The organism is Exiguobacterium sp. FD-YE-25-4, assembly GCF_057004685.1.
In genome coordinates this window covers 372,501-430,171 of record NZ_CM168041.1, presented here as the reverse complement: position 1 = coordinate 430,171, position 57,671 = coordinate 372,501, and the positions used below count along the sequence as shown (strand labels likewise).

55 protein-coding genes, 2 tRNA genes, 3 rRNA genes and 1 pseudogene (1 of these 61 only partly in view) are annotated in these 57,671 nt (G+C 47.2%); 19 read left to right on the top strand and 42 right to left on the bottom strand.

Annotated features, from left to right (window positions below):
- Positions 1–74: 74 nt before the first annotated feature.
- The 3 genes from AC13H5_RS02245 to AC13H5_RS02235 all read left to right on the top strand — a co-directional run bounded on the left by AC13H5_RS02245 (position 75) and on the right by AC13H5_RS02235 (position 1,441).
- On the top strand, positions 75–377 hold the full coding sequence (locus tag AC13H5_RS02245; protein ID WP_483546222.1) for a hypothetical protein: 303 nt from the start codon (positions 75–77) through the stop codon (positions 375–377).
- A gap of 442 nt (positions 378–819) precedes the next feature.
- Positions 820–1,047, top strand: a complete 228-nt coding sequence (locus AC13H5_RS02240) for a hypothetical protein (RefSeq protein WP_214754632.1) — start codon at positions 820–822, stop codon at positions 1,045–1,047.
- 121 nt (positions 1,048–1,168) lie between these two features.
- On the top strand, positions 1,169–1,441 hold the full coding sequence (locus AC13H5_RS02235) for a hypothetical protein (protein ID WP_483546221.1): 273 nt from the start codon (positions 1,169–1,171) through the stop codon (positions 1,439–1,441).
- 26 nt (positions 1,442–1,467) lie between these two features.
- Here the strand turns inward: AC13H5_RS02235 and AC13H5_RS02230 are convergent, their stop codons facing one another.
- Entirely contained in the window at positions 1,468–1,938 is a 471-nt protein-coding gene (locus AC13H5_RS02230) for a hypothetical protein (protein ID WP_214824417.1), read from the bottom strand.
- Between the two features lie 72 nt (positions 1,939–2,010).
- Between AC13H5_RS02230 and AC13H5_RS02225 the strand changes: the two genes are divergently transcribed.
- Positions 2,011–2,439, top strand: coding sequence for a DUF4279 domain-containing protein (locus AC13H5_RS02225; RefSeq protein WP_214824414.1), 429 nt, complete (start codon positions 2,011–2,013; stop codon positions 2,437–2,439).
- Positions 2,440–2,727: 288 nt separating this feature from the next.
- Here the strand turns inward: AC13H5_RS02225 and AC13H5_RS02220 are convergent, their stop codons facing one another.
- From AC13H5_RS02220 to AC13H5_RS02205, 4 genes are all read right to left on the bottom strand, one after another.
- Positions 2,728–3,921 carry an MFS transporter gene (locus tag AC13H5_RS02220; protein ID WP_214824407.1) on the bottom strand — a complete coding sequence of 398 codons (1,194 nt, stop codon included), beginning with the start codon at positions 3,919–3,921 and terminating at the stop codon, positions 2,728–2,730.
- Positions 3,922–4,268: 347 nt separating this feature from the next.
- Positions 4,269–4,697: a hypothetical protein gene (locus AC13H5_RS02215; protein ID WP_214824404.1), complete on the bottom strand. Its 429-nt coding sequence runs from the start codon at positions 4,695–4,697 to the stop codon at positions 4,269–4,271.
- Positions 4,694–5,002 (bottom strand): nucleotide pyrophosphohydrolase, encoded by a 309-nt coding sequence (locus tag AC13H5_RS02210; protein ID WP_214754722.1) that lies wholly within the window; start codon positions 5,000–5,002, stop codon positions 4,694–4,696. The genes AC13H5_RS02215 and AC13H5_RS02210 overlap by 4 nt, the downstream gene beginning before the upstream one ends.
- A 13-nt stretch (positions 5,003–5,015) precedes the next feature.
- The gene (locus tag AC13H5_RS02205; protein ID WP_255177132.1) at positions 5,016–5,396 is read right to left on the bottom strand and encodes a hypothetical protein; all 381 of its coding nucleotides are present in this window, start codon (positions 5,394–5,396) and stop codon (positions 5,016–5,018) included.
- Between the two features lie 135 nt (positions 5,397–5,531).
- Here AC13H5_RS02205 and AC13H5_RS02200 point away from each other — a divergent pair, with 135 nt between their 5' ends.
- The 3 genes from AC13H5_RS02200 (at position 5,532) to AC13H5_RS02190 (ending at position 8,201) form a co-directional block, all read left to right on the top strand.
- Positions 5,532–6,518 (top strand): LytTR family transcriptional regulator DNA-binding domain-containing protein, encoded by a 987-nt coding sequence (locus tag AC13H5_RS02200; RefSeq protein ID WP_483546220.1) that lies wholly within the window; start codon positions 5,532–5,534, stop codon positions 6,516–6,518.
- A gap of 130 nt (positions 6,519–6,648) precedes the next feature.
- Positions 6,649–7,497 carry an ABC transporter ATP-binding protein gene (locus AC13H5_RS02195; protein ID WP_483546219.1) on the top strand — a complete coding sequence of 283 codons (849 nt, stop codon included), beginning with the start codon at positions 6,649–6,651 and terminating at the stop codon, positions 7,495–7,497.
- A complete protein-coding gene (locus AC13H5_RS02190) occupies positions 7,494–8,201 on the top strand; it encodes an ABC transporter permease (protein WP_483546218.1) in 708 nt (235 codons plus the stop codon). Before AC13H5_RS02195 ends, AC13H5_RS02190 begins: the two co-directional genes overlap by 4 nt.
- Before the next feature lie 197 nt (positions 8,202–8,398).
- Here AC13H5_RS02190 and AC13H5_RS02185 read toward each other — a convergent pair whose 3' ends face one another.
- The 3 genes from AC13H5_RS02185 to AC13H5_RS02175 form a co-directional block, all read right to left on the bottom strand.
- Positions 8,399–8,623: a TIGR04104 family putative zinc finger protein gene (locus AC13H5_RS02185; protein ID WP_233005383.1), complete on the bottom strand. Its 225-nt coding sequence runs from the start codon at positions 8,621–8,623 to the stop codon at positions 8,399–8,401.
- Positions 8,624–8,812: 189 nt separating this feature from the next.
- Positions 8,813–9,235, bottom strand: a complete 423-nt coding sequence (locus tag AC13H5_RS02180) for a hypothetical protein (protein WP_233005384.1) — start codon at positions 9,233–9,235, stop codon at positions 8,813–8,815.
- Positions 9,236–9,434: 199 nt separating this feature from the next.
- Positions 9,435–11,594, bottom strand: coding sequence for an ATP-binding domain-containing protein (locus tag AC13H5_RS02175; RefSeq protein ID WP_483546217.1), 2,160 nt, complete (start codon positions 11,592–11,594; stop codon positions 9,435–9,437).
- Positions 11,595–11,849: 255 nt separating this feature from the next.
- On the opposite strand from AC13H5_RS02175, the gene AC13H5_RS02170 reads away from it, so the two are divergent.
- A complete protein-coding gene (locus AC13H5_RS02170) occupies positions 11,850–16,022 on the top strand; it encodes an AAA domain-containing protein (protein WP_483546216.1) in 4,173 nt (1,390 codons plus the stop codon).
- A gap of 67 nt (positions 16,023–16,089) precedes the next feature.
- Here AC13H5_RS02170 and AC13H5_RS02165 read toward each other — a convergent pair whose 3' ends face one another.
- Positions 16,090–16,788, bottom strand: coding sequence for a CBS domain-containing protein (locus tag AC13H5_RS02165; protein ID WP_483546215.1), 699 nt, complete (start codon positions 16,786–16,788; stop codon positions 16,090–16,092).
- 29 nt (positions 16,789–16,817) lie between these two features.
- Positions 16,818–19,148, bottom strand: a complete 2,331-nt coding sequence (locus tag AC13H5_RS02160) for a hypothetical protein (protein ID WP_483546214.1) — start codon at positions 19,146–19,148, stop codon at positions 16,818–16,820.
- Between the two features lie 62 nt (positions 19,149–19,210).
- On the opposite strand from AC13H5_RS02160, the gene drmA reads away from it, so the two are divergent.
- Positions 19,211–22,621: a DISARM system helicase DrmA gene (gene drmA / locus AC13H5_RS02155; protein WP_483546213.1), complete on the top strand. Its 3,411-nt coding sequence runs from the start codon at positions 19,211–19,213 to the stop codon at positions 22,619–22,621.
- Positions 22,608–24,362, top strand: a complete 1,755-nt coding sequence (drmB, locus tag AC13H5_RS02150; protein ID WP_483546212.1) for a DrmB family protein — start codon at positions 22,608–22,610, stop codon at positions 24,360–24,362. The genes drmA and drmB overlap by 14 nt, the downstream gene beginning before the upstream one ends.
- A gap of 68 nt (positions 24,363–24,430) precedes the next feature.
- Here the strand turns inward: drmB and AC13H5_RS02145 are convergent, their stop codons facing one another.
- From AC13H5_RS02145 to groES, 5 genes are all read right to left on the bottom strand, one after another.
- A complete protein-coding gene (locus tag AC13H5_RS02145) occupies positions 24,431–27,421 on the bottom strand; it encodes a type I restriction endonuclease subunit R (protein ID WP_483546211.1) in 2,991 nt (996 codons plus the stop codon).
- A 15-nt stretch (positions 27,422–27,436) separates the two neighbouring features.
- On the bottom strand, positions 27,437–28,705 hold the full coding sequence (locus AC13H5_RS02140; protein ID WP_483546210.1) for a restriction endonuclease subunit S: 1,269 nt from the start codon (positions 28,703–28,705) through the stop codon (positions 27,437–27,439).
- Positions 28,698–30,713 carry a type I restriction-modification system subunit M gene (locus tag AC13H5_RS02135; protein ID WP_483546209.1) on the bottom strand — a complete coding sequence of 672 codons (2,016 nt, stop codon included), beginning with the start codon at positions 30,711–30,713 and terminating at the stop codon, positions 28,698–28,700. The genes AC13H5_RS02140 and AC13H5_RS02135 overlap by 8 nt, the downstream gene beginning before the upstream one ends.
- Before the next feature lie 196 nt (positions 30,714–30,909).
- Positions 30,910–32,550, bottom strand: a complete 1,641-nt coding sequence (groL, locus tag AC13H5_RS02130; protein WP_021065364.1) for a chaperonin GroEL — start codon at positions 32,548–32,550, stop codon at positions 30,910–30,912.
- Positions 32,551–32,592: 42 nt separating this feature from the next.
- A complete protein-coding gene (gene groES / locus AC13H5_RS02125) occupies positions 32,593–32,877 on the bottom strand; it encodes a co-chaperone GroES (protein WP_021065365.1) in 285 nt (94 codons plus the stop codon).
- A gap of 213 nt (positions 32,878–33,090) precedes the next feature.
- Here groES and AC13H5_RS02120 point away from each other — a divergent pair, with 213 nt between their 5' ends.
- Positions 33,091–33,786: a CPBP family intramembrane glutamic endopeptidase gene (locus AC13H5_RS02120; protein WP_251128373.1), complete on the top strand. Its 696-nt coding sequence runs from the start codon at positions 33,091–33,093 to the stop codon at positions 33,784–33,786.
- Between the two features lie 16 nt (positions 33,787–33,802).
- Positions 33,803–34,012, top strand: a complete 210-nt coding sequence (locus AC13H5_RS02115; RefSeq protein WP_131472784.1) for a YdiK family protein — start codon at positions 33,803–33,805, stop codon at positions 34,010–34,012.
- 13 nt (positions 34,013–34,025) lie between these two features.
- Here AC13H5_RS02115 and AC13H5_RS02110 read toward each other — a convergent pair whose 3' ends face one another.
- The gene (locus AC13H5_RS02110; RefSeq protein ID WP_483546208.1) at positions 34,026–34,427 is read right to left on the bottom strand and encodes a hypothetical protein; all 402 of its coding nucleotides are present in this window, start codon (positions 34,425–34,427) and stop codon (positions 34,026–34,028) included.
- Positions 34,428–34,560: 133 nt separating this feature from the next.
- Positions 34,561–34,932 carry a hypothetical protein gene (locus AC13H5_RS02105; RefSeq protein ID WP_483546207.1) on the bottom strand — a complete coding sequence of 124 codons (372 nt, stop codon included), beginning with the start codon at positions 34,930–34,932 and terminating at the stop codon, positions 34,561–34,563.
- Between the two features lie 120 nt (positions 34,933–35,052).
- On the opposite strand from AC13H5_RS02105, the gene AC13H5_RS02100 reads away from it, so the two are divergent.
- Positions 35,053–35,331, top strand: a complete 279-nt coding sequence (locus AC13H5_RS02100; RefSeq protein WP_470295352.1) for a hypothetical protein — start codon at positions 35,053–35,055, stop codon at positions 35,329–35,331.
- A gap of 33 nt (positions 35,332–35,364) precedes the next feature.
- On the opposite strand, the gene bsh is transcribed toward AC13H5_RS02100, so the two are convergent.
- From bsh to AC13H5_RS02085, 3 genes are all read right to left on the bottom strand, one after another.
- On the bottom strand, positions 35,365–36,339 hold the full coding sequence (gene bsh / locus AC13H5_RS02095; RefSeq protein WP_483546206.1) for a choloylglycine hydrolase: 975 nt from the start codon (positions 36,337–36,339) through the stop codon (positions 35,365–35,367).
- Positions 36,340–36,598: 259 nt separating this feature from the next.
- The gene (locus AC13H5_RS02090; RefSeq protein ID WP_029596200.1) at positions 36,599–37,012 is read right to left on the bottom strand and encodes a hypothetical protein; all 414 of its coding nucleotides are present in this window, start codon (positions 37,010–37,012) and stop codon (positions 36,599–36,601) included.
- The gene (locus AC13H5_RS02085; RefSeq protein WP_029596201.1) at positions 37,009–37,167 is read right to left on the bottom strand and encodes a hypothetical protein; all 159 of its coding nucleotides are present in this window, start codon (positions 37,165–37,167) and stop codon (positions 37,009–37,011) included. Before AC13H5_RS02085 ends, AC13H5_RS02090 begins: the two co-directional genes overlap by 4 nt.
- A 117-nt stretch (positions 37,168–37,284) precedes the next feature.
- Here AC13H5_RS02085 and AC13H5_RS02080 point away from each other — a divergent pair, with 117 nt between their 5' ends.
- Entirely contained in the window at positions 37,285–37,644 is a 360-nt protein-coding gene (locus AC13H5_RS02080) for a TM2 domain-containing protein (RefSeq protein ID WP_483546205.1), read from the top strand.
- A 39-nt stretch (positions 37,645–37,683) separates the two neighbouring features.
- Here AC13H5_RS02080 and AC13H5_RS02075 read toward each other — a convergent pair whose 3' ends face one another.
- Complete coding sequence (locus tag AC13H5_RS02075; RefSeq protein ID WP_276689976.1) at positions 37,684–38,268, bottom strand: NADPH-dependent F420 reductase; 585 nt, start codon at positions 38,266–38,268, stop codon at positions 37,684–37,686.
- A 16-nt stretch (positions 38,269–38,284) separates the two neighbouring features.
- Complete coding sequence (locus AC13H5_RS02070; RefSeq protein ID WP_034781420.1) at positions 38,285–38,758, bottom strand: hypothetical protein; 474 nt, start codon at positions 38,756–38,758, stop codon at positions 38,285–38,287.
- 153 nt (positions 38,759–38,911) lie between these two features.
- Here AC13H5_RS02070 and AC13H5_RS02065 point away from each other — a divergent pair, with 153 nt between their 5' ends.
- Positions 38,912–39,094 carry a PspC domain-containing protein gene (locus AC13H5_RS02065; RefSeq protein ID WP_214824369.1) on the top strand — a complete coding sequence of 61 codons (183 nt, stop codon included), beginning with the start codon at positions 38,912–38,914 and terminating at the stop codon, positions 39,092–39,094.
- A gap of 31 nt (positions 39,095–39,125) precedes the next feature.
- On the opposite strand, the gene AC13H5_RS02060 is transcribed toward AC13H5_RS02065, so the two are convergent.
- The 6 genes from AC13H5_RS02060 to AC13H5_RS02035 all read right to left on the bottom strand — a co-directional run bounded on the left by AC13H5_RS02060 (position 39,126) and on the right by AC13H5_RS02035 (position 45,511).
- The gene (locus tag AC13H5_RS02060) at positions 39,126–40,472 is read right to left on the bottom strand and encodes an FAD-dependent oxidoreductase (RefSeq protein ID WP_215192897.1); all 1,347 of its coding nucleotides are present in this window, start codon (positions 40,470–40,472) and stop codon (positions 39,126–39,128) included.
- Positions 40,473–40,664: 192 nt separating this feature from the next.
- Complete coding sequence (locus tag AC13H5_RS02055) at positions 40,665–40,958, bottom strand: YesK family protein (protein WP_214824363.1); 294 nt, start codon at positions 40,956–40,958, stop codon at positions 40,665–40,667.
- A 106-nt stretch (positions 40,959–41,064) separates the two neighbouring features.
- Complete coding sequence (locus AC13H5_RS02050) at positions 41,065–43,704, bottom strand: hypothetical protein (RefSeq protein WP_483546204.1); 2,640 nt, start codon at positions 43,702–43,704, stop codon at positions 41,065–41,067.
- A 140-nt stretch (positions 43,705–43,844) separates the two neighbouring features.
- The gene (gene tatC / locus AC13H5_RS02045) at positions 43,845–44,633 is read right to left on the bottom strand and encodes a twin-arginine translocase subunit TatC (RefSeq protein WP_215192894.1); all 789 of its coding nucleotides are present in this window, start codon (positions 44,631–44,633) and stop codon (positions 43,845–43,847) included.
- Positions 44,634–44,636: 3 nt separating this feature from the next.
- On the bottom strand, positions 44,637–44,855 hold the full coding sequence (locus AC13H5_RS02040) for a twin-arginine translocase TatA/TatE family subunit (RefSeq protein WP_034781411.1): 219 nt from the start codon (positions 44,853–44,855) through the stop codon (positions 44,637–44,639).
- Positions 44,855–45,511, bottom strand: coding sequence for a redox-sensing transcriptional repressor Rex (locus tag AC13H5_RS02035; RefSeq protein WP_029596207.1), 657 nt, complete (start codon positions 45,509–45,511; stop codon positions 44,855–44,857). The genes AC13H5_RS02040 and AC13H5_RS02035 overlap by 1 nt, the downstream gene beginning before the upstream one ends.
- A 149-nt stretch (positions 45,512–45,660) precedes the next feature.
- On the opposite strand from AC13H5_RS02035, the gene AC13H5_RS02030 reads away from it, so the two are divergent.
- Positions 45,661–47,562: an ABC-F family ATP-binding cassette domain-containing protein gene (locus tag AC13H5_RS02030; protein WP_483546203.1), complete on the top strand. Its 1,902-nt coding sequence runs from the start codon at positions 45,661–45,663 to the stop codon at positions 47,560–47,562.
- Positions 47,559–47,966: a hypothetical protein gene (locus tag AC13H5_RS02025; RefSeq protein ID WP_034781408.1), complete on the top strand. Its 408-nt coding sequence runs from the start codon at positions 47,559–47,561 to the stop codon at positions 47,964–47,966. Before AC13H5_RS02030 ends, AC13H5_RS02025 begins: the two co-directional genes overlap by 4 nt.
- Before the next feature lie 50 nt (positions 47,967–48,016).
- On the opposite strand, the gene AC13H5_RS02020 is transcribed toward AC13H5_RS02025, so the two are convergent.
- From AC13H5_RS02020 to AC13H5_RS01990, 7 genes are all read right to left on the bottom strand, one after another.
- A complete protein-coding gene (locus AC13H5_RS02020) occupies positions 48,017–48,583 on the bottom strand; it encodes a hypothetical protein (RefSeq protein ID WP_214754676.1) in 567 nt (188 codons plus the stop codon).
- A 14-nt stretch (positions 48,584–48,597) separates the two neighbouring features.
- On the bottom strand, positions 48,598–49,620 hold the full coding sequence (tsaD, locus tag AC13H5_RS02015; RefSeq protein ID WP_034781406.1) for a tRNA (adenosine(37)-N6)-threonylcarbamoyltransferase complex transferase subunit TsaD: 1,023 nt from the start codon (positions 49,618–49,620) through the stop codon (positions 48,598–48,600).
- Positions 49,592–50,077, bottom strand: coding sequence for a ribosomal protein S18-alanine N-acetyltransferase (gene rimI / locus AC13H5_RS02010; protein ID WP_483546202.1), 486 nt, complete (start codon positions 50,075–50,077; stop codon positions 49,592–49,594). The genes tsaD and rimI overlap by 29 nt, the downstream gene beginning before the upstream one ends.
- Positions 50,070–50,726, bottom strand: coding sequence for a tRNA (adenosine(37)-N6)-threonylcarbamoyltransferase complex dimerization subunit type 1 TsaB (gene tsaB, locus AC13H5_RS02005; RefSeq protein WP_214754678.1), 657 nt, complete (start codon positions 50,724–50,726; stop codon positions 50,070–50,072). Before tsaB ends, rimI begins: the two co-directional genes overlap by 8 nt.
- A complete protein-coding gene (gene tsaE, locus AC13H5_RS02000; protein WP_034781401.1) occupies positions 50,723–51,172 on the bottom strand; it encodes a tRNA (adenosine(37)-N6)-threonylcarbamoyltransferase complex ATPase subunit type 1 TsaE in 450 nt (149 codons plus the stop codon). Before tsaE ends, tsaB begins: the two co-directional genes overlap by 4 nt.
- A 105-nt stretch (positions 51,173–51,277) precedes the next feature.
- A tRNA-Met gene (locus AC13H5_RS01995) sits at positions 51,278–51,354 on the bottom strand.
- A gap of 25 nt (positions 51,355–51,379) precedes the next feature.
- Positions 51,380–51,456 (bottom strand) — tRNA-Met (locus AC13H5_RS01990).
- Positions 51,457–51,595: 139 nt separating this feature from the next.
- On the opposite strand from AC13H5_RS01990, the gene AC13H5_RS01985 reads away from it, so the two are divergent.
- Positions 51,596–52,375 (top strand): sporulation protein, encoded by a 780-nt coding sequence (locus AC13H5_RS01985; RefSeq protein WP_214754682.1) that lies wholly within the window; start codon positions 51,596–51,598, stop codon positions 52,373–52,375.
- Here AC13H5_RS01985 and AC13H5_RS01980 read toward each other — a convergent pair.
- The gene (locus AC13H5_RS01980; protein ID WP_214754684.1) at positions 52,370–53,017 is read right to left on the bottom strand and encodes a uridine kinase family protein; all 648 of its coding nucleotides are present in this window, start codon (positions 53,015–53,017) and stop codon (positions 52,370–52,372) included. The genes AC13H5_RS01985 and AC13H5_RS01980 overlap by 6 nt on opposite strands.
- A 52-nt stretch (positions 53,018–53,069) precedes the next feature.
- On the opposite strand from AC13H5_RS01980, the pseudogene AC13H5_RS01975 reads away from it, so the two are divergent.
- Positions 53,070–53,446: pseudogene (locus AC13H5_RS01975) on the top strand (HIT family protein).
- A 9-nt stretch (positions 53,447–53,455) separates the two neighbouring features.
- On the opposite strand, the gene AC13H5_RS01970 reads toward AC13H5_RS01975, so the two are convergent.
- From AC13H5_RS01970 to AC13H5_RS01945, 6 genes are all read right to left on the bottom strand, one after another.
- Entirely contained in the window at positions 53,456–54,394 is a 939-nt protein-coding gene (locus AC13H5_RS01970) for a coiled-coil domain-containing protein (RefSeq protein WP_034781392.1), read from the bottom strand.
- Positions 54,387–54,713 (bottom strand): pentapeptide repeat-containing protein, encoded by a 327-nt coding sequence (locus AC13H5_RS01965; RefSeq protein WP_353048655.1) that lies wholly within the window; start codon positions 54,711–54,713, stop codon positions 54,387–54,389. Before AC13H5_RS01965 ends, AC13H5_RS01970 begins: the two co-directional genes overlap by 8 nt.
- A 17-nt stretch (positions 54,714–54,730) precedes the next feature.
- Entirely contained in the window at positions 54,731–55,258 is a 528-nt protein-coding gene (locus tag AC13H5_RS01960; protein ID WP_214797760.1) for a GNAT family N-acetyltransferase, read from the bottom strand.
- A 109-nt stretch (positions 55,259–55,367) separates the two neighbouring features.
- Positions 55,368–55,483 (bottom strand): 5S ribosomal RNA (rrf, locus tag AC13H5_RS01955).
- A gap of 91 nt (positions 55,484–55,574) precedes the next feature.
- Positions 55,575–55,690 (bottom strand): 5S ribosomal RNA (rrf, locus tag AC13H5_RS01950).
- A 56-nt stretch (positions 55,691–55,746) separates the two neighbouring features.
- Positions 55,747–57,671 (bottom strand): 23S ribosomal RNA (locus AC13H5_RS01945); it runs 989 nt beyond the window's last position.

Sequence of the window (57,671 nt, the reverse complement as noted above, 5' to 3'; positions counted from 1 at the left end):
ATCCTATTAGAACCCTCTAGAAAACGAGCTGAATCTAGATTACATACAAATGGGAGCTCAGAAAGGAACTGTTAATGAAAATCATTAAAACATTTAGTTTTTGGTTTGTCCTTCTCTCTCTATTTGTCTCCTACCTAAACTTTACTAATCAAGATGATAAAGGCCTCTTGTTCTTTTTTTTCGGATTAGATCCAATTCTATATCATATGGCTTACAGTGAAACATTTCGGAGTTTTATAATTGATGAATCGACTCTTGAAATTTTGTGGGGGGGATATATCATCCGGATTGCAGTCGGATTATTATATGGTCTGACTCTAGATTTTTTAGTGAATCAAGTAAAAAATAAGCTGAAAAAAAATAAAACAGCAAATTAAATTAAAGAATTTTTACCTTGTAATAAAAAAGATGCTCCGTCACCAACACCACTATATTATGTGTGGCGTACAATGATAACGCGCACAGTGTAAAATAGGAGTGGTACTTACGCAATGTTGGTGAACGACGATGAGCGACCGTCTGAAGATGGTCGCTCGTTTTCTTACAATATCAATGAGTGGATCTTGTATTGGAATTACGATATAGGAACCGAAGCCTAATCAAATCAAAATTAACCCTTCCGTACATGAGCCATTTCAACATCTTCAGGAGATTAACGTTCCCTACACATAGCCGTTGTTTTCTTCGAACCGGCAAGCAGCTATGATCGTCTCGATATTTAGTTTGAGGCGCGCTAAAAAATATGTCATCCCATTGTGTGTTTAAATATTCGCGATGAAATATATTGGTTTAAGATTACCAATGCAAGGAGGAAAAAGCATGAATGTTTTAATGACGTTACTATTTAGTTTATTGGCAATACTTGTCCCACTCGCGTTACTCATCGCGGTCATCGTGATGATTGTTCGATTTATCGGTCGCTACGAGAAGCGGGCGGACGCGCGACTCGAGTTGGATCGTCAAACCGCGGCTCATCAGCAGCAACAGTTTGACGTCTTAGTGGAGCGCCTCGAGCGAATCGAAGAAAAAATAGAGACACGCCCTTAATGTCGACATCACTCACGATGTGGACGAACAACAGCTCAGTTATGAGTTGATCATCCATAACCCGCTCACCAATGCTTACAGTTTCGATATCATTGATGATTAAGTCGAAAGGAGTGGTTGAATGGATTGGAACACGATCATGTTGACTGCCTCATTGATTTTGAACGCCTTCTTGATCAATATCATTGCGCAACAAGCAAAGGGTATGAGTGCATTGAAACGAAAACAACTCCATACCGAACCAATCGTGCAAGATGCTGAATTCCATGCGTCGATTAAAGAAAAAATCGATACGATTGGCGTGATTCCGACCGTTAAATTCTTGCGTGAGAAATATGACCTGTCGCTGCTTGAAGCGAAACAATTGGTCGATCGGGTAAACGAAAAGGAGTAGCGCGCGCTACTCCTTTTTGACTGCCTTTATTTTAAAAAGAAACCGACTTTACCGCGTTCATAGGCTTTATGCGTCACGTGTTCCGGGTCGATGGTGGCAAGCTTTTGATCAATCTTAGAAGAGGCAATCCACGCAAATAGATTGAACGCCACAACGAGAATCAAAATATTCGCTTGTTCCGGACGTAACAGCAACGTCACAATCAATATACAAAAGATCGCAATCACGGCCATCCCACTCCAATATTCATACCAGACGAGACGCCGATAGTCGGGAGCCTCGTTGAACGTGAGCAGCGTTTTCGTCCGCGCCCACACTTTGACGAACGAGACGACCGGAATGAACAAGACGAACCATACCAGTTCAGCGAGTCGACGCTCGCCTGTGAACCAAAAAATAGCGCCGAGTAAGATGATGAACACTCCAAGAAGAAGTGCTTGCCGGGTGGAACGTTTCCCTGCCTCATATAAATGATCAAACCGTTCGCGTTGGGTCATATTCATATTCCTTTCTTACGATTGCATCGTTTATATTCAAGTAGACTGTCATACAAAGAAAAGAGGGTGTTCATGAATTCTACACAAACCGAAGTCCTGGTCTATTTCCAACTGCTTGCCGATGATTTCTCAATCGAAGATGTGACGCGTCGGCTAGGAATCATTCCTACAGAAACCTTCAAACGAGGTGAAAAAGGCTATTCTTCCCATCCTCGCGAACATACATCGTGGTCACTCGGTACGGGCTATCAGCCTTCATTTGATGTGAACGATCAGCTGCAACATATCATTGCTCAACTTCGTGGAAAAGAACCAATTTTAGATGACATTTACAGTGCGTATGACGACATCAAAGCGCGATTCATCATCGTAATCGTAATGGAAGGCGGTCAAACACCGTCGCTTGTGTTTGATTTGGAGACGATTCAATTCGCCCATCGGATCTGTGCCGAGTTTGACATCGATTTATATGCGAACCCATATCAGGATGAGGGTTATTAGACTTCACCGGACTAACATTCATTCGTCTAAGGACACTTCCTGTTCTTGTCTCGCTAACAGAATCTGAAACCCGCACAGCAACAGCGGGAAAATCATACGGAAATCCCGTGAAGGATGGCGAGCCCCTACCACATTTTGGTTCGTGCATTCACTCTCTTGATCTCCTTTTGATATGGATTATTTATGATGCTCCACAATTTTTCGCATGTTTTTCGCCTTCACTGTTCGACATGTTGATTTAACAAAGCACCGTACAGTCTTTTTCGGAAAGGCTGTACGGCGTCTGCGTCACACAGCTTGATCGTGCATCGCAATAGAAGATTTCAAAAAAGAATTTCTCAAAAAATAGCGGCTCATACCTAATAAGGTAACTGCCCCGACGAGATACAGTAATCCGTGTCCAACCCAGTCCGCGAGCGCTCCACCGAGTAAATAACCGAACGGAGCCAATATTCCTTGAAGGGCATAGACAACGGTCAATACGCGTCCTAAATAATCAGGTTCGATTTGACGCTGAAGAAGCGTTTGAAATTGAATCCCCATCATCCCAATCGCCACCCAAGCCATACTAAAACAAATCAACGTCACGCCAAAATTACGATTCAACCAAAATGCCGAGATGCACCAAGCGACTCCACCGAATCCGGTTGCCAAGACGAATGTCCATCGTAACGAACGAACGCCAAATCGAATCGATAAGCCGCTTCCCAATAACGTACCAATCGAAATGGCTGCAAGCCATAAGCCGTATTCCTGTTCCGTCTTCGCCAAAATCGGGAGGACGCCAAGTGAGATCGAAATCATGAAGTTAAGGCACGTGAAGACAAGAATCAACGTGCGAAACGAACCGAGTTTCCATACGTAACGAAACCCAAATTGTAAATCAGCAAAATACATAAAATCGCTTGGTGTATGGGCCTTCGTTTCGTTTATTCGTAACAAAAAGCCAATCGCCCCAAATAAAAACAGATAGAGAATGGCGTTACTCGTATAGACGAGACCGACACCAATAAGCGCAAGCAAAATCCCGGCAATCGCATTGCACAAGATATCGAGACTATGATAGGTGAACGTGAAGAGTGCGTTGACTTTTTGCAGGTCCGCCTCCCGAACGAGAGTCGGAACGAGTGCATACTCCGTTGGATAACTCAATTCGCTCGCCAACGTCGCGACGAACAAGCCGACAATGACGACCCCTACCGACAGTTCATCTATTACATATAAACCCGCGAGGATTGTGAAGACAATCGCCTGCACCGCCATTGCCAAAAGCAATAATTTCTTTTTGGCGTAACGATCGATCAACGGTCCATACAGCACTTGAAACGCAACCGGCACCATTGCTACAAACGTCGTGACGCCAATCCAAAAAGACGAGTCCGTCATGTCTTTGACGTACCACACCGATGCTAAAAAATAAAAACTATCCGCGAAATTCGCAATCACACGTACAGCTAACAAAACTACTATATTCCGATTCATATCATCCGCTCCTCATATGATTTGTCTAGTAAGTTCGAGACAAATCATAAGGCGGTCCGCGAATATAAGGTTATATGTCGTTCAGATAATGATACATGACGAGCTCCTTTCGAATTTATTTTATCTAGATGCTAGGCTTCAGCCGTTTTTTTATTGAATCGTCTCTTGTTTCATATGTCTCCAATGAACGAAAGCATTCGCAAACCAAATAATCGTCAATAACGGAAACATGACGAGCATCCATGTTGAACTCTCGATTTGAAAAAGCGGCATCATAAGCAAAAGGACGATATTCAATAGACCTACACTGAGATACATGAGAAAAAGGCGTCGATGTTTCGCTCTCATTATGAGTTCTCTCCCTTCTCTTCATAACCACTAATCCAAAACTCAATCTTCAAGTTTGCAAGTTTCATCAAGAAGTCTGGGTCAAACCCCAACTTTAAATCACCATAATAAATGACACCTAAGTCGATATAAATATGGTCGGCTCCACAAGAACGAAGGGTATCGATATGTTTTGTAAGGGTGTCCACCATCCAAAAGAGTCCGATATACGGATTTTCCATTTGTTGAAATTCAAGTGGTGGTTCAAATGACGCATGACCGTGCGTAGCAATCAGCTTTCCTATGCGCTCCATCTCCCCGACTTCGGTCTGGGTATAAAACCGAATACCTGTTTTCTCCGATGCGACGCGAGGTGAGAAATTCTTTCCGATTAAATGGCAAGGAATCATAAATTGATCTGGAGGATACCTTTCGAGCGTTTCACTCATGATTGTGGACTCGGATACTTCACCGCATTTTTCTCGAGCTTCTCTTCAATCGCCTGCGACACATCAATCCCTGCCGCATGAGCAAACGTCAGCGCGTAGATGAGGACATCCGCGAGCTCTTCTTTCATCTCGACGTGTTTCGTCTCGAGCGCTTCTTCGCTCGACACCCATTGGAACAACTCCAACAGTTCGCTCGCCTCGAGCGATAACGATAACGCTAAGTCTTTCGGGTTATGGTGGAACGCCCAATCGCGCTCGTCACGGAATTCAATCACTTTGTCCATCAGTCGTTGTACTTCGTTCATGTTTGATACAGCCTCATTTCATCGTTGTTAAAATTTCTTTCCCCACTGAAAAAATACCTCGATCGATATGTTCTTGAATCAATCGCTTTGACACCCTCATCGACAATTCGTCTACTCCTAATCTTTCCTTTAGTCCTTCGTGGAAAGACATAAAATCGGGAATCGTTTTTTCGAATTGATATTCTTTTTGCAGTCGCGTCAAATAAAAAGAAACGTCGAAACGTTTTTCGACTGGTAACTCTTGTGTGAGAAAGATGTATTCCAATTCGCTTTCGATGTTATGATGTAACGCCTCATCCTGATTAATCATTTTACGTAACAACGTTTGGAGCATCTCTACTTCTACTTGAAGCTCAAACACTTGTGTTTGGAGTCGCTCGTATTCTTCGACCATATGATTGATTCACCACCTTATCATAAAACTGCACCCTTCAATTTTACCAAAAGATGTAACTTACATGAGTAATAATTTCCCTCTTAAGACCTTCTTTGTAAAATGTTATACTCCAACTAAAAAGGGAGGGATTCGGTGCTTACGTTCGACAACGTCTCTGTTCGCCAACAAGACACGCTCATCCTTGAAAATATCTCCTTCACCATCAATGCAGGTGAAATCGCGGCCATCCACTGCGGCGTCACTTCCCGGGAAATATTGTTCGCGCTATTGACCGACAAGCATGCGACCTACTCCGGGACCATCGATACAGCGAATCGTACGCTCACGGTATTCTCCATCCGTGATGGGTTATATGACCGGTTGACGGTTGAGGAATATTTGCGTTTCACGCACACGCTCTACGAATCGACGGAATCGCTGGATGCCATCTTGCAAACCGTTCAACTCACCCCATATCGGAACAAACGATTAAACCGGCTCAGCTTGTCTCTCGTTCGGCGCGTCCAATACGCGGCCCTGCTCTTACATAACCGGGATATCTATGTGCTTGAAGAACCGGATCAAAACGTCGACCAAGAGACGCGGCACTTGTTCGCGACCGTCTTAATGCAACTGAAACAGCAACAAAAAGCCATCCTGCTTCTGACGAGCAACATGGAGAGCGCCCTGTTCGTCACGTCGACCGTCTATCGGATTGACCACCGACACTTGCGCCTGCTCGACGTGGAACCGGATGAACCGGATGCGAACGAAGATATCACGCCTGACGTCATGCACGTCCGCTTCGAGAAAATTCCGACGAAAGTGAACGAGAAAATCGTCTTGCTTGACCCGCCGGAAATCGACTACATCGAAAGTCAGGACGGACAATCCGTATTGCACAGTCAGTCCGAACAGTTCCCGAGCGTCTTCACGATGAACGAACTCGAGACACGTTTGACACCGTACGGGTTCTTCCGCTGTCACCGGTCATATATCGTCAACCTTCAACGAGTGCGGGAAGTCATCACCTATACGAAGAACAGTTTCAGCCTCGTACTCGATGATTCGGCGAAGACGACCATCCCGCTCTCGAAGACGAAAATGGCTGAATTGAAGACGATGATCGGGCTGAAATAGGATCCATTCACCGTTATATTTGCTCCACTCGCTCCTCGAAAAGCGCCATTTGTCGCCATTCTAATGCGCCCATCGCTTCCCCTCGATATGATGTAAGCAAGCAAGACGACATCGACGAGGAGGAACGAGAATGGACTCAATCATTCAAGTGCACGGATTAAAAAAGCTATTCGGCAATGAAGAGGCGTTACGCGACGTGACGTTTTCTGTCGGCAAGGGAGAAGTGTTCGGCTTTCTTGGACCGAGTGGATCTGGGAAGACGACGACCATCAAAATCTTAACTTCCCAACTCGCTCAAACATCAGGTGACGCAACCGTGTTCGGCGTGCCGGTCTCGGAGTTGAAACAAGAACAGTATCGGAAGCGGATTGGCGTGTTGACCGATAACAGCGGACTGTACACGCGTCTCTCGATTGAAGAGAACTTGCAGCTCTATTGCGACCTGTACGACGAGCCACGCACACGTATCGATGACGTGCTCCAGATGGTGAACTTGGCCGGGGAACGCAAAAAACGCATCTCCGCTTTATCGCGCGGGATGCTGCAACGGGTGACACTGGCCCGAGCATTGTTACATGAACCGGAACTGTTATTTTTAGATGAGCCGACGTCCGCACTCGACCCGGTCAACTCACGCCACATCTATAAAGGCATCGAACGCTTGAAGGCAAAAGGGACGACCATCTTCTTGACGACGCACGATATGAACGAGGCCGAGGAACTGTGCGACCGCGTCGCTTTCTTACATCAAGGGGAAATTCAACTCCTCGACGCCCCGAAACGATTACGCCGGAAATATGCGAATGGCTCCATGCGCGTCGAACTGCATGACGGGGAGATGGTTGAATTGAATCAAGGAAAAGACGGGGCCGACTGGCTACACGAACACATGCGCGACCAAAACATCGCGGCCATCCATTCGAATGAGCCGACGCTCGGAGATATCTTTATCGAAGTGACGGGGAGGAAATTATCATGACATTTTCAATAAAACGGGCACTCGCCATTTTTCAGAAAGACTACAAAGACTTGTCGCGGAACTTATTCGTCTCCTCGACGTTAATCATGCCGTTGTTCTTCGCCGTCTTCTATTCACAGCTCGGCGGAGGAGGCATCGACGTGACGTACTTCGTCATCAATATCACGTTCAGCCTCGTCGCGACGTTCGTCCAGTGCGCCTTGATTGCCGAAGAGAAAGAAAAGAACACGCTCCGTGGGTTGATGCTGTCGCCGGCGAGCACGCTCGACATCCTGCTCGGAAAGAGTGCGCTCACCTTCGTGACGACGCTCATCCTCATCGCGGCGTGTGCCTTTATCATGGGATACAGCCCTGCGAACCTGCTCGTCATCTCACTCGCATTGATTGTCTCGACGTTCTTTTACATCGGGATTGGGACGATTCTCGGATTGATGACGAAGACGGTCATGGAAGCCTCGCTCATCGTCATGCCGGCGTTTTTCTTCTTCTCGTTCTCACCGATGTTGTTGGTGTACGAGGACCGTTTCTCTATCATCGGTTTACTCGAATATTTGCCGAACATCGTCTTGATCGACCTCGCGCATCAAATCGAGGCGGGTGCTGGACTCGGCTCTACATGGGTGGAGCTTGCGATTCTGTCTGCCTGGGCGCTCATTGTGTTCGTTGGAAGTATTGTGATGTATAACCGGAAACAGACAGACTAAAAAGCGACGATGTTACTCGTCGCTTTTTTTGAAACGTTCTTTTAAATCCATTCCATAAAGAATTACGTATAAAATACACGACGGCAGCACAGTAAACAATGGCACCTTTCTATGAAACCCTAACCCTTCATCGTGAATGCTATAATCGAGGGCCCAATACGCTAAACTGATGGATAAGCATAGTCCTAGGAATTTCATCATCTGCTTGTATTCTCATCGTGATCACTTAATTTAATCCAAAGTAGGATAAACGGAACGAATACGAGGCTTAAGTATCCCAAGGTCAATAAACTTTGAGTTTCAACAGAAATGTATTGTTTTTGACCACAGTTCGGACAGTCTTTTCCGTCCGGAGAAAAACCGAGTGCCAAAACTTCTTTGATTCTCCACTTATAGTGACAATTCGTGCAACGTGGCGCCATTATCCCCCTCCCCTTTCCCACTTTCTTTTACGTATCAATACTACTTAAGTTTCGTTTTAACAAACGAACAGTTTGAACGCTAGTGTATCGGTAATGGAGAACAGATCAGATGAACTAGAAAGGAGCGACGAATTGAATCGTCGCTCCTGCTATTTTAAAAACTTCGTACAACTATCCTATTTGCTACATTCAGCCCTTCTTCGTCAGCAAATTAATCAGCGTTTTTCTCGCTTCTGGATTTTTTGCTAATGCCAATGCGGCACCACTGACTCCGGCCACAATCGATGCACCCATCCATCTCTTGAACTCCGAATCTTTTTGAAATGACTTATCCACCATTCGCTCAATCCGATCATTGAGTTTGTCTCTAGTTTCATCCGTTAGGTTGTCGTCTTTGAGTTGTTCGGAAAAGACATCAATCGCTTTATCGATTGTACTGTACACTTTGTCTTGCGATTTCGAGCCGACTCCTCCCATATTGCTAACCGCATTTATGATGTCTGGAGTATGCTTTAAAAGTGTTTCATATTGTTTAAAAGGGATGTCATTTAACGCATGTTCATTTTCCATAAGCTGTTTTGCGGATTGACTGATTTCTCCTTTTTCACTCATCACTCTACCTCCTAGTATTGTATTAACCTAATTATATGATACGCATCGGTGCCAAACTGTATTTTATATTCTATTAAGGACAATCTTGCAAAAATATAATGACCGGTAATCTATTCTCATCTAACCTGAACTCACCAATGCGATTACCATGCGTACGACCAGTGTTTTACTAAGAAAGAGCAACAAGCTTCGATATAACTTACACTTCCAACAGCTGATCAGCTAATAAAAGTGAGTATTCATTTGTAGTATGGAGAACAACTTCATGCAACGCTCGCGTTAAAGAAACATACAACCGTCGGGCTTCCTGAGGCGTATCAAAATAGTTCATTTCATCCACGTCCATCATCAATACTGCATCAAATTCCATTCCACGCAAGTAATCGATTGTCGAGATGATAATCTCGTCACTCACTTTTGTAGTTTCCGATTGAATGAGTTGCGTCGGCAACTGTAATTTTGAATGTAAGAAAGACGCGCGCTCCATCGTTGGTGTGATGATACAAATCGAATATTCTTCTTTTCTCCATCGAGATAGTAACTCTTTTAATTCACGACTCTTTTTCGATCTTAGCAGTTCAACCGGTTTCCCGTTCCTTTCAAATGGATCAATCCAACTCGTGTCATGACCCGCATCAGCTAATAAAGCTTTAGCTAAATCAACAATCGGTTTCGCGGTACGGAACGTTTTCGTTAAGTACTCGATCGTCCAATTCGATTGTCCGTGCATTTTAATAGGTTTCCAAGAGGTCATTTCGAGCGAACGATAGCTTTGAAGCGTATCACCAAATACCGTCATCCCGTGACATAACTTCTCGAGTACGAAAATGTCGAGTGGTCGAAGCGTCTGTCCCTCATCGACAAAAAGATGACTCCATTTGTCGGGATATCCAGTTGTTTCATAGTGCAGATACGTCAAAAAGAAACGATCAAGTTGTGTTGGTCGCTTTAATTTATGCCACATCTCAAGTAAATCATTTGAATATACATTCTTTAGGTACATCAATCTCTCAGGATTTTTTAAGATTGTCCAAATGGATGCTACCTCTAATTTCGTTGTTCTCTTCCAAAAGTTAAGAAATAGTTTTCGTTCACGCTTTTCACGTTCAAAACGCTTCTCCATACTTTCACGTAATAAATCATTTAACGCTTTTTCCTTATCAGAATGTAAATCAGCAGACCAAAATGACATACTCTTCATAAACTCTTTTTTATATCTTTCTTTATCAATTATTGAGAGACGCTCTGACTCACTCCTAATTATCTGTATGATTTGTTCTGATTGATAAGGTCCTGGTTTCTCATGTCCAAACCATATACCCAACACTCTTTGGTGCAGTGATTCTAAAGAAGGTATGGGTTCATAACGTTTAAGTAGAACCGCCACATCCTCATACCACTCTTCCAACGCGGCTTCCGCCCATGAGAATAATACATCCGATTCGTATAAAGGTAATAGTTCAGGAACACTAAGTGATGAGAATCCCATTTTACTACTTGATTTTGTCCAATGATCGAATGTCATTGTGGAAATCGATTTCAATTGTAGATGATCTGCATCCTTTAATAGTTGATAAATAGTCGCTTCGTTCGGAGCTAAATAAAGCATCTTCCGACGTTCGTCTTGATACTGCAAATAAGACATACGATGCAGCGCCGTCAACGACTTCCCGGTCCCGGCCGCCCCTTGGACAATCATGTATGTATTCACGGGTGCCTGGATGATGTGGTTCTGTTCGGCTTGCCGCGTCGCGATGAATCCGTCAATGGAACGGTCTTTTTGTTTCTTCGTCAACTCTTGCTTCATAAAACTCTCTTGAGGGACGTCAGGCACCGTCGACGGCTTTTTGAATGTCGATTTGATTTGTTCGGTAAACCGTTTCGTCAATGAGCTCGGTTGTCGTTTTGGTGCACGACGATGGTTTGCCTGAACGACACGTCGTAGTCTTCGATCAAGCTCGAGCTGTGTCATCCCGACGATATCACCACCTGGCGTCTCAATCGTTTCCCCGTTAAACATGGACGCACGCATCGCCATCTCACTTCGCCAGTCTAGGACGAGCGGAATCTCAGGTGAACGAGGGTGTGCCACTCCGAACTTTCCGACCGGATAAATCTCTTCTTCACCTTCTTCCTCAATCACGAATGTGAATGAATACAACTCTTTCAGCGCGTCTTTGTACCGTTGTCGTTCCTGTGCACTTTCTGATTGACGTGAATGCCCCCGCATGTCAATCATTTCATAGTCGCTTGACTCAAGACCCGGTTTGTCTCCTGCTGTCTTCCCATTTAGATGAGACTCGATTACCATACAAAAGGTATCAAGTCGATGCTGTTCACTTTCTAAAACCGCCTTCATGCCTTACACCCCTACATCATTTGATATCCTCATTTTACCAAATCGTATAGTCTGTAGATTGCGCCATTTTAACGAACGAGGTAAATTCTTGAATCAAAATTAGAAACAACTACCACCTAGTATAATTTTTATCTCCCTTTCTTTTGAAACGGGCGTTATAATGTTAGTTGATTCCTAAATAGGCGGGAAACATTCCCTATGTTTGGAATGAGACGACTGTCACATCATCGTTTTTGAAGAAAGAAGGATTTAACCATGAACGCAACAACCCAACAAAAAACAGCTGATTTATTTAAGTTTTTAGCGGCTGTCAAACGGATGGATATTCGTACTGAAACCAATACAAAAAGCTATGAACTCCTTTTATCTCCCGAGGCGTCAACGTATCCGAACGTTCGCGTCACTCAAGAAGAGGAGCTCTCCATCGAAGTTCATTTTCTCGCACCATTCGCAGAGAAGCGACCGAGTCTACCGCGAGAGTTGTACGCCTACGTTCTCCAAGAAGGCGAAACGTATAAACGGACAGAATTGTTTCCTGAAAAACTCGACTCGACGTTCAATGACTTTTTAACTTCGATTGAAACGTGGGAACAAGAGAAAAAAGCGCATGAAACTGCTCGCAAATTATACGACACGATGTATCGGACGATGCAACTTCTCTCGACCGAGAGCGATACATATGAACTTGTCTATTCATTCGGGATGTTGCACTGGCCGAATGACAAAGTTGAACGGCCGTTGTTCACACGAGCGGCCGTACTTGAGTTCGATCAAGAGAAGAGTCTGTTCCGCATTGAAGCGTCAGCCATACCGACGAAGCTCGAACTTGATATGCTCGACCGTGACCATGTTTGGATGTCATCTGAACTATCCCGATACGAAGTCGATTTTAAAGAAGAGCTCACCTTCGACTTCAAACCATGGGTCGAGACAGAATTAAAAGAGCAGTCCGAGCGTGTATTGAAGCTGTTGAATGACGACCACGCCTATGGCGAAATCGCAACCGTCTATGCAATGCCCGGCATGCGCTTATACGTTCGCAAGAAGTCTGCCCATGCGTGGGTCGAAGAACATGAGAACTTGGCCACGTTGATCGAAAACGGTCTATCACCTTCACCTGCCTTGCAACAGTTTTTGACGTCGAACGACGAAGAAATCCACGCGCTTGACGCGCTCGATCGTGACACGTGGAAGCCGGTCGGTGAAGAGATTCTTTTCCCGCTTCCGTATAATGAAGAACAAAAACGCATTTTAAGTCAATTGAGTAACCATGCCGGTGTCGTCGTACAAGGACCCCCTGGCACCGGGAAGAGTCACACGATTTCGAACTTGATTTCGCACTTGCTTGCACACGGAAAGCGCGTCCTCGTCACCAGTGAAAAGGAACATGCGTTGAACGTCTTGCGTGATAAACTTCCGGCCCAAATTCGCCAGCTCGCGGTATCCGTCCTTGGATCAGATTCAAAGACGACAAAGCAGACGGAAAGTTCACTCCAAGAGATTGCCTCGTACTTGAATCGCACGACCGCTTCGGAATTAGAGAAGACAGGAACACAAAAGCAACAAAAGTTGTATGAGACACGTGAAGAGATTGCCCGTCTGCGTCGGAAAATGATTGAGCAAGCCGCTAGCGAGCATACAGTGATTCCATATCTCGATGAGACGCGTTCACCGACCGATTGGGCGAAATGGACGAGCGAACAAAAAGTCACGATGCAGCTTCCGCTCCCCATATTGACAGACACTTGTCCGCTGACGGCTGATGAATTGGCGGACTTCTATCAACTCATGGCAGAACGGGAAATGCTCAACCAAGGACCGAATGTGACGACCTATCCAGCGACGACAACGCTTCCGTCCCTTGAAACGTTCTTAGCCGAAAGCGGTCGTTACGAACAACTCGCCGCTCTCGAACAGACGCAGGCCGCTGCGTCATGGTTACAGGAAAAATCGACGTCACTTCGTCAACAGACACGAGACCATATTCAGACGTTGCTCGAGTCATTTGATCGTCAACCCGAGTGGCTACGTGAACGGTACAGCTACTGGGCCACCCATCGAAGCGATGAAGTGCAATGTGAAGAAGACTGTCAGACGTTTGAACGCGACGTCAAAGCACTCGAGTCGTTGGAGCGTAAACTCGCCGTCCACGACATCGAATTGCCATCTACTTTACCGAATGATGTATGGACGCTCGCTGACGAACTCGGTCCGGTTTTAGACGAAGGAAAGACCGACGGCTTTTTCTTCAAACTGACGAAACGTAAAAAATATGCCGTCTTACTCGATGAAACCAAAATTGACGGGAAGGCTCCGCAATCGAGTGCCGACCTTCAACTGTTGAAACAATTTAATGAATTGAAGTCATCGTTGACGACATTATCACGTCGTTTCAAATATGCGTGTGAGCACTTTGAACTCGAGCTGGAGACACCTGAATTTTCGTCTTATCGGACGGCGCTTCATGCGCTCCGTGAATGGAAAGCTGTCTTTGTGACGTACAACGAGTCATTGGCTCCGGCTTTCCGTCTGTACGATGAACGGTTCCGCTATGAGAAAGCTTGGTTGACGCAAGCGAAACAAGAGCTAGATGCCTCGCTGGCGCTCGATGAGATGAAGGGGCTACAGACAATCCAGACGTCTTATCTATCACTCATCCATGACACGCACATCCATCCAGCGGCGTTACGTCTCAAACAAGCGATGCAAACTTGGGATGCCGCACGTTACACGCAGTCCATTGAAGAGTTGGCATTACTTGAGCAACAAAACGTGAAGGCGACACGCCTAAAAGAACTGACAGAGCGCATCAAACAAGTCGCTCCGGGTTGGTTGAACGCGTTCTATGATGGTACTGCTCCGACACTTCAACTTCAGACGTTCGAACTCGATTGGAAAGTAGCACGTGTCTTGACGCTGCTCGAAGCACTGAGCGACGACGATTATCGGGAGAAGATGAAACGATTGGAGAAAGAGGAAGGAAAAGCGACAGCGGACTTGTGTGCGACATACGCGTGGAAAGAGCAGCTGACGCGGATGACACCGTCGAAACAAGAACGCTTGAACAGTTGGGCGAAGTTGATTCGCCAAATCGGGAAAGGCACCGGGAAACATGCGGCTCGTCATAAGCGGGAAGCCGCCCGTCAAATGGCTGCAGCCCAAGACGCGATCCCAGTCTGGATTATGCCGGTGAACCGCGTGCTCGAATCGTTCAAAGAAATCGACGAGCTGTTCGACGTCATCATCTTCGACGAGAGCTCACAAAGCACGATGGATGCCATCTCGCTCTTGTCGCGTGCTCGAAAAGCCATCATCGTCGGGGATGACCGCCAAATCAGTCCAACGACGTTCCAAGATCAAAATGCGATCCAAGAGAAGAAAAAGACATACTTCGGAAACGACACGACGATGACGTTATTCGATGGCTCATCGAGTCTATACGACCTCGCCTCCGTCAAGTTCAGTGCGACGGTCGGGCTCCGTGAACACTTCCGTTGCGTACCGGAGATTATCGGTTTCAGCAACGCCCATGTGTACGAAGGTCGGATCGTCCCACTCCGACTCCCGCAACGTGCCGAACGGTTGACGCCGGCGGTGCAGAGCGTCTTTGTCGAGGATGGGAACGTCTCTGAAACGACGAAAGACAAGTTCAACGTCCCGGAAGCGAAAGCGCTCGTCGCTCACTTGAAGCAGTTGATTGACGACCCACGCTACGCGAAGCGGACGTTCGGGGTCATCTCGCTCCTCGGGAAAGCCCAGACCGATCAAATCGAGCGGATGGCGACCGACTTGATCGGAATCGACAAGCTGATTGAGCACAACGTCCGCTTCGGTGACGCCTATACGTTCCAAGGTGATGAGCGTGACGTCATGTTGCTGTCACTCGTCGTCGCACCGAACCGCCGTTTTGCCGCACTCACGAAAGAGACCGACAGCCAGCGCTTCAACGTCGCGGCGAGTCGGGCTCGGGATCAGATGATTTTGTTCCATTCTGTGACGCTGCAAGACATCGGCAACCAAAACTGTATGCGCTATAAACTCGTCAATTACTGCCAGAATCCGCTCGGTGATCAAGAATCGTTCGAAGCGGTCCAGCACTTATTCGACTCTCCATTTGAAGAAGAAGTGTATAAGCGTTTGACGAACCGCGGTTACCTCGTCCGTCCGCAAGTTCAAGTGAACGGCTATCGCATCGATCTCGTCGTCGAAGGCGAATCGAACCGCCTTGCTGTCGAATGTGATGGTGAGCGTTGGCACGGTCCTGACGTATACGAGCAAGATATGTTCCGGCAAAAAGTACTCGAACGGGCCGGTTGGACATTCTGGCGCGTCCGTGGTCGCCATTTCTACCGCGATGCGGAGCAAGCGATGGAGCCGTTATGGATGTTGCTTGATGAGATGGGGATTGAGCCGATTTTAGTTAATTAAATTTAATTGCCCCTAAGCAGAAATAGAGAAGGAAGCTGATGTAACAGTCAGCTTCCTTCTCTATTTCTCAATCAAATTTCGCTAAATCCCAATGTGTCACAATCCCTAATAACGCTTGATTGGACTTCCCTGATTCTGTAATCAATAATGCTTTTAACTTTTTGCCTTGATTTGCAGCCTGTAAAAAGTAGTCTTTTGCTTCATAGATAGTATTTCTTCTCGAAACAAAGCGATACGTCCCAGCAAGTTCATCGACGGAAAGAAGATCGCTCACTCTACTCTCTTCGAATGAAATGAGATCATCCTTCACTTTTGACGCCAACCAATTCGTGATACCGCTTTCAGTCACAAGCGAAATAAATTCTCCGTCTGAATTAAAAACAGGAAATTGGGAGTATTGGAATTGATGAACAAACTGGAGCATTTTACTCATCGAATCCGTTTCATTCAATGAATAGACGTCACAGAAGAAGTTATTCATTCGCTTTGGAGAACGTAACTTCTCTTCAATTTCAATAATCTCACTCACAATTTTCTCGTGTGGTTCCGCAATCGGCTCACCGTTCAATCCGCTCCCATGTTGAATGGCGTTGCGCAAGCGGCCAAAACTTTTGAGCCGCTCCGCTTTTTGTCGAATTAAGGGATTTTGTTTAGCCGCCTGATCCACAAGATAGGAGAAGGAGATGTGCTCTTCCTGTTTTAGCTGCTGACGTAACATTGTCTCAATGCGATGAAACCGATCTAAAAAAGTAATAGAGTTTTTCATGAGATACCTCCATGTTTGAAAACCTTATCTCAACGCACCACAAACTCTTCTTGCTTAACAGTTTTCCATGCCTCTCCGTCATACAATTTGAACAACTCGCTAGCCAATTGATAATTCCGCTCAAATGCTACGTTACCTAGATTAAAGAATGGTTTTTTAGACTCGCTCCAATTCCACAAGACACGCTTATCTTCTCGAATTGGCATTTGTCGATCTTCTAATAATGCAGTGAGCGCTTTACGTTCTATCGGTTCAGAGTATCCAAGCATCGCATAGAGGAAATATGCATACTCCGTCTCATCAAAATTCAAAACAACGACATGGGCCTTATGTTCATTAATAAACCGCATCATTATCCGATACTGTTCAAATAACAACGGTGCTAAATGCTTACTTTCTGGATGGCTACCACTTAAGATTGATTTCGTTAATCGGGAACACTTCAATCGATGAGGTAACCGTAAAGCTGGGAAAGTAGGAATTGCTAGTACATTCGTTTTAACACCAGCTAGTCGAAAGAAACGTTCGATTTTTTGATCAAAAGCATGTCTTGTAGTCGAACTACTTTTTCCTCGTTCATATATGAGAGACGTCCATGTCAAAAACTGTTCTTCGTCTAAATTCTGATTAATTGATTTAGGGTTAAGGAGCATTCCACCTTCTCGGTACTCGAGTTCCTGAGTTCGGTTAAGTGGGGATTGGCCACCCCATACAATGACACGAACGTCTTCGACTTCTTGTGGGATGAAATGTGGAGCTGGTACGTTACTGCCTTCATATATGAATGGTATTAAGTCTCCCCAAATCTGAATCAATTCTTCGTTCATATTCAGCAAACTATTGGATTCTTGACGTGTATTCCAAAGACCCGGCTCAAAGCGCCATGTGTGAAGCGTATCTTGAATAAAGTAGGGATGTTTGTACAGAATCGCCTCGACCGTCTTCGGTGAATATGGATAATGCTGTTGAACCTCTTCAATTAACTTATCCACAGGAACGGGAGATTTCTGTTTCAATAAATAGTTTACTAAGAGTGAACGTGCGCTCGGATGTTCAATGGATGGATCGAGTTCATGTATTCGGTTAAGCCGCTCAGCTTCTCGCATATCCTCTGGTAGATACGGAGCCACTCTGACAGTCGCTTTGCCCTCCTGAAGATTCTCGAATATCATCTTTTGACCCGGTTTAATTCGATGTTCGAAGAGGAAATCGCTAAAGCTGTGACTTCCTGCTTGACCTTTTGCGTTCATGGTAAGGATAAAAGGACTCGACTGATGTAATACCTCTAGCTGTCCAGCGGCAAAATACTTTGTCAACTCACCAGACACCTGAAACGTAGAATTTCTTCGTTCGAGTGTAGATAAACGAACCGTCAAACGGTTATTGGCTGTACGTTCACGTTTAGTAGGTTCAGTAACTTCTATCTTCTGCTTCAGTCGTGGCGATGGGATTGGAGAAATAATTGTTTTCCCTCGCGTTTTGTTTGAAGCAAGATTTAATTCTTCAGGTTTGGAATCATCATAAATAATCGTATTCTGAGAAATAACAATATTTCGTTCCAACTTTAAAACTTGTCTCAATCCTTCGTAATAAGCAGAGAATATATTTTCATATGGCTGTTTCCGAAAATACTTTTGAATAATTTCTCGAATTTTAATCGGTGTTTCGCGATTCCGTTTCAAGTGCTCAATAATGGCACCTTTCTGTTCTTCAATTTCTTCTAGAATATCTGGTGACACAGTGATGTTGTAATCCATTGGTGGATTATCATAATCATTTAAACTAATCCGTTGATAGGACGTCTTGAAACGGGAATCTACTTTAGGGAAGAACAAGACGTTAGAATCTTGGATGTCATAGTATGATTTCACTTGCGCAACCACATCATGCCTGACGATGTTTTCGAGTTTATTCTTGTACATATAGCGATGGACCAAATCATTTAGCAATTGCCATTCGCTAAGAATGACATACTGTGCGTCTTTATGCCCGTGCTTTCCGTTTAAAACAATAAATCGAGGATCTTTATACAAACTTGCTATTTTATTTTTCAAATCTTTACTCATTAAAATAGGCTCTCGGTTTTGACGTAGTTCACGCTCAAGCGAGTCAAATTGTGACGAAGGATCATTTTTCCGTCTCACGTAATCGCCTTCGCTAATGACCGACGGTACATTTGCTTCTAACGCTGTAGTTAAATTCCGAACAGCATCTTCTCTCTTACATCCTCGTCCTGAATCCCAAATCATCATCAAATACTCAATTAATTTCTCTCGCGTCAATACATCGGTGTGAAGTGAGTTAAATGCCAACTGAATATAACTAATATTTGAAGAGACTACCCCTGAAGATTCCATCATTTCCCCTCGCCCCTTATATTCAAATGTTTTACAATTAAATTATATAAGAAAGGGGCAAAACAATGAATGATATTATCCAACGCCTAGTTATTTTTTTATCAGGTAAAGATAATCAACAAGCCTCGATTGCTGAGGCTTTAGATTTGCTTGAAGATGAGTTCATCGATTTGCGACAACTTCAACAGATTCTAGCTCACCAAACACAAATCCAAATGAATGAGGGCGTTCTTCAATTAACAAGTCAGAAGAAGCAAACTACACAATCTAAAGCCTTTTCACCTAAACAACGAGCTGAACTCGTTGAGAACCTAGAAAAAAGACTGATAGGACCACAAAATGGTGAACATGAAACGCTCAAAGCAGCACCAAGTTCATACTATTTGACCGGTCGACTCTTTCCATACGGCGCCTCATCAAACGTCATTCATGAAGAAGAGACGGATCAACCTTTAAACGAAGTTGAAGGCATCACTGTTGAAGGTGAAGCCATTGAAGAAATCATTACCTCTCAAGATCAATTTCGTAACTCTAGCTTGGGCGTAAGCTTTATTTTAAATGAGATTACCCAACTAACTTGTCACATCCATTGGGCACGTTATGAATCCCTAGAAGAAGATAACTCTTTTTATTACAAACGGCAGCCGTTCTCAAAAATTGTCTCACTGGATTTAAATCAGAGTGGTGAACTGTCAATCGACTCAGATTCAAATCTACTTTTAAAATGGTATATTCGTCCGGGAAAATCCGGAGTAGACATTAGTCTTTATCTTGTCCACAGCTTGGATTTAAGCTCAACTAATCGTTTCCCAAGACAAGAGGAGATTATTTTCCAACCGAAACTATCATTTAGCGTCAATAAACAGGCGATTGTTCCACGTCCTGCTTACGGCATGAACAACCTAATCAATTTCTTATATCGCGAACGGACTGTTCCTATTATTGGTCACCAAATCGGTACAGATTGGTCCGTAGACGACACTACCTACTACTTCACAACGACATGGTTGCCAAAAGAAGAAGTGCCTCTCGTTGAACATCAACGTTTGACGGATACGTCGTTCAACATGCTTGAATTGGCTAAACAACCTAAAGCCGAAGTTATTTCTCGGTTAAACAAATTACCAGATGCGTATATGGAATGGATTGCGGATGAATCCGCGAAGTTGGACGGCCTTAGCGAAATCGATCAATCCTTACTTTTGCAACAAGTTGAACAAGCAAGAGAAACTTGCTCACGTATGTACGATGGAATTCGTCTTTTGAAGACGAATGACAAGGCATGGACAGGTTTCAGACTCTCGAACTTAGCGATGCATGTTCAACGTGAGCAAGGGATTCATGCCTCGGTATATAAAGAAACAGGACAATACGATTTTGAACCCGTTAAAAGCGAATGGCGTCTGTTCCAGTTAGCCTTTATCCTTATGAACTTACCTAGCAGTTTTGACGAGCAACATAAAGACCGTCAGCTTGTCGATTTGCTATGGTTCCCGACCGGTGGAGGTAAAACGGAAGCCTATCTTGGTTTAGCAGCATTCGTGATGTTTGTTCGCCGCTTAAAGAATGATGCTAGCGACCCAATGAGTTACGGTGGCATGAGTGTCATGATGCGCTATACGCTCCGCCTACTAACCATTCAACAGTTCCAGCGAGCGACGCTTCTTATTTGTGCCATGGAAGCGATTCGTCGACACGATGATACTTATTCGAATCAGATTCCTGATATTCAATTAGCAGACTTAGGTACCGTGCCGTTCTCGATTGGACTTTGGATTGGAAGTGCATCTACTCCAAACAATTATGATGATGCAAAGATCGCGCTGCAAAAACTAGCAAGCAACGAACCTCTTGAGAACGGGGAAGTCGGCAACCCGATGCAACTTAGCCATTGCCCTTGGTGTGGGGAGAAATTGACTGTACAAAACTATACGGTCAATCGAGCTAAAGCGACAATCAAATGTCCGAAAGCAAGATGTACATTCCACAGCGGCATCCCAGCATATACGATTGACGAGGCCATTTACGATCATTTACCGTCGCTCGTCATCGGGACCGTCGATAAACTAGCACAAATTGCTTGGCAACCGCGAATTGGAGAATTGTTCGGTCGTAAATCATCCTATCGAGCTTCCGACAACAAGTTCATAGACGACTCTCCGACACAAGATTTGCCACGGCAACACGCTTGGCTTCCTCCTGCGGATCTTGTAATCCAAGATGAGCTGCACCTTTTAAACGGTCCACTTGGTTCTCTAACAGGTTTATATGAGTTCGTGATTGATGAGCTTATGGGATTTGGCGAATCAAAACCAAAAATAGTTGCTTCTACCGCTACCATCAGTGGGGCTGAATCTCAAATTCGAGGTCTTTATGACCGTCCGGCAAACCAATTCCCAGTTTATATTCAATCACCTGATGACTCATTTTTTTCAAAAACAGTACCGATTGATCAGAAACCAGGTCGTCTGTATGTAGGTATTTCTTCGCCGGGGGTCAGTATGAAAATCCATACTGTGAACGTATACGGAGCATTGATTGCCGCGACACGGAAACGAGAGAAGAAAGCAGAACTCGATCCGTATTGGACCGTCGTTGGGTATTTCAATACAATTCGTGAATTGGCCGGTACGAATACGATGTTTTATGATGAGATTCGGACGTATCTTCAAGCGAATGAAATTGAAGAGCCATTACTCGATTTCGAAGAGTTGACGAGTCGTAAAAAAGCGCAGGAAATTCCAGAACTATTAGCTCGGATGGAACGAACATTTGAGAATGATGAAGTATTGGATGCTGTCCTTTGTACGAATATGATTTCCGTAGGAGTCGACGTCAACCGTCTCGGTTTGATGGTCGTCCATGGTCAACCGAAGACGACTGCTGAATACATCCAAGCTACGAGCCGTGTTGGTCGTCAACACCCTGGCCTAGTCGTAACAATTCTGAACCCTCAACGTACTCGGGATTTGTTCCACTATGAGCAGTTCAAATCTTTCCACCAGTCGTTTTATCAATACGTTGAGCCTACAAGCGTGACACCATTCTCTAAAGGTGCATTAAAACGCGGTATTACTGGTGTTCTCGTGGGATTGATTCGTCAAACGATGACATCGCCTTCTATTTCGAAATCCAATAGCGCAGGTCAATTTGATTTGGATGCTATAGACGTGACGATGATTGATCGCTTTGTCGCTCGAGCTAAGTCTGTGTATGATTGTTCCGAAACAGAAACTCGTCAGCTCGTTAGTGAAGTGTTAGATACATGGGAATCACTCGCTACTCGTACAAATCACGAACTAGCCTATCGTCAAAAAATTGTGAACGGTAGACCGATGAATACGTCACACCATTTGTTGAAGTACTTTGAAGAAACACCTTATACTCATGAGGCGATGTTTGCACTAACTTCTTTGCGTAGTGTAGAACCTGAAATTAAAGTCGAAGAGGAGGTCAATCGCTATGACAGCTGGTGATTCAAAGCATTCTTATCAACGAGGCTCAATTCGAGCGGCTCAATTACTTCATCACTTTGGTCCGGGAGCTATCGTAGATTTACCAGATGGTAGTTTCATTACGAACGCAGTGGATCAATGGAAATTTAAATACGGTCAAATTCGAGAAGAAGATCACGATGCTGTCATGAGCGCATTCAATCAGAAGCCAATTCGCCTACTAAATAGCAATCCTGAAGCAATCCGAACAAAAGTATCACGATTTCCAATCTGGCGTTTTTGTCCGAATTGTGGATCTATGACAGATCAACCGAAACGCACATTTTGTACGAATCCAAAGTGTGAACCCCTTGGAGTAAAATATGCGCCAATGCGTTTTGTAACAGTTTGTCGAAAGGGACACATCAGTGATTTCCCTTGGGTGAAATGGGCGCATCAAGGACATGACGTTTGTGATAAGCCTCGTTTACGACTGATGACAGATAAAGGGACGCTATCGAGTTCTTACAAAACAATGCGAATTATATGCACGAATTGCAAAGCCCCCCCCGTTTCTTTAGCACGGATCAAAGAAAAAGGAGAGCTCGAACGTGTCACTGGTAAAAAATGCGCTGGAACCAAACCATGGATTTTACATCATCAAGTCGAGACGTGCGACGCTGAAATGACAGTAGCTTTGCGTGGAGAGACAAAATTACATATTCCAAACGTTCAAAGTGTGATTACTCTCCCACTCAAAACAGCAAGTCCTGAAGCGATTTATCAAGAAATTGATAAAAAGTATGAATTATTTAAAAATACATGGCCAAACTTCCCCCCAGACCAAAAAACATTCATGCTGACAGGGTTATTGAGTGACGGAGATTGGACAGAAAACGACATTCAAAAGGGCATTCGTTATTTAGATTCTAATCGGCAATTGGAGGACCTTACTTTTGGTTCTATCAAACAACGTGAGCTCAGTGCGTGGAAACATACAAAAACTGCACCGCTTCAAGAACAAGATTGCCAAGCCGAGCGGGTGCCTGTTCCTGAAGAGTGGACAGACTATATCAGTCACATCACACGCGTAGATTTGATGCGTGAAGTCCGGGCATTGACTAGTTTTAATCGTTTGAAGTACGCAGATTCATTCGTTGAACGTCAAGCAGGAGAAGGTGTTTCCATTTTTAAAAATCATACAAATTGGTATCCAGGAATAGAGATTTTTGGTGAAGGGATTTTTATTGAATTGAATCCAGAGATGATTGAAGAATGGGAAAGTCGTGCCTCTGTAAAACGTATCTTCGAAGGCCAGTTAGCGAGATTCCAACAAAAACGCATAAAGCGTGGCCAAGTCGAAATCGAATTATATCCTCGCCATATTTTGCTTCACACATTTGCTCACGCCTTAATTCGAGCATTTGCTGAAACGAGTGGGTATTCTTCTACCTCTTTACAAGAACGGTTATATTTTGAGAATGGCGCTGCCTCTGTGTTAATCCATACTGCCGAAGGTGACTCTGAAAGCAGTTTAGGAGGATTAATTGAACTCGCCAAGCCAGAGAAGATGTCATTGATGTTAAAGCGTGCCATTGAATTAACGGAGTACTGCTCATCAGACCCGACTTGCCTTGAAGGTGGCCAAGACCGAAAAGCTGCAGCATGCCATTGCTGTCTGTTCTTAAGTGAGACGTCTTGTGAATGGAACAATGAACTGTTAGATCGGCGGACACTTCATCCAAAGTTATCGGATGATCATCTCGCATTCTTTGACATATAACCCGCCGTTAGTAAAAAGAAAGACACAAAAATGGTGCGAAGACTTTACAGAAGTCTTCGCACCATTTTTTAGTTATTCACTTCCCCATACACTTCATTCATCATGTCTTCCATAATCACGGTTTTAAACTCATCGTTCTCTAGGATTTTCAGGAAAAACTCTTCATTGCTACTCATCCGATCAATGACGAAGTTAATGAACGTCTTCTCGAATGCGAATTTAAAGTTCTCTTTTGTATTGTTCTTTGCCTTTTCACGAATATCTTCACTATTTAACATATCTTCTTTTACTTGCTCACGAGAAAGAAAGTCAGTTTCCGTGAATTGTGTGCCAAAGCGTTCATTTAACTTGTCTAATATACTTGATAAGCGGACTTTCTCGTCATCTCCCGAGCCACCTATCCCATGCTTTTGAGGAGTTAAATCGTATCCACCTGTTTTCTCAAGCTCGATGCCGCCTTCAAACACTTTTTGGTTGCGATAGTATTCAAGCGTCACATCATCGGCCAAGTAAACATCTTTGTCATCTCGACCTCGAGGTAATTTACGCAGTAAATACGTCAGATAAATATACAACTTGTGTAAGTCTAAATCGATGAAGGTGATGACTTGTAAAATGAATCCGTAAGTCCGTGCAAACTTCGTGGCTACTTGTTTAAACGCATACTGTTCTTCGTCTGAAAGGTTTTTAAATCGGTCTACACCTTTATCAAGAATCGCATTCAACTCAATCTGAGCTTTTGAGGACTTGTTCGCTCCACCTGTCACTTCGAGTTCGTTGACCCTTTGCACTTCTTCGGCCGTGAATAATTGATATGGTTCTATTTCAGCCTGCATGTCATACAAGATGTTCGGATCAGTCACTTCAGATAAGCTAGTCGATTCATAATAAGGTTGGAACGATGCTTGAATATCTTCTGGGTCATTCACAAAATCTAATACGAATGTATCTTCTTTACCGGGGCAAGTCCGATTCAAACGAGACAGAGTCTGAACCGCTTTAATACCACTTAACGGTTTATCTACATACATCGTGTGGAGGAGTGGTTCATCAAATCCAGTTTGGTATTTTTCCGCCACTAGCAAAACCTTATATTCATCGGAGTTGAACTTTTCTGGTAACTCTCTTTCCGAAAACTGATTCATGTCCGGCTCCGTGTAATTGATGCCGCCGTCTTGAACGGTCCCAGAAAACGCTACTACCGTTTTCAAATCATTGTAACCCATCTCGTTAATATAACGATCAAAGGCGACTTTGTAGCGTACGGCGTGCAAGCGGCTCGCCGTTACTACCATCGCTTTGGCTCTGCCTCCGATTTTACGTTGTACAAAATTTCGATAGTGCTCGACGATGATTTCTGTCTTCTGCGCAATACTGTGCGGGTGTAGGGAGACGTATTGAGCCAATTTCTTCGTCGCTTGCTTTTGTGAAACTTCTGGATCATCGTCTACGGTCTTCGCAATCTTCCAAAACGTCTTGTACGTCGTGTAATTCTCGAGGACATCTAGAATAAATCCTTCTTCGATTGCCTGGCGCATCGTGTACTGATGGAAAGCTGCTGGTTTACCGTCTGGACCAACTGTCCCAAACTTTTCTAGCGTCTTTGGTTTTGGGGTAGCCGTAAACGCGAAGAATGACACGTTATCTTGTTTCCCACTCTTCATGATGGCTTCTACGATTTTCTCATCGACATCATCCAAGTTATCTTCGGCAATCCGATCTTCTTCGTATGCTGCTTCTAATGTCTTATCGGATAAGACGTTCGTCAGAGCGGTCGATGCTTTGCCCCCTTGTGAGGAGTGCGCTTCATCAATGATTACTGCATACTTTTTACGTTCTAAACCTGCCACTTTCTCTAAAACGAAGGGGAACTTTTGAAGCGTTGTAATGATAATGCGTGTCTCATTGTTAATCGCACGTGCGAGTTGGTCAGAGTTTTTATCAATCGGCTCAACCATTCCCGCTTTATGCTCCAACTGATAAACCGCATCTTGCAACTGTTTATCTAAGACGCGACGATCGGTAATGACGATGACGCTACTGAAAATCGATTCGTTATTCTCGTTATGTAATTTCGCCAATCGATGGGCGAGCCATGAAATCGAGTTCGTTTTCCCTGAGCCAGCAGAGTGTTGGATTAAATAGTTACGACCAACGAGATGACGAGATACGTCTGTTTCGATTTTACGGACTGCATCCAATTGATGAAAACGAGGGAAGATGAGCATTTGTCGTTCTCCAATGGTCTCACCGTTTGAATCTTTGATTTCATCTTTCTTCACGAAAATGAAACGATAAAGGATATCGAGGAGGCTATCAGGTGCCAAAATTTCATCCCACAAGTAATGTGTCCGATAATTACTTTCCTGAGGTAAAGGGTTTCCTTTGCCCCCTAGATTGCCTTTGTTAAAAGGTAAGAAATAGGTTTTCCCTTTATCGAGCTTTGTTGTCATGAACACTTCGTCTGGATCCACAGCAAAGTAAACAGCAACCCGCTCATTAAAACGGAAGAATTGTTCCCGAGGATCTCGATCATTCTTTAACTGTTTCATCGCGTGTTCCACCGTTTGATTCGTTAGCGGATTCTTTAGCTCCATCACAACAAGTGGTAGACCGTTTAGGAACAAGACCATATCTAAACTGTTGTTATGCTTGTCGCTGTAATAGACTTGGCGAGACACATTAAAACGGTTTAGTTGATATTGTTCGTTCAACGTTATATTCATATCCGTTGGTGGTTTGTTATAGGCTAATTGCAACGTCACCCCGCGATCTCTAATGCCTTTACGTAAGCACTCGACTAACCCTTGTTTATGCAGCTGGTCTTTGATACGCTTTAACACTTCTTCTTTGTAAGATGGACCATACGCCTTTTCAAGCGTACGCATGCGTTTTTCCTGCGTATCCTCTAAGAACGCAAACAGTTCCTCTACGTCGATAGCATGCTTCTTAAAATCGGCACTTGCATCACCTTCTAGGACACGCTTTTTATAGCCATTCGCAAGTAACTCAGCTTCAATATTCGATTCAAAGCCTTTTTCCGAAGTATCCATTGCCACAACAACTCACCTCACTTAATCAAGTTCCAACTCACGTACATCAATTTTTCCCGTTACCGCTTCGTAGATTAAGCCTTGGCGGTATTCTTTTAACATCTTTATTTGTTTATGAACTTGTTTACTAATCTTATGTACCGTTGTGTTCACTTCTTCTAAATACCTTGCAATACGTATTTGTTCGTTAATGTTTGGTAAAGGCAAATACATATCTTTAAAATCTTTATATGCTACTGGTTTTCCATCTCTTAGACTTTGTGTAGTAGATGAGATGTATTCAATAAATTTTTGAGTATAAAATACATATTTAAAGTAGTTCGGGTATACTTTTTCATTACCTTCGAAAACTGTATAAGCAGGACTGACAATTCCTCTTATATCAGACATTTCAAATCCGCTTTGAAAACTTCTTAAATGTATAACAAAATCATTTTTTTGAACTAATTTGAAATTTTCTAAGTCCTTCAAGGCCATAACAACGTTTATTTCCATTTCATCACGTGGAATTAAACCTTTTCCTTTAGAAACTGATAATAACTTTTCATTCGAGAATCCCTTTATTGTTTTCTCATTAAACAACCACTTAGCTTTTTCTAATTTCCAATCACTTGGAATTTTACCTATCCACTCAATATTAGTTTCTTTTAATTCAATATTGTTTTTTAATCCTTTAGTAACAATTTCTAAAATCTTTGCATTGCGTTCTTCTTTTAACAACAATATTAGCTCTTCTTTTTTCTTAATTATTTTTTCTATCTTGGACAACTTATTTTCTAAAAATCTAGCTATATTCTTCTGTTCTTCAATAGGAGGATGAGGCAAAAGCATATTGGAAAACTCTTTATAAGAAATAGGCTTACCGTCTCTTAAGCTTTGTGTAGTTGAAGCAATATAATCAATAAACGTCTGCATGTAAAAAAGGTATTTATAATACTTTGGCTCTATTTCTTTATCCCCGCTAAATACAGTATAAGCAGGACTAACAATTCCTCTTATATCAGACATTTCAAATCCACTTTGGAAACTTCTTAAATGTATAACAAAATCATTTTTTTGAACTAACTTGAAACTTTCTAAGTCCTTCAAGGCCATAACTGCTTTAAACTCTAACTCTGCTCGAGAAACTAATCCCTTTCCTTTAGAAACTGATAATAATTTTTCATTAGGAAAGCCTTTTATGGATTTATCACTAAAATTCCATTTCGATTTTTTTAACTTCCATTTTTCTGGTATATGACCTAACCACTCTAAATTACTTTCTTGATATTCTCGGTTCATATTATTCATTAATTAACCCCTGTAAGTGATTTACTATTTCATCTTCTAATTCAATAATTTCCTTAATAATTTCATTAGAAGTACGTAATGCCGTATATTTATAAAACTTCCGAGTAAAGGGAATCTCGTAACCAATTTTAGTTTTTGTTTTATCAATCCAAGCATCTGGTGCATGTTGTAATACTTCTCTTTCAAAATAAGCCTCGATATTATCTTTTAACGGAACATTTTCCGTATCACGTAAATCTGTATCTGGCTCCATGTCCATTTTATTTTTCATACATACATCTGCTGTTTCATCTTTTTCTGAAAGTCCAACTAAAATCGACTTTAATACGGGTGTACCCACCGTAATTCCAGCTTTTTTTAATGCATCTTTTAGAACTTTCGTAAATACTTCACGATTTTTATATAAAGTATCACTTTGCATTTCACGTAAAGTATAAATAATTTGTGTTTGAAGTTTTTTCCCTTCTTCAATCTCAAAGTATCCTGCATCACCTTTTTTCTTTGATGTAGCTAAATTGATAAATCCCTTCTCTTGCATGATACGTGCAATTCTTTCTTCATTTATTTGGAAATTTAACCGCAATGGACGATCAACAGTCATTTTTGAATAACCAAAATCTTCATTGTCAAAGATTTTAACTTTATCATTTTCTAAAAAATCACCATAAAATTGGACTATTTTGTCAACCTGTGAATCGGTTATCTCTAATTTCTTATTTCCCATTCCTCTTATCATTCTTTGTGAAAACTCTATAGCATTTACTAAACGCACTTTACCTTTACAAAGAGGTGCTTTGTTATTCGTTAAAATCCAAATATACGTTGAAATACCTGTATTGTAGAATAAATCATTTGGTAGTGCTACAATCCCTTCCAAAAGATCATTTTCTATTACGTACCTTCGGATTTCACTTTCCCCTGAACCAGCATCTCCTGTAAATAATGGTGAACCGTTCATAATGATAGCTAGACGAGAGCCTTGTGGATTTTCTACTGTCACTGGTTTCATTTTTGAAATTAAGTGCATTAAAAATAACAACTGTCCATCACTTGTACGAGGTGTACCAGGACCGAAACGACCGTCAAAGCCCTCTTTTTCATGTTCTTCTTTAATCGGTTTTTCATACGATTTCCAGTCTACTCCGTATGGCGGATTAGAAATTAAGTAATCGAATTTTTCATTTGGGAATTGGTCGTTTGATAACGTATTTCCTAAACGAATGTTTCGTGCATCTTCTCCTTTAATCAGCAAATCCGCTTTACAGATGGCGTATGACTCAGCGTTAATTTCTTGCCCGAAAAATTCTAAATGAGCTGTTGGGTTTTGGCTTAGTAAATACTCCTGTGCTACTGACCCCATACCACCTGTTCCTGCTGCACAGTCATATAACGTTTGTGTTAATCCAGGCTTAGTTAAAATGCTCGCATCATCATGAAGGAATAATAAGTGCGTCATCAAACGAATTACTTCACGTGGCGTGTAGTGATCCCCTGCTTCTGCATTTTCATTAAAACGACGGATTAATTCCTCAAATACATAACCCATTTCAATGTTGGAAACAGTCTCAGGATGTAAGTCGATTTCGCTGAAGCGTTTAATCGTTAAGTATAATAAGTTGTTTTGATCCAACTTATCGATTTGGCGATCAAAATCAAAATGGTCCATGATATCTCGCGCCACTTTTGAAAATCCATTTATGTAGTCGCGTAAGTTGTCAGCGATATTATCCGAATCCGTTAATAGCTTATTAAAGTCATATTTACTTGTATTATAAAAATTTTGCTTAGAGACGCGATTCAAAATTGGTTCGCGAGCCTCTTCACTCATTGATGAAAATTTATCAGCTTTTGCCAATACTTCTTCTTTAGTGCTTTCTAACACACAGTCAAATCGACGTAATACGGCTAATGGCAGTACAATTTTCCCGTAGTCTTCTGGCTTGTATGGCCCACGTAAAACCTCTGCGATTGACCAAATAAAACTTACTTTATCTTGAAAATTAATCATTTTAAATACCTCATTCTATGTTTATTCAGAATCTGTCGTTTATATATCTATTGTTTTCTAGTTCTCTGGAAGATTACTTATACTAATTATAATCCAATAGCAGTCATCTTGTAGCATCAATATTAGATTGAGAATCATATTAAAAGGGAGAAACTCTATAACTCGAGTTTCTCCCTTTTAATTTTGAAGAATGGACTTACATCATTCCGCCCATTCCACCCATGCCGCCCATGTCAGGCATGCCGCCGCCAGCGCCTGCTGGTTCTGGCTTGTCTGCGATGACCGCTTCTGTCGTGAGGAACATGGCTGAGACGGATGCTGCGTTTTGAAGCGCTGAGCGCGTCACTTTCGCCGGATCGACGATACCGTGTGCGATCATGTCTACGTACTCGCCAGTCGCGGCGTTGTAGCCGATGCCGACCGACTCGTTCTTAAGCTTCTCGACGATGACCGAACCTTCTTCACCCGCATTTTCCGCGATTTGACGGACCGGTGCTTCGAGGGCACGGAGGACGAGTTTCACACCTGTCGCTTCATCCGCTGTCACTTCTGCGAGCAACGCGCGAACGGCTGGGATGACGTTGATGAACGCCGTACCACCACCTGCGACGATGCCTTCTTCGACGGCTGCGCGTGTCGCGTTGAGCGCGTCTTCGATGCGGAGCTTACGTTCTTTGAGCTCTGTCTCTGTCGCTGCGCCGACTTTGACGACGGCTACGCCGCCTGCGAGTTTCGCGAGACGCTCTTGGAGTTTCTCACGGTCGAAGTCAGATGATGTCTCTTCGATTTGGTTGCGAATCGTTTGAACGCGTGCTTTGATCGTTGCTTCGTCTCCAGCACCTTCGACAATCGTTGTCGTGTCTTTCGTGACGACGACTTTCGATGCGCGTCCGAGCTGTTGGAGTGATGCCGACTTGAGCTCGAGGCCGAGGTCTTCTGTGATGACTTGACCGCCTGTGAGCGTCGCGAGGTCTTCGAGCATCGCTTTACGACGATCGCCGAAGCCTGGTGCCTTGACCGCGACCGCGTTGAACGTACCACGGAGTTTGTTCAAGACGAGTGTCGCGAGCGCATCGCCTTCGATGTCTTCCGCAACGATGAGGATCGGTTTCCCTTGTTGCACGACTTGCTCGAGCACTGGGATGATTTCTTGGATGTTCGAGATCTTCTTATCCGTGATCAAGATGAACGGGTTGTCGAGCACCGCTTCCATCTTGTCTGAGTCTGAGATCATGTATGGTGACAAGTAGCCACGGTCGAACTGCATCCCTTCGACGACGTCGAGTTCTGTCGTGAAACCGCGTGATTCTTCAATCGTGATGACGCCGTCGTTACCGACGCGTTCCATCGCTTCCGCGATCAACTCGCCGACTTCTTCGTCCGCTGCCGAGATGGCCGCGACTTGGGCGATCGCTTCTTTCGACTCGATCGGTTTCGAGATGAGCTTGAGCTCTTCAAGTGAACGACGAACCGCTTTGTCGATTCCTTTACGAAGGATCATCGGGTTCGCGCCCGCTGTCACGTTTTTCAAACCTTCACGAATCATCGCTTGTGCGAGGACTGTCGCTGTCGTCGTACCGTCCCCTGCGACTTCGTTCGTCTTCGACGCGACTTCAGCAACGAGCTTCGCGCCCATGTTTTCGAAGTGGTCTTCGAGTTCGATTTCTTTCGCGATTGTCACGCCGTCATTCGTGATGAGCGGTGAGCCGAACTTCTTCTCGAGAACGACGTTGCGTCCTTTCGGTCCGATTGTGACTTTTACCGCGTCAGCGAGTGCGTCGACACCGCGAAGCATCGCGTGACGTGCGTCTTCTGAGAATTTGATTTCTTTTGCCATTGTTCATTTCCCCCTAGAAAAGTTTTTGAAGAATGGTGAGTCTTAGCCTACGATTGCGAGAATGTCGCTCTCTCGAACGATTAAGTATTCTTTGCCTTCATGCTTCACTTCGGTACCCGCGTATTTCGAGTAGATGACCAAATCATTTTCTTTGACGTCGAGCGCGATCCGCTCACCTTGGTCCGTGACGCGGCCTGTACCGACTGCGAGGACGCGTCCTTGTTGCGGCTTTTCTTTCGCCGTGTCAGGAAGCACGATGCCTCCGATCGTCTTTTCTTCTTTCTCCACGACTTCGATGATGACGCGATCGCCTAGTGGTTTTAACATAGAAAAAACCTCCTCCGAATATGAATGATGTATCGTTGAATCGTAAGTTTTAGCACTCATCAAAAAGGAGTGCTAACATTGATTAGTGTAGTATGAGACGCCTGAAAATGCAAGCGGGAACATCGAAAAAATGCTCCCACTCGCGGTCAAGAGACCTTATTTGATACAATGGTCAAAAGGAACGTTGACTCTTAGGAATAAGGACGTGTTGAATTGGCTACACTAAACTCAAACCAATCGATAAATACCCGTTTTTCGATGGCGCCTAACATTCGGATTCGGCATATCATCCCGATTCTGCTATACGCGTTTGTTCAATTCTTTCCGGTATTGATTAGCGGTGTGCGTCCGGAATGGATCACGCCAACGTCGACCGGGCTCTGGTTCGCCATCGGGTTCAGCTTGACGATCATCATCTCGGTCTTCTTACTCTGGCCCGACTTGAAGCTGTATAAACAGCAAGGAATTCAGTCGAACTTGAACGACACGGTCAAATGGATCGGGCTTGGGATCCTCATGCAGTACGGGCTCGTCATCGTCGCCAACTTGATCGAGACGTGGATTTCAGGTGACGTCATGGGATCTCAAAACACCGAGCAAATCGCGGACATCGTCCGTCTCGTCCCGGTCATGACGCTCTCGGTCGTCTTGCTCGGACCGATTATGGAAGAGATTCTGTTCCGTCATATCTTGTTCGGCAACTTGAGCGCCCGCTTCGGGTTCTGGATCGCGTTCGCGGTCAGCTCGCTCTTATTCGCGCTCATCCACGGTGACAACAAGATTCTCGTTTACGTGGCGATGAGCTTCGCCTTCACAGTCGCTTATGCCAAGACGCGTCGCTTGATCGTGCCGATCGCGATTCACGCGTTCAACAACGCGCTCGTCATGGTCGTATTATTCTTAATGTAGAAATGAGGTGGCATTGATGCCGCGACACTTAAAAGTTATGTTTTTGTTCAGTCTCTCATTCGGGATTCTGTTCACCGTCCTCGCCTACTACTCGGTGCAGGAGTACGGTTTCAGCTTCTGGACGTACTTCATCATCGCCGTAGCCGCGTATGACTTCTTCAAGGTGTATCAGATTTTGACCCTCGCTCGAAAAGCGAAAAAAGAAAACAACGATAAATCGGCATAACGAAAGCCCGGGCTTAAGAGCTCGGGCTTTTCTTCATGTACACAATATTTGTCGTATCAATCGTTTCATCGAGTATGGCACGTCGAAGCAACAGCCCCCGCTGCACCATCACCAATCCAACGATGACGTACAGCGTATCAAGTAACGGAACGGTCGTCTCATCAAAGAACCAAATGACAACACAAAATACGAATATCGTTGTGAATGAGAGCGACGATACCAACTTCGAATCGACCGTCCGTTTCAGCGATTTGACCGTCTCGGCGTCGAACCGTTCGAGTTGGTCATGATAGTATGTATGCACCACACCACCGAACGCTGCCCATGTGATCATGATGAACTCATCATTCCACCACCCGAATACAAACACGATTGGGTTAAACAGCAGAAATGTAATCAATAGTTTTTTCCTCATCAAATCCCTCCTCACGATAGTGGCCTTCATTCACCTCGCGCTCGATTTGCCGATGGGTCAACCGCATCGAATGTCCGCGTCAGCTTTTTGTCGTCCCCGTTCTGTCATCTCGTCTTTGTCACAACCAGATGCCTTATCTCTCATCCTGTTCCATTGCTCGCTCATACGTATGTATCTCATTCATCAAGAACAGTCCTTTCGTCGCAAACAAGTACGTCAGCGCTGTCAGTGCGAGCTGTTGTGTCGATTGCGTCAGGCGCGGCGCACCAAACCCGATTACGAAGATGACAATGAATATGATGATGGTGACGAGCCACGTCTTCTCGCTCGAACGCCAAAACAGGCGCTCTCGCGTCGAGGTCGGATACTGTCCGGCCATTCGTCGGTGCCACCGATAAAATAACACACTCGCGATGAGAAACAATAGATGCGAAGACACACCGAATAGAACGGCTGCCGCCACTAAGCCAATACTCACCGCTATTGCCATGTTACGTCCGCTCATCCTGTCCCCTCCTCTGTTCAATCTATACGAAGAAAGATGATCAAAGTTTCATTCGTTTTTGAAAAAGATATCAATCTGCGTTATATTTGATAGGTTAACTATCAAATAAGGAGAGATATGATGAAGAAAGCAGTTCTCGCGATGGTCGCTTCCCTGTTTCTCGTCGCCTGCTCCAACCAAGACGACCTGTCTACATACGACGAGTATGGCGTGCTCGAAGAGACGATTGAGATCGCACAGTATGAACCGAAAGTCGAGACGGACAACGACGGCAACCGTGTCATCTTGTTCTATGCAGGTGAACGTGTCGCCTATAAGAGCGTCTACGTGAAAGACGAGCGTCATTTGAAAGTCATCAGCACGAATGATGAGGCCCCGCTTTATAACGACACACTATGAAACACAGCCCTCTTCACACGAAGAGGGCTGTTCTCAATTCTCATAATGAATCTGTTGGTGGTGTTGTAGAGGATACGTAATCAATTGCTCACTGTCTAACGGTTCATGGAACAGTGACACGGCCGTGATTTGGTTGTTGTCATACGTCCGATAGTAATAGATACCATCATCGACGTTACAGCACGAGGAATAGATGGTGTACTCATACGTCCCGTCCTCGGCCTCGTTCAAGCCACGTGTTTGCATCACCGTATCCAACAGCTTGAAAAATTGCCCGACCGCGGACGCCTCGGTCGGTTCGCAGACCGAGTTAAATGTAGCGAACGTTGCCCGGACGAATCGTGATGTCGACGATAAATCACCCGGCAAGCCTTGCCCGCCTAATCCGAGACAATAGGCATCGAGGTTCAATGTCGGCGCGAACGTATTAGCCGGCAGTTTCGTCGAGACGTGGCGATAATCGTTCAGATTGAACAGCTGGTATTCAAAAGATGGATTATTCGTCAAGACGCCGACTGGATTGTCGTACACGCGCAACCCGTCCGTCATCGGCTCTACAACAATCGAAGTATCCTCGTCGGCGATCATCCAGTGTAGCGGGTGAAGCGGGAGCGCGTCGCTAAAATTGAGATTGATCAGATGAATCGTCGCCAGTCGCTCTTTCACTTCCTCGATTGTCGCGCACTGGCCGAGGATCCACGGGATGAACTCGAACGGGGAGACGTTGTCTCGTCCGTCGACTTTTGGCTTGAACACGGCATTCCCCGGGAAGTTCAACCCCGCCATGCTGAGCCCTTTCTCGTTCGTCGCCTCGTAATAGAGTGGATAGTCTTCCACGACGGTCGCCATCCCGATCATCGCGTAATGGTTCGCATTCTCGCCCATCCGTCTGAAGTTGAACGGATAGTGTCGGGGCGTGATCGTCACTTGTTCGTGATAGGACACGTTCAAGTCTAAGTTTCTGCCGAAGTAGTGGGCGTGCGGAGCGTACGTGATTGCTGTACACATAACAAGACTCCTTCCATTCCAATGCAGACAATAACAGCACTCTTTGTCCTATTCACGTTATCGAGGAACTTCAACCAAAGACCGGTCAGGCTTTCACCTGACCGGTCTCGAAGTCTTGACACTCATTCATCATGTACATTCCTTTCAACGCGTGGATGAAATCGATGCCATAGTAGCATCGTTATCGTTAGCTAGTCTGCATTAAATAAGCTCAAGAATACAAACAAAAATATCGCGTCGGCCAGGTCTTCCCGCTATGTTATGCGTGACGTTCGGTAGAAGGTTCGAGGTCTTGAAAAAACCAGAGACCAAAGCCCTTTAACCCGAAGATGAGTGCCAACCCGTAATGCATGAGAGCACGCAAGGAATGGTCGAGTGTCTCGACACGGAACGAGATGAAGAAGCCGATCATCAAGAGGACAATCACGACGCGAAGCGTGAACGTACTTGCCTGTTCCCCGATGGCCTTCCCTCTCGCGTCACCTTGTGCATACGCCACGTCACGGCGCCAGTAATAGAGGACGAACGCGAACGACATCAAAGTACTTTGAGGCACGTCCCCGAGCAGCAGCTCCAATACGACAAACCCGAGCATAACGCCCGTCCCTAGTTTTAATACATCTTGATTCGAGAACTTCCCCCGAATACGTAGCATCGTTGGTGATTTTTTCATAACACAATAAACCCGACCGTCAACACACCATATAAGAAACCGAGTACGATCACACTGATGGCGATCGACTTATATTGCGGATATTTATGTAACACGACCGCTCCCGCGATGACGTGAATAAACGCGACGATGAACGTCACAATCGCAAAACCCATTGGTTCATTCCTCACTTCCAAAAAAATAAATAGAAAATCATGGGAATTCATCCGTTTCCCGGTACAATAAAGTCTGCATTCATTATATCAATTCTCGGAAAGAAGGCACATCCTATCATGAATTATTCACGTACCGATTTATCGACGGAGGAAATGCTCCTCGTCAACAGCGAAGTCGAGAAAAAGAAACGCAATCTCGTCGTCGCGTACTTGCTTTGGTTTTTCCTCGGCGGATTTGGTGCTCACCGCTTCTACTTCAAGAAAACCGGTAGCGCCCTCGCGATGCTTGCTCTCACGGTCGGTTCAATCGTCCTTACGGTTGTATTGATTGGTTTTATCGGGCTGTTCGTCGCCGGCATTTGGGCGCTCGTCGACGCGTTCCTCATGCCAGGCTGGCAACAACGCGAAGTCGAAGCCATCGAACGCGAGACAATCGAGTCGTTGAAGACTCGCTCTAAGCGTCAAGCTGCCTTTTAACGACCAGACGGTCACGCCAACGCGTGACCGTCTTTTCTGTTAGAAGCTATTCTCTTTCAAATAGAAGGCAAAGTTCCGGTGTTTCCGTTCTTTCGTCGCATAATGAATCCATAGCCAGGCGAGTGATTCGAGCTCACGCGCCAGCTTCAAATGACGGAGCGTATGGGCGTCGAAACCAATCTTCGAGGCAAGGTCTTGGACGGCTCGAACCGACTCTTGCTCGTCTCCGGCGATGAACATCATCGACATGTTCGGGTTCTCCAAGTTCTCGACACCGGTCTGATTGAACGCCTTGACGATGCGGACGTGCGGCGCAAGTTCCTGCAGATGCTCGGCCCCTGATTTCCCTTCCGGCCGCTCGATGGAATCGAACTCTTTGGCAATCGGATTCGTCACATCGATGACAATTTTGTCGTCCAAGTCCCGGAGCGATTGAATCAAATCGACGGCCGCCGCGAACGGTGTCGTCAATAAGAGGATTTGCGCATTCGATGCTACTTCCTGGAGCGACAGCGTCCCCTCGCGCTCCGAGCGCGTCCCATACAACACTTCATAGCCGACATCTTCGAACTTGCGTCCGAGCGTCCGTCCGACTTTCCCGGCCCCTAAAATACCAATCTTCATGTAGTCCGACTCCCCTTCACAGTTCTTCGTCTGTCCGTGTCACCGTGCCGCCAAGTTCAGCCGCCAGTCCATCGAGCACCGAGTGATCGAACTCTTCCCCGATTGCCATCACCCCGGTCTGTCCGGGCTCGATATTCCCGACCGTCCGCTTGAACGTCTCTTGAATACTCTGGACGTGTTTCAAATCTTTCGTTCCTCCGATGAGTCCTCCCGTGAGCGTGCCGAATAGAATCCCGAACGGTCCGCCGAGAATCCCGACGGCCATCCCGATCAAGGCACCTTTCGTCGACTTGTTCGTCGGCGTCAGTTGAACGGCATCCTCGAACGAGAAGGCACCGTTGTCCTCACGCTTGATGACGACGAGTTGTTCGAACCCGACGAGTCCTTCGGCGTGGTACTTTTTCAACTTGCTGAATGCTTGATACGAGATCGACTCCTCTGGAAACGTGAACGTGACGATATGGTACGGTTGTTTTTCCTTCTTGGCCATATTGGCTCCTCCTTTGACAGGACCAGGTGACACATCAGCTTTCTCTTACCCCTTCCCCGGCTTCAGACGAAAAAAAACCTGTGGAACCTATACATTTCCAGTAGGTTTATATGGTAAAATTTTCATATCACAACTGAGATAGGAGCCACGCTTATGTCCCGTCCGCTTCGCAAATCTGCCACGAACCGCTCACTCTTCGGTGTCTGCGGCGGCATCGCTGAATACTTTGACTTGTCCCCGCTCGGCGTTCGTCTGCTCTTCCTGATCGTACCGGGGAACTTTCTCATCTATATGATCCTCGCCAACTCGATGAAGGACGCTCCACGCTATCTATAAAAAACTCGGAAGCCGCGGCTCCCGAGTTTTTTTATGCGTTGACTTTGTCTTTCATCGCCGCGAGCGCCCCGCTGTTGATGAAGTGCCATGGCTTGTTGTAGTGAGGTTGGAAGAAGAAGTCGACATAGGCGAGCTCTTCGACCGTCATCTCGTTTTGGATGGCGAGCGACAACGTGTTGACCGCTTGCGTCATGTCCGCTTTTGAGAGGACTTGTCCACCGACGACGCGATGCGTGCCGACTTCATAGACGAGTTTGAACTGAACCGGTTCAGCCGTCGGCATGAACTCCGGACGGTACGCATCTTCAATCACGACACTCTCGACGTCGAGGCCGAACAAGGCGGCCGCTTCTTCTGTGAGACCTGACGAGGCGATATTCCAATCATACAGGCGAAGACCTGACGTTCCTTGCGTCCCTTGATAACGGACACGCGGTGCAATCAAGTTCTCAGCGACGAGCGTTCCCATGCGGACGGCGTTCGTCGCGAGCGGGATGTAGGCATGTGTGCGCGCCGGGTTGTAATAGACGGCACAGCTGTCACCAGCCGCGAAGACGTCCGGGTTGCTCGTGCGCATATACTCGTCGACGATGATGGCGCCGTTGCCGAGCATGTCGACTTGGCCTTGAAGGAGTCCCGTGTTCGGGCGGAAGCCGACACAGAGGATGACGAGGTCGGCCTCGAACTCACCTTTATCGGTCACGACGTGCGTGACGTTTCCATCTGTCCCGCGGAACGCTTCGACCGTCTGGCCGAGCTCGAGGTCGATGCCGCGTGACGTCATGTCCGCTTCAAGTTGATCCGTGAACGACTTGTCGAGGTACTTGTTCAAGATGCGGTCGGCACTATCGATGAACGTGACGTGTTTGCCGTACACTTCGAACGCTTCGACGAGCTCGACACCGATATAGCCGGCACCGATGACGGCGATGTTCGTCGCATCTTTCGCCCGCTCGATGATGCGTTGGGCGTGGCCATAGTTTTTGCAGAGCTCAATCCCAGTCATCTCGATGCCAGGGAGCGTCGGGACGATCGGCCATGAACCAGTTGTGACGATCAAACGGTCGAACGTGTCATAGACGTCTTCTCCCGTGTCGAGGTTTTTCGCAAGGACCGTCTTCGCTTCCGTGTCGATGTTCAACACGTCGTGCTTCATGCGCATCGTCGCGCCGAGTTCTTCGAGTTCGGTCGGTGACGCGTAGAAGAGCTCTTCCGCACGTTTGACGACACCGCCGACGTGGAGGGCGATCCCACATGAGAGAAAGCTGACGTTGTCGTTGCGTTCATACACCGTGATGTCGAGATTGTCGTGCTTGGCGAGTAATCCTTTGACTGCTGCTGTTCCTGCGTGTGTACATCCGATGACTGCGATTTTCATATGGTTGTCTCTCCTTTGAGTGTTAGGCAAGTTAGTGTTTGTGATAAATATCACATTTACTTTCTGAACTTAGTGTACTATTTCACAAGAAGGTTTGACAATCCCTTTGCTCACTTTTTCACGTAATTATGTCTAAAGTTTGAACTCCATGTGTGACAACAAAAAAACCGTCCCGCAACCGGAACGGTTCACTTATGAGTTTGTGGTGCGTCGCCCTTTGACCCAGTGATAGATAACGACGCCGATATAAGTGAGGAGACCGATCACATACAGACTAATGCCGATCAAAATCCAGCCCAGCGCGTCCCAACCGCGGACGAAGACGAGTCCGATGATACACGATACGTATCCCACGAGAAGCAACGTTAACGAGAAGACGAGTCTCCGCTTGAATCGCGATTTCAAAAAGTTTAGCACGGCAATCAACAAAATTGTCGTCAACACGCCGATGATGATGAGTTCATCCCCATAGTACTCCCAAGCCATCGCTTCTCCCCCTGACCTATGTTCGATTGGCTCCATCGTATCACGTCCTCCCCCTGTTCCCCATCTCTAAAAAAAGCCATCCGCATCATCGCGAATGGCTTCTCAGTTAACGAACATAAATCGTCTTCGTCACGCTTCGGCCTTTTGGCGTCACGAGACGGAGTGTCAATTTCGTTCCTTTCTTTTGTGGGGTGAAACTGAGCGTTGTCGACGTCGACGTCACCGTCTTCTTCGCGAGCACCGTCGACCCCCGCGTGAGCGTCAATGTGCCGTACCCGACGTTCGATGTCACCTTCAGTGTCTTCGATGTGCTTGATGGAATCGTCGTCACGAGCGTCGGTGTCGGTCCAGTCGTCACCTTCACCGTCTGCACATGTCGGAACGTCCCGCTTTGGCTCGTCAACGAGAGCGTCGCATTGACCGGTTGCCGCGTGAAGCGGAGCGTCACACGTCCGGTGCTACTCGCTTTTGCTGTGGCGAGCACCGTCGACCCTTTTTTCAACGTGACCGTGCTATTCGGGATCACGTACCCGACCCAGAGTGACTTCTCATCATTAATCGAGAGCGTCGACAGCGACGTTTTCGGCAACTGAATCGAGACGTCACGCGATTTCGAGCCGACCGATGCTTTGACGCGAACACGATCCCCCGGTTTGGCGGGGACGGTGTAACGTGTCGTCGATAGGCGTTTGGCCGAGACGAGTTTGTCATTTACATAGAAGCGCACTGTCGCCGTGCTCGTCTTTTTGATTGAGAGTGTCGCTTGTGTCTTTGTCATCAACGTGTCCGTCACACTGAGCGTCGGAGTGAACGCACGGACCGTCTTTGTGAGTTCATACGTCGCATCGCCGCTCGAACGTGTGACGAGAATGACATCCCCTTCTTTCAATGGGGTATCGAACGTGTACGGCATGACGCGTGTTGTCGCCACATGCGTCCCGTTTCGATAGATGCGATAAGCCTGATCGGTACTCGATGTGATGTTGATGGATTTGTCATACATTAACGGTGTCCGAGTCCACGAAAAGACAGGCGGTTCCACTCTTGTCTCCACGGTTGTGAGCCGGAACGCTGAAGCGGGTGCTTCTTTTAATTTGAAGTAGACTTTTGTTCCGATGTCTACAGGCATCGTATTAAACTCTTTAATCGAAATGAGTCCGTCTTCATCTGCCTGCTCATTCGAAATTTCGTAGTATTTCCCACTGCGAATCAACACATCCACTGCGGCGTTCGGCGTCGTTTTCAATGTGACACCTGAAGTGACCGTTTTCGTCAGAACCGAGATACCATTTGATGAAGTATCGTCACTTTCTTTGACCGTCTGAAGTTCAATCGGATCGGCGTAAACACCTGACCCACTACCGATTTTCACAGTCACACGCGATCCAGGTGTGAACCACCGCGCCGGTTGCCACGTATAGCGCCCCGACTCATCCGATTGGACCGTCGCCGATTGATAGTTCAACAATGAATCCGATGAGTTCGATTGATACAAGTTTTTTGTCACACTGACAAACACCGGCGTGTTCGGTGTCGTCTTCCCGCTAATCGGACCTAAGACACCGGTTGGCGGGTCGAGTGTGAGTGGCACATAGTTCGATGCCCATAAGTCTAACCGGCGCTCAAAATCGTTCCACTTAAAAATCATGTCATACGATTCATTCGTCTGTAGCGTCAGTTTCCCTTGCTCCCAAACGAACGGGTCGTCTTGATAGGCTAAACGTGCCGTCAGCTCAGTCGCTGGAATCGGTAAGGCCGTACCATCGACGAGCGTGGCAGTTCCGTTGACGTCATATGGACGACCTACCTCATAGCGATTCGTCGTTTTCGGCACATTGACATTCAGTTGCCATGGTGCTTTCCATAAAGACTCCGGCGTGTACACTTCCGTCTTCTTCATACCAAAGACGTACCAAGGACCGTGTTGTCGAATGTCAGCATCATCAATCGGTGCCTCTTTCCACTCATTCGTGCTGACGTTATAACTGACATAGAATGTCGTATACATTTCTCGCGTCATGAAGTAATAGGTGCCGTCTTTCCACGTAAGATTACTTATGTTTGGCGCCTCTTTCTCAATCCATCGTTTCGTCGCCAAATCGAAAATAAACATGTGCTCCGAGTCATCACTTTTGATCACGAACCATTGATTCGCTTCTTTCATGTGACGGGCCCACCTCACCTGTCCTGAATAGGAACTGATTGTCTCAAGCACCTCTCCTGTCACCGTCCGCTTCGTCACTTGACCGTCGGCGAACGCGAGGACGTTCCCGTCATCGAGCAGACTGTATACCGGATCGCTGTCTTTCGTGAGCGATCCGAGAATATCACCTGACGTCGATGTGATGATATACTTTTCGTCATCAGCCCATAACATCATTCCTGTTGTTACATTCGTTGAGACGAGTCGATTCTCACTTCCTGCTTCGATTGGGAATGTCTTCGCTTCATTCGTACGTATATCCCACATCACCCATTCCGGCCATCCTTTTAACATAAATCGGCCGTCTCCGATGGCATACATATTATAAGCAGCAGACACGCGAATCGGTAACGTATATTCTTCACCGGTCTCAATGTGAACTAGCGTCTCCGGATCTCCCGAACGCCACACATATTCGCCGTTTCCTACGACTTCTCCAGCCGGAATGATTTCCGGTTTGGCATAGTCCTCTGCTCGGACTTCAACTCCCGGTGCTACCATCATGACGAGCACCACGAGCATGCTCCATAACCACTTCTTCATCAGTCTCCTCATTTCTGTTTATGAATGTATAACTTTCAAAAATAATCCATTTTTTGATTTAACCCTCCTAATTTTAAGTTGTTTTTTCAAAATTGAATAGCCCTAAAATCAAAAAAACACCACGTCGCATGACATGGTGTTTACTTCTCATTCATTTGTTTCATCAAATCGACTTGTTCTTTCACCATCGCCTCTTTCTCACGACGGAGCACGCCCCGGTACGTGATGCGGGAAATCGATAAACTGATCTCATACAAGAAGAAGAGCGGCAGCGACACCATGAGGTGCGACGTCAAATCCGGCGGCGTGATGAAGGCCGCGACAACGAACAAGGCGAAGTAGGCGTACTTCCGAATCGATGACAGGAAGTACGGCGTCACGACACCGATGCGCGTCAAGAACATCGTCACGACCGGTAACTGGAATAACAGTCCGAATGGGATGGTCAGTTGCAGCAAGAACGTGAAGTAGTTCGACGCCCCGATGATTTGCGTCAGACCAAGGTCTTGCCCGAGGTCCGTCGAGATATCGAGGACGAGCGGGAACAACCAATAGTAGGCAAACGCCAAACCGACGAGGAACAAGATAAAGATGATCGGAATATAAGCGAGCGTCGCTTTCCGTTCGTTCGGATGCAGACCAGGTGCGACAAACGCCCACAGTTGATACAGTAGAAACGGACCAGCCGCGACGAGCCCGATGACGAGCGCCAAGTTCAAGTAAATCATGAGCGGGTCCGCGACCCCAAAGGCGTTCAATTCAAGGCCTCGTTCGACGAGGTCGGCCTGGAGATAGGCGAGCACATATTTGACACTCGGCAAAGCAATCAAAAAGAAGGCAAAGACGACAAATGCCGACAGCATCAGTCGTCTCCGCAGCTCTGTCAAGTGGTCGGACAGTGCCCGTTCTTGATCAGGTTGATGGCTCATCGCTTACTGCTCTTTCTTCTCAATTTCTTTCTTGTCTTTCTCGTCATGCTCGTTCATCATGCCACTCGTGGCGTTTTTGAACTCACGGAGCGTCTGTCCGGCGGCACGGCCGAACTCAGGCAATTTCTTCGGCCCGAAGATGATGAGCGCGATAATCGCGATGACAAACAGACTTGCTCCGCCTGGAATACCGACGACGAGTGACGATAATAGTAATTCCATTATTGATGGACCCCCTCAGCAGATGGATAGTGTTGCATAAAGTAAATGAGCGACTGGAGTTCGATCGACAAGTCGATATGATGGACGCGGACCGTATCCGGCACAGTAAGCCTGGCCGGTGTAAAGTTCAAGATGCCTTTGATGCCGAAGCGGACCAAGTCATCCGCGACAGGCTGTGCATAGGCAGACGGCACCGTCAAAATCGCGACGTCAATCTTGTTTTGCTTCATAATCTGTTCCATCTCATCGACGTGATGAATCGGGACACCGGACATCGTCGTGCCGACTTTTGTCTCGTCTGCGTCGAACCCGACGACGATATGTGTGTTATTGTTTTTAAGGAAGTTATAGTTGACGAAAGCTGTCCCGAGATGACCAACCCCGACCAAGGCGACGTTCGTAATCTCGTCCTGATTCAGTGTCTTACGGAAAAAGTCTAACAGATACTGTACGTTATAGCCATATCCCTTTTTACCGAGCGCACCGAAGTACGAGAAATCGCGACGGATCGTGGCCGAATCGACCTTGACCGCCTCACTCAGTTCAGCAGAAGAGACACGCTGTTTTCCTGATGAATGCAGGCTTTGGATAAACCGATAGTATAGTGGCAACCGTTTGGCTGTCGCTTGCGGAATCTTTGGTTCGTTTTGACTCAACGGAAAGAGCCTCCTTTTTACGACGCGTTTCAAACGAATCTAATTTCATACACCTTGATTGTAAACGAATTCACATAACCACTCAACGAATATACCTGAAAAGACTAAAAAATACAGTATACTAAATAGAGAGAAAGGGGTTTTTTCACTTGATCCTACTGCAAGTCAATAACTTATCGAAATCATTCGGCGTCGAGCCGATTTTAGAGAACGTCAAACTCGAAATCCAAGAAGGCGAACGCGTCGCCCTCGTCGGCCGGAATGGCGCCGGCAAGTCGACACTGCTCAAAGTCATCGCCGGGGAATATAACTATGACTCAGGCGACATCATGAAGCCAAAAGATGTGACAATCGGCTATCTCGCCCAAGATTCAGGACTTGAATCGAACGAGACGATTTGGAACGAGATGCTCACCGTCTTCACCGATTTAATTGAACAGGAAAAAACGCTCCGTCGCATGGAACAAGACATGGGATCTGAGCGCATCTTGAACGACCCGGCCGCCTATGAGCGCCTGCTGTCGTCTTATGATGAAGAACAGCATACGTTCAAAGACCGCGGCGGCTATCAATACGAGGCGACGATACGCTCCGTCCTTCACGGGATGCGTTTCTATCCGGACGACTTCGAGCGCCGCATCGATACGCTCTCCGGCGGACAACGGACCCGCCTCGCCCTCGCGAAGATGCTCCTTCAAAGTCCAGACCTGCTCATCTTGGATGAGCCGACGAACCATTTGGACATCGAGACGCTCGGCTGGCTCGAGAAGTATTTGAGCGGTTATAAAGGCGCCGTCCTCATCGTCTCCCACGACCGTTATTTCCTCGACCGGGTCGTCTCGGTCGTCTATGAGCTGTCTCGCCACCGGAGCCGTCGCTTCGTCGGCAACTACACGAAGTACCTTGAACAGAAGGCCGCGATCTATGAGCAAGAGAAGAAGCAGTTCGAGTCCCAGCAAGAAGAAATCGCCAAGATGCAGGACTTCATCCAGCGTAACATCGCCCGGGCGACGACGACGAAGCGGGCCCAGAGCGTCCGCAAACGTCTCGAGAAAGTCGACCGGATGGAAGCGCCGGACGGTGACGAGCGCAGTGCCGTCCTCTCGTTCGCAATCAAACGCCAAAGCGGGAACGACGTGTTGAGCGGCAGCGACCTCGCCATCGGTTATGAGGAACCGATCGCCCAGCATCTCCGCTTCCAACTGCAGCGCGGTGAATCGGTCGCTCTCGTCGGTCCGAACGGGGTCGGTAAGTCGACGCTTTTGAAAGTGTTGACGAAACAACAGCCGGCGCTCACCGGTGACATCCGCTACGGTACCGGCGTCGAGATCGGCTATTACGATCAGGAGCAACAGAACTTGTCGGACGCCAACCGCGTCATCGACGAGATTTGGAACGACTGGCCGCTCATGCGCGAACAAGAAGTCCGCAGCCTGCTCGGTCAGTTCCTGTTCAGCGGTGACGACGTGATGAAGCGCGTCCATGAACTGTCGGGTGGAGAGCGGGCCCGCTTGACGCTCGCGAAACTGAAGCTCGAACAGCCGAACTTGCTCATCTTGGATGAGCCGACGAACCACTTGGACCTCGACTCGAAGATGATCCTCGAGAACGCCCTCGTCGACTACCCGGGCACGATCTTGTTCGTGTCGCACGACCGCTACTTCATCGACCGGCTCGCGACGCGCGTCTTGGAGATCACACCGAACGGCATCGACGAATACCTCGGCGATTACTCGTATTACGTCGAGAAGAAAGAAGAACTCGAAGAACTGGCCCGACTCGCTCGTGAAGAGACGAAACAAGTCATCGTCAAGAAACAGCGCGCCGACAAGGAACAGCAACGCGAGGAACGCCGGATGAAACAACGGATCGAGGAGATCGAGCTCACCATCGAGCAACACGAGGCCCGTCTCGAAGAGATTGAGCAACTGTTGTGTGAACCGGACGTCTTCAACGACTTCGCTCGGGCACAGGAACTGTCGACCGAGTCCGATGCGACGAAAGAATCGATCACGGCACTGTATGCAGAATGGGAGGAGCTCCATTCATGATGCGATTCCGTGCGATGCGAATCGAGTGGATGCACGCCTTCCTGACTGGTCTCGCCTACATCGTGCCGACCGGGACGGAGTACGTATCCGAACTGATTCGTGGGGAACCGACCGTCGTCCCGTCGTTCCTGTTTTATTTCCTGCCGGTCGTCATCGGCTTCATCATCCAGACGTGGAGCGGGATTGTCATCAGCTTGTTGAGCGGTCTACTCATGAGCACGCTCTTTATCCGCCTCGTCGTCTGGCCGGTCGATGTGACCGTGCACAGCTTTTACACGCCCGGCTCGGTATGGGGCCACTTCTATCAGTCGACGCTCCTCATGTGGGTGCTCGCTTTGATCGTCTATGTCGTGAGCCGAGTGAATATGTGGTATAAACAAAAGAAACATCATCCAGAAGTATAAAAACAGGGAAGCCGCTCTCCATGATGGAGGTCAGCTTCCCTGTTTTACGTTTAGAAATAACGCAGCGGTTGGAACCCGCGCGTGTGGAAGTCAAGCTTGATGCCGTCTTCCGTGATGAAGAAGACGTACTCGTTCGTATCGACGTCACGGACGAACACTTTGTAGAATGTGAGCGCCTCTTCGTCGTTCGTCACATATTTTGCCTCATGCGTCGAGATGACTTGGGCGAACAGTTGCTCTTCGTCAAACTCGTTGACAATGTCCTCGAACTTCGCCGCCTCTTCTTCGGTCGCTTCTCGTCCCGGTGCGATTTGATAATACGCATCGCTCGCTTTCGGTTGAATGCCGAGGTTGCGGTCGACGACGATGACGCTTTCGATGTCTTGATCGTCTAAGCTCTTATAGCCGTACAACGTCTCGACGAGCGTGTTCTCACCCGTAACCCGGCCGATGCCTTCGAGCGATTCCGCTCCCGTGAGCGACCGGACGCGTGTCGCTTCCGGCACGATTTCTTCTTGATAGGCGATATTATAAGCGCGGATGATTTCCCGTACTTGCAAAAACGTCGCGACGACGAGCAGTACGACGAGACCTCCAATGATTATGCGTTTCATCATCTGTATATTTCCCCCTAGACTGTCATGCTCTCTTCTAAGGATAACCCAGGAACCGCATTCATCGCCAGTGTATCGCGCTTTCCGCGCACATACGCGTGATGTGCCGCGACTCCAATCATACCGGCGTTGTCTCCGCATAGATCAAGTGGTGGGATGACGAGGCGGATGCCTTCGCGGTCCGTCGCTTCTTTGAGTGCAGCGCGGAGTCCACGGTTGGCTGCGACGCCACCTGCGACGAGCAATTGCTTCGCTCCTTTTTCTTTCACGGCACGAATCGCTTTCTCGACGAGCACTTCGACGACACTCGCTTGGAAACTGGCCGCCAAGTTTTCAGGGATGACCGTCTCCCCGCGCTGTTCAGCGTTGTGGACGGCGTTGATGACCGACGACTTGAGCCCGCTGAAGCTGAAATCGAAACTTCCCGCTTCAAGCCGAACCCGTGGGAACTTGTACGTGTCTTCCCCATCGGCTGCGAGACGGTCGATGGCAGGTCCACCTGGGTAAGGAAGACTGAGCGTCCGTGCGACTTTGTCATATGCTTCTCCGGCTGCATCGTCACGTGTCTCCCCAATGACTTCGAACACACCGTGCTCGGGCATATAGACGAGCTCCGTGTGTCCGCCCGAGACGACGAGACAGACGAGCGGGAACTCCATCTCTTCGACGAGTTCGTTCGCATAGATGTGTCCGGCGATATGATGCACGCCGATGAGCGGTTTGCTATGGGCGAAAGCGAGCGCTTTGGCCGCACTGATTCCGACGAGGAGTGCCCCGACAAGACCTGGTCCTTGCGTGACCGCGACGGCGTCGACGTCTTGCATCGTCACACCCGCTTCACTGAGGGCGTCATCGATGACGTAGGTGATCCGTTCGACGTGGTGGCGCGAGGCGACCTCGGGCACAACCCCGCCAAACCGTTTATGACTTTCAATCTGCGACGAGACGACGTTCGATAAAAGCGTCTTACCGTCACGCACGAGCGCGACCGACGTCTCATCACAACTCGACTCAATCGCGAGGATGAGCGATGTGTCCATCTGTTTCACTTCCTAACTTCGCCCAGTAAATATAGGCGTCTTCATTATTGTCTTGATAATATCGTTTCCGGCGTCCGGCATTTTCGAAACCGAACTGTTCGTACAGCTTTTGGGCGCCGATGTTCGAGACGCGCACTTCGAGCGTGAGCGCCACGAGTGACTTCGAGCGGGCAAATTCAACGAGTTGCGTCAACAGCAGATTGCCGATGCCTTGCCCACGATATTCCGGTAAGACGGCGATGTTCGTGATGTGCCCCTCGTCTACGATTTGCCAAACCCCGACGAAGCCGACCACGCGTCGTTCATGCACAGCGACGAAATAGATCGCTTGGTCATTGCGGAGCATCTCGTTCATGAACGCTTCTTTCGTCCACGGAATAGCGAACGAGGCCTCCTCGACTTTGGTCACTTCTTCGACGTCGAGCCATGTCATGCGCCGGATTTTAATATCAGCCATTGTTTTGTCCCTCGAGCCATTTCGCTTCCGCCTCAGCGAGACGAAGATACTCGGGCTCAAACGCATGGACATCATTCGTGGCCTCACCTAAGGCGACGAGATCGCTCGCACGGCCGTAACTATGCGCGGCCGGTGCTTCGGTATAGTCGTAAGACGCGAGTGCGTCACGGAACGGCTCCACGTCGCCGACGACGACGAATGGTCCGCTGATATTGGCTTCGAGCCAAGCGGCGACCGAGGCGTGACGGTCGGGTGTGACGGCCTCGTTCTGTTGATAATGCCCGATATAGGCATTCCCTCGACGGGCGTCGATGAGCGCGACGACTGGGAGCTCCGTGTTCGGGGCCGCCGCCATAAGACGGAGCGCCGAGACCCCGACGAGCGGGATCTGAAGCGTGTAGGCGAGCGTCTTCGCTGTCGTGACACCGATGCGAATCCCCGTATAAGACCCTGGACCTGTCGTCACGACGATGCGTTCGAGTTCGGTCGGTGTCCATTTGACCGCGTTCATCAATTGTTCGATCATCGGCATGAGCGTGACGGCATGGTTTTTCGAGACCATGACCGTCGCCTCGGCTTGAATCTGTCCGTGCTCACTCAAGGCGACAGACAGACGTGTCGTCGACGTGTCAATCATGAGTTGTTTCATGCGAGCACCTCCTTCACGAGTGCATCATACGTGTCGCCGACGGGCGCGAACGTCAACTGACGTTCCTCGTCCCCGACTCGCTCGATTGTGATGGCGAGCCGTTCCGTCGGAAGTGACGACTCGATCAAGTTCGACCATTCGACGATGGCGACACCATCACCGTTGATGTATTCCTCGAGGCCAATATCGTCCCCCGTGTCTTCGAGACGATAGACGTCCATATGATAGAGCGGCAAGCGCCCTTGGTATTGTTTCATGATGGTGAACGTCGGGCTGTTGACGTTACGCGTGACGCCGAGGCCTTTACCAAAGCCTTGGGTGAACGTCGTCTTGCCGGCACCGAGGTCGCCGTCCAACGTTATGACCGTTCCGGCTTTGACGAGCGTGGCGAGTTTTTCTGCCACCGCCTGCGTTTCGGCCGCAGAATGGGTAATCAATGTATACATGATGTTTCTCCTTTAGTGGTTCTAGCGATACGTACTCATTGTACACTCAATTTTGCGCAAAAAAAAACACGAAACGTCATCGTTTCGCTATCTCATTTAAAAAATTGGTTGCGGGGGCTGGATTTGAACCAACGACCTTCGGGTTATGAGCCCGACGAGCTACCAGACTGCTCCACCCCGCGACGACATATGAAATTAAATAAAAATTGGTTGCGGGGGCCGGATTTGAACCGACGACCTTCGGGTTATGAGCCCGACGAGCTACCAGACTGCTCCACCCCGCGATGGTTTGAATTGTTTCGACATCCTCTATAATAAGTGAAGTAGTTATAAAATGCAACCTTTTTCTAAATGTTTTTTGAGAATTGGAATCGGGAACATGATAAGGAGTGTAACTTACTAGAGAAAAGGGGCGCGACCGTCATGTCGAAATGGGGTAATCGCTTTAAAAAATGGTTCTTTTCCGAACTGGATGCATCCGTCTATTTTCACACCGTACCGTTTCTCCCGAACGAAACCGTCCATGGAACGTTACGCGTGTCGAACACCACTTCACATGTCGTGCGACTGCAGGAGTTGACGCTTAACTTTTTGACGACTTTCAAAGACATCACGCTCGAAGGAAATGAGTTCAACCGCGAGGCCGATCTTCAAGAAGTCCCAATCCCTCTATCGGTCGTCCTCGAACCAGGTGCTGAAGAGCATATCCCGTTCACGTTTGATTTAACGATGTATGCCCCGTCGACAGCGGGCGCTCCGTATAGTGTGGAAGCGACCGTCTGGGACACGGACGGCAAACGGGTTTGGTTCGATGTTGTCGAGAATGTCGAAGTCGAACCGCTCCCCGCTTTGAAACGCTTGTTAGAGGCGACCGAACATGCAGGCCTCGAGCTCATGTTCGTCCGCAACGTCATCGACCCGCTCGGAGAAGAACGGCCGTATCCATTCGTCGAGAAGTATGGGTTTAAGCCGGTCGGCGACTGGGCCGACGAGTTCGAAGTCGTCAAATCGTTCTGGCGCATCGATGAGGATGGGGTCGACGTCTATTACTGGCTCGACAACATCGAGAAGCAACGCACACTTGAGTCGATTGCGAACGACGTCACGTTGCGCCATCGCTCGCTCACGTGGGACCAACTCGAGCGCGAACAAGATCGGCTCGGGATCGGGATCCAAGAAACGTTACGCAGCCACCGCTCATGATGAGCGGTTTTTTTGTGGGCTCCGCTCAATCGTCCAAACATTATCGCTTGTCGAGACGACCGTCTGGAACTTCTCACGATGCGGATGCATGAACAGTTCGTATTGAAACCGACGCTCGTCGTGCGAGGTTTTCAAGTAGCCCAGGTCCATCCCACGCTCTTGGATGTCCCGAACAGAACGACGGGCGAACTCAGTCTCGCTATCCGTATACAAATAGACCGATACATCGAAATAGTGAGGTTCGAGGAAGGCGACACTCATCCCTTCGATGATGGTGACTCGTTTTGCTGGATCGATCCAAGTCCGTTCGAGATACGGGACGTCGATCGTATAAAAGCCGATGCCTTCTCGTACCATCCGGACATCACGCTCGAGTGACAGCAAGTGATGCGCGGAAGGATGACAGGCCGTCATCTTGTAGTGATGCGTTTGACCGTCGACCGTATAGTCGATTATAGCACTCTTCCGTAACATCGAATCCGTGATGTAAGGGTCGGTATTGATATAGTTCACGTCCCCAAGACGCGCGCGTAAAGCATCAGCGAACGTCGTCTTGCCGGCACCTCCGTGTCCCGAAATCCCGATGACCGTATGTCTTTCTTGCCCGACTTCGTCGACGATATAATCGATCAAATCATTCATTTGAATCCCCCTTTTGGTACACTTCATATAGAAAGGAAGTGTACCAATCCCGATGTCCACTTGTCCATTTTGTCATCCACAGCTTGATCCATCACAACGAATCGTTGCCGAGAGCGAGACCTGCTACTTTTTAATGCATGATCGTGAACAGGACGTGCTCGTCGGTTCAGGCATCATCGTACCGAAACAACACCGAGCGACGACGTTCGATCTCACGCCTTCGAATGGCATGATACATACAGACTGCTCCACGAAGCGAAGGTGTTCCTCGAAGAGACGTATAGCCCTGACGGCTATACGCTTGGTTGGAACGTCGGAATTGCTTCAAACCAGACCGTGCCCCACGCGCACTTGCATGTCATCCCGCGTTACACGGCAGGTCCCCATGCCGGGAAAGGGTTACGCCATTGGTTGAAACGACCAGAATGACCAAACAGCTCACCGCGTAAGGATGAGCTGTTTTCGTTTCGCTTCTATTTCTTTGAGTTGTCGCTCCAAACGTTCGACTTCTCTTGTCATTTTCTCGATCAGTTTAGCGATTTCTCGATCGAGCCCGTTCACTTTATCCAGTGAATCGTTGATTCGTCCATGCATCGTCCATTCCGAGAAAATATCGTCGAGGAAATAGTCAGCGAACTGGATCAGTGATCCGCGTTCAATCTGTAATCCGCTGACGACGCCTTTCACATCAGCCAACTCCCGCGAGAATCGCTCAAGTGCGGCTTGAAGTTCATGCATCTTCCGCTCCGAGGCATCGATGGCATCATGTTTCATCGCTGTCGCAATCAAACCCCCTCCAAAGAACGTATCATACGTCGACCAGCCTTTTGCACTGTCGAGATGTTTCAGTGTTCTTGAAATGGCAGTCCGCGCTGTATGTCCAGCACTAATGGCTTCTTTATACTCAATGAGCACCTCATTCGTTTCCACTTGCTGCTTCGTGAGCCGATATAGTGTTTCCTTAACTTCAGGATCCTGCTTCAAGTGAGCTTCTTTCTCTTTTACGAACGCTTCCCACTCTGCGTCAATCCCGTTATACGTCTCAAAGGTTTCATATAAATCACGACGTTCAAGCCCTAACTCATCGACCATTGCCTCGTGTTCTCGTAACTTCAATTCGGCCCGGGCCGCCTCTTCTAATTCAATCGTTTTTTGTTCGTTGAATGTTCCCCTGAGTTTACGCCATGCGTTGACGAGCGAGAATGAATCTAAGTCATAGACATCGCGTTGTTCTTTCGTAAACGAATTGAGAAGTTGCTTTCGCACAGCTTCATGTTCGGCAATTTGCTTGTCGAGTGTTTTTAATTTCCGGGCGAGTCGGTCCCGTTCTGCCATCTGTTGTTGTAAGTCGTGTTGGGTTTGGTAGAGATCACTCATAACGTTTCATTCCTCCAGTTTCTTTTCGATAATGTTCTAACAGGTCTTTGACGTGTACCCCATCAATCGTTAAGCCGTCAATCGATGAACCCTCGATCTGGACCCCATCAAGCCGACAGTTTTTCATAATCGTGTTCGTCAGGTTTGTATGGAAGAACGTCGTCGGCCGTCCTGACTCGTACATGGTGACGAATCGATATTGTGAGCCGGAAAGATTCAAGTCGTCGAACTCGGTTTCTCTGAAGTTAATATTGCGGAATTGGCTCCTCGTGAAATTACAATTGCTGGCCCGTAGTTCTGAGACGTTACTATTCGTGATGGCGATTTGACTCGCATCTATTCCATACGCTTGGCACCTTTGATCGAGCGCTCTTCATATCGCAATGTGATTGCTTCATCTACGGGTTGCTTTACTCGTTTGACGAAACAGACCTCTTCGCTTGATTCGAAGACGGATTGGTAACCGACTGCCCGATAAAATGCCACATTGTGGGGTTGGGCTGCTGATGTCTCCAACTCCCAAATTCGTACAGTCGGATGAAGCCTCTCGATTGACTGTAGTGCCTGTTTTCCAATCCCTTTACCTTGTCTGTATGGATGAATAAAGATGCGGTCAATCCGTCCGTAATCTTTCCCTGTCAACGTCACGACGGCTCCCCCGACGACTTGTCCTTCATGTTCGATGACATAACACATCAATTGTTCAATCAAATACAAGCTCATCGCCTGGTCATCATAACCCGGTGGTTCAATATTTAAGTCCCGATATGGTAATCGGAGACGATCTGCCTCTTGTTTAAAACTCGCTCGTGAAACCTCAGTGAACGCCTTGTAGTCTGAGACTGTCGCTTCACGGATTTGCATACTTGACTCCCCCTCTTCTGTCTCTTCATACGAGAAGATTAGATGAAAAGTTTCAAAGGAAACGACAAAAAAGGACGACCAAGCATCTGCTTGATCGTCCTTCGCGTTGGCCTAGCAACGTCCTATCCTCACAGGGGGAGACCCCCAACTACTTTCGGCGCTGAAGTACTTAACTTCCGTGTTCGGCATGGGAACGGGTGTGACCACTTCGCTATCGCCACTAGACAATTATTATATTAGCATTATATATCCCGTTTGTCAACACTTTCATAAAAAAAAGAACGACCAAGCATCTGCTTGATCGTCCTTCGCGTTGGCCTGGCAACGTCCTATCCTCACAGGGGGAGACCCCCAACTACTTTCGGCGCTGAAGCGCTTAACTTCCGTGTTCGGCATGGGAACGGGTGTGGCCGCTTCGCTATCGCCACCAGACAAGAGAGATCGTTCTCTCAAAACTGAAGACTCATCAATTCATACAAACCTTAGACTAGATCAAAGCCTCGACCGATTAGTATCATTCAGCTCCACACGTCGCCGTGCTTCCACCCATGACCTATCTACCTCATCGTCTCTGAGGGGTCTTTCTTGATTGCTCAAAGGGAAATCTCATCTCGGAGGGGGCTTCATGCTTAGATGCTTTCAGCACTTATCCCGTCCGCACGTAGCTACCCAGCGATGCTCCTGGCGGAACAACTGGTACACCAGCGGTGCGTCCATCCCGGTCCTCTCGTACTAAGGACAGCTCTCCTCAAATTTCCTGCGCCCACGACGGATAGGGACCGAACTGTCTCACGACGTTCTGAACCCAGCTCGCGTACCGCTTTAATGGGCGAACAGCCCAACCCTTGGGACCTACTCCAGCCCCAGGATGCGATGAGCCGACATCGAGGTGCCAAACCTCCCCGTCGATGTGGACTCTTGGGGGAGATCAGCCTGTTATCCCCAGGGTAGCTTTTATCCGTTGAGCGATGGCCCTTCCATGCGGAACCACCGGATCACTAAGCCCGACTTTCGTCCCTGCTCGACTTGTAGGTCTCGCAGTCAAGCTCCCTTCTGCCTTTGCACTCTTCGAATGATTTCCAACCATTCTGAGGGAACCTTTGGGCGCCTCCGTTACTGTTTAGGAGGCGACCGCCCCAGTCAAACTACCCACCTGACACGGTCCTCCAGCCGGATCACGGCTGCGAGTTAGAGACTCTATACGCAAAGGGTGGTATCCCAAGGGTGTCTCCACCGAAGCTGGCGCTCCGGCTTCACAAACTCCCACCTATCCTGTACATCGCGTACAAAGCCTCAATATCAGGCTGTAGTAAAGCTCCATGGGGTCTTTCCGTCCTGTCGCGGGTAACCTGCATCTTCACAGGTACTATGATTTCACCGGGTCTCTCGTTGAGACAGTGCCCAAATCGTTACGCCTTTCGTGCGGGTCGGAACTTACCCGACAAGGAATTTCGCTACCTTAGGACCGTTATAGTTACGGCCGCCGTTTACTGGGGCTTCGGTTCAGTGCTTCTCTTGCGATGACACATCCCCTTAACCTTCCAGCACCGGGCAGGCGTCAGCCCCTATACTTCATCTTGCGATTTAGCAGAGACCTGTGTTTTTGCTAAACAGTCGTTTGGGCCTATTCACTGCGGCTTATGTTGCCATAAGCGTCCCTTCTCCCGAAGTTACGGGACCATTTTGCCGAGTTCCTTAACGAGAGTTATCCCGCGCGTCTTAGAATTCTCATCTCGCCTACCTGTGTCGGTTTACGGTACTGGCGCCGACCTCCTTACTAGAGGCTTTTCTTGGCAGCGTGAAATCCGGTACTTCGCCCTACGGGCTCCACGTCACAGCTCAGCCTTGTGTGTCGGGCGGATTTGCCAACCCGACGGCCTCGCTGCTTGTCCGTGCACTTCCAGTCGCACGGTTACCTTATCCTTCTGCGTCCCCCCATCGTTCAAACGGTGGTACGGCGGTACAGGAATATCAACCTGTTGTCCATCGCCTACGCCTTTCGGCCTCGGCTTAGGTCCAGACTAACCCTGAGCGGACGAGCCTTCCTCAGGAAACCTTGGGCTTTCGACGGAGGGGATTCTCACCCCTCTTTTCGCTACTCACACCGGCATTCTCACTTCCAAGCGCTCCACGGCTCCTCACGATACCGCTTCACTGCTGCTTGGAACGCTCCCCTACCATCCCTTACGGGATCCATAGCTTCGGTGGTATGTTTAGCCCCGTTACATTTTCGGCGCGGCGTCACTCGACTAGTGAGCTATTACGCACTCTTTGAATGATGGCTGCTTCTAAGCCAACATCCTAGTTGTCTGTGCAACGCCACATCCTTTTCCACTTAACATACACTTGGGGACCTTAGCTGATGGTCTGGGCTGTTTCCCTTTCGACTACGGATCTTATCACTCGCAGTCTG

Bases quoted from the DNA above. Each gene is read 5' to 3' on its own strand.
- AC13H5_RS02245 (WP_483546222.1), top strand. From the start codon at position 75: ATGAAAATCATTAAAACATTTAGTTTTTGGTTTGTCCTTCTCTCTCTA.
- AC13H5_RS02240 (WP_214754632.1), top strand. From the start codon at position 820: ATGAATGTTTTAATGACGTTACTATTTAGTTTATTGGCAATACTTGTC.
- AC13H5_RS02235 (WP_483546221.1), top strand. From the start codon at position 1,169: ATGGATTGGAACACGATCATGTTGACTGCCTCATTGATTTTGAACGCC.
- AC13H5_RS02230 (WP_214824417.1), bottom strand. From the start codon at position 1,938: ATGACCCAACGCGAACGGTTTGATCATTTATATGAGGCAGGGAAACGT.
- AC13H5_RS02225 (WP_214824414.1), top strand. From the start codon at position 2,011: ATGAATTCTACACAAACCGAAGTCCTGGTCTATTTCCAACTGCTTGCC.
- AC13H5_RS02220 (WP_214824407.1), bottom strand. From the start codon at position 3,921: ATGAATCGGAATATAGTAGTTTTGTTAGCTGTACGTGTGATTGCGAAT.
- AC13H5_RS02215 (WP_214824404.1), bottom strand. From the start codon at position 4,697: ATGAGTGAAACGCTCGAAAGGTATCCTCCAGATCAATTTATGATTCCT.
- AC13H5_RS02210 (WP_214754722.1), bottom strand. From the start codon at position 5,002: ATGAACGAAGTACAACGACTGATGGACAAAGTGATTGAATTCCGTGAC.
- AC13H5_RS02205 (WP_255177132.1), bottom strand. From the start codon at position 5,396: ATGGTCGAAGAATACGAGCGACTCCAAACACAAGTGTTTGAGCTTCAA.
- AC13H5_RS02195 (WP_483546219.1), top strand. From the start codon at position 6,649: ATGGACTCAATCATTCAAGTGCACGGATTAAAAAAGCTATTCGGCAAT.
- AC13H5_RS02190 (WP_483546218.1), top strand. From the start codon at position 7,494: ATGACATTTTCAATAAAACGGGCACTCGCCATTTTTCAGAAAGACTAC.
- AC13H5_RS02185 (WP_233005383.1), bottom strand. From the start codon at position 8,623: ATGGCGCCACGTTGCACGAATTGTCACTATAAGTGGAGAATCAAAGAA.
- AC13H5_RS02180 (WP_233005384.1), bottom strand. From the start codon at position 9,235: ATGAGTGAAAAAGGAGAAATCAGTCAATCCGCAAAACAGCTTATGGAA.
- AC13H5_RS02175 (WP_483546217.1), bottom strand. From the start codon at position 11,594: ATGAAGGCGGTTTTAGAAAGTGAACAGCATCGACTTGATACCTTTTGT.
- AC13H5_RS02170 (WP_483546216.1), top strand. From the start codon at position 11,850: ATGAACGCAACAACCCAACAAAAAACAGCTGATTTATTTAAGTTTTTA.
- AC13H5_RS02165 (WP_483546215.1), bottom strand. From the start codon at position 16,788: ATGAAAAACTCTATTACTTTTTTAGATCGGTTTCATCGCATTGAGACA.
- AC13H5_RS02160 (WP_483546214.1), bottom strand. From the start codon at position 19,148: ATGATGGAATCTTCAGGGGTAGTCTCTTCAAATATTAGTTATATTCAG.
- drmA (WP_483546213.1), top strand. From the start codon at position 19,211: ATGAATGATATTATCCAACGCCTAGTTATTTTTTTATCAGGTAAAGAT.
- drmB (WP_483546212.1), top strand. From the start codon at position 22,608: ATGACAGCTGGTGATTCAAAGCATTCTTATCAACGAGGCTCAATTCGA.
- AC13H5_RS02140 (WP_483546210.1), bottom strand. From the start codon at position 28,705: ATGAATAATATGAACCGAGAATATCAAGAAAGTAATTTAGAGTGGTTA.
- AC13H5_RS02135 (WP_483546209.1), bottom strand. From the start codon at position 30,713: ATGATTAATTTTCAAGATAAAGTAAGTTTTATTTGGTCAATCGCAGAG.
- groL (WP_021065364.1), bottom strand. From the start codon at position 32,550: ATGGCAAAAGAAATCAAATTCTCAGAAGACGCACGTCACGCGATGCTT.
- groES (WP_021065365.1), bottom strand. From the start codon at position 32,877: ATGTTAAAACCACTAGGCGATCGCGTCATCATCGAAGTCGTGGAGAAA.
- AC13H5_RS02115 (WP_131472784.1), top strand. From the start codon at position 33,803: ATGCCGCGACACTTAAAAGTTATGTTTTTGTTCAGTCTCTCATTCGGG.
- AC13H5_RS02110 (WP_483546208.1), bottom strand. From the start codon at position 34,427: ATGAGGAAAAAACTATTGATTACATTTCTGCTGTTTAACCCAATCGTG.
- AC13H5_RS02105 (WP_483546207.1), bottom strand. From the start codon at position 34,932: ATGAGCGGACGTAACATGGCAATAGCGGTGAGTATTGGCTTAGTGGCG.
- AC13H5_RS02100 (WP_470295352.1), top strand. From the start codon at position 35,053: ATGAAGAAAGCAGTTCTCGCGATGGTCGCTTCCCTGTTTCTCGTCGCC.
- bsh (WP_483546206.1), bottom strand. From the start codon at position 36,339: ATGTGTACAGCAATCACGTACGCTCCGCACGCCCACTACTTCGGCAGA.
- AC13H5_RS02090 (WP_029596200.1), bottom strand. From the start codon at position 37,012: ATGAAAAAATCACCAACGATGCTACGTATTCGGGGGAAGTTCTCGAAT.
- AC13H5_RS02085 (WP_029596201.1), bottom strand. From the start codon at position 37,167: ATGGGTTTTGCGATTGTGACGTTCATCGTCGCGTTTATTCACGTCATC.
- AC13H5_RS02080 (WP_483546205.1), top strand. From the start codon at position 37,285: ATGAATTATTCACGTACCGATTTATCGACGGAGGAAATGCTCCTCGTC.
- AC13H5_RS02075 (WP_276689976.1), bottom strand. From the start codon at position 38,268: ATGAAGATTGGTATTTTAGGGGCCGGGAAAGTCGGACGGACGCTCGGA.
- AC13H5_RS02070 (WP_034781420.1), bottom strand. From the start codon at position 38,758: ATGGCCAAGAAGGAAAAACAACCGTACCATATCGTCACGTTCACGTTT.
- AC13H5_RS02065 (WP_214824369.1), top strand. From the start codon at position 38,912: ATGTCCCGTCCGCTTCGCAAATCTGCCACGAACCGCTCACTCTTCGGT.
- AC13H5_RS02060 (WP_215192897.1), bottom strand. From the start codon at position 40,472: ATGAAAATCGCAGTCATCGGATGTACACACGCAGGAACAGCAGCAGTC.
- AC13H5_RS02055 (WP_214824363.1), bottom strand. From the start codon at position 40,958: ATGGCTTGGGAGTACTATGGGGATGAACTCATCATCATCGGCGTGTTG.
- AC13H5_RS02050 (WP_483546204.1), bottom strand. From the start codon at position 43,704: ATGAAGAAGTGGTTATGGAGCATGCTCGTGGTGCTCGTCATGATGGTA.
- tatC (WP_215192894.1), bottom strand. From the start codon at position 44,633: ATGAGCCATCAACCTGATCAAGAACGGGCACTGTCCGACCACTTGACA.
- AC13H5_RS02040 (WP_034781411.1), bottom strand. From the start codon at position 44,855: ATGGAATTACTATTATCGTCACTCGTCGTCGGTATTCCAGGCGGAGCA.
- AC13H5_RS02025 (WP_034781408.1), top strand. From the start codon at position 47,559: ATGATGCGATTCCGTGCGATGCGAATCGAGTGGATGCACGCCTTCCTG.
- AC13H5_RS02020 (WP_214754676.1), bottom strand. From the start codon at position 48,583: ATGATGAAACGCATAATCATTGGAGGTCTCGTCGTACTGCTCGTCGTC.
- tsaD (WP_034781406.1), bottom strand. From the start codon at position 49,620: ATGGACACATCGCTCATCCTCGCGATTGAGTCGAGTTGTGATGAGACG.
- rimI (WP_483546202.1), bottom strand. From the start codon at position 50,077: ATGGCTGATATTAAAATCCGGCGCATGACATGGCTCGACGTCGAAGAA.
- tsaB (WP_214754678.1), bottom strand. From the start codon at position 50,726: ATGAAACAACTCATGATTGACACGTCGACGACACGTCTGTCTGTCGCC.
- tsaE (WP_034781401.1), bottom strand. From the start codon at position 51,172: ATGTATACATTGATTACCCATTCTGCGGCCGAAACGCAGGCGGTGGCA.
- AC13H5_RS01985 (WP_214754682.1), top strand. From the start codon at position 51,596: ATGTCGAAATGGGGTAATCGCTTTAAAAAATGGTTCTTTTCCGAACTG.
- AC13H5_RS01980 (WP_214754684.1), bottom strand. From the start codon at position 53,017: ATGAATGATTTGATCGATTATATCGTCGACGAAGTCGGGCAAGAAAGA.
- AC13H5_RS01970 (WP_034781392.1), bottom strand. From the start codon at position 54,394: ATGAGTGATCTCTACCAAACCCAACACGACTTACAACAACAGATGGCA.
- AC13H5_RS01960 (WP_214797760.1), bottom strand. From the start codon at position 55,258: ATGCAAATCCGTGAAGCGACAGTCTCAGACTACAAGGCGTTCACTGAG.